At 67.0% G+C, this 57393-nt stretch carries 48 protein-coding genes (1 of these 48 only partly in view); 30 read left to right on the top strand and 18 right to left on the bottom strand.

All coding sequences use genetic code 11. The annotated features are described in order from the left end of the window. The 3 genes from DXK93_RS07390 to ccsB form a co-directional block, all read left to right on the top strand. Positions 1–84, top strand: the end of a protein-coding gene (locus DXK93_RS07390; protein WP_042797483.1) for a c-type cytochrome. Its footprint begins 618 nt before the window's first position; 84 of the gene's 702 nt are visible here — the last part of the coding sequence; the start codon falls outside the window, past its left edge; the stop codon is at positions 82–84. 118 nt (positions 85–202) lie between these two features. Continuing rightward, complete coding sequence (locus DXK93_RS07385) at positions 203–2281, top strand: cytochrome c biogenesis protein ResB (RefSeq protein ID WP_175160055.1); 2079 nt, start codon at positions 203–205, stop codon at positions 2279–2281. 8 nt (positions 2282–2289) lie between these two features. Next, complete coding sequence (gene ccsB, locus DXK93_RS07380; protein ID WP_054457234.1) at positions 2290–3657, top strand: c-type cytochrome biogenesis protein CcsB; 1368 nt, start codon at positions 2290–2292, stop codon at positions 3655–3657. A 15-nt stretch (positions 3658–3672) separates the two neighbouring features. On the opposite strand, the gene DXK93_RS07375 is transcribed toward ccsB, so the two are convergent. Genes DXK93_RS07375 through DXK93_RS07355 form a run of 5 tightly spaced genes read right to left on the bottom strand, consistent with a single transcriptional unit; the run spans position 3673 to position 10585 of the window. After that, on the bottom strand, positions 3673–4056 hold the full coding sequence (locus tag DXK93_RS07375; protein ID WP_054457232.1) for a DUF4150 domain-containing protein: 384 nt from the start codon (positions 4054–4056) through the stop codon (positions 3673–3675). A 44-nt stretch (positions 4057–4100) separates the two neighbouring features. Then, entirely contained in the window at positions 4101–5159 is a 1059-nt protein-coding gene (locus tag DXK93_RS07370) for a pentapeptide repeat-containing protein (RefSeq protein WP_119449740.1), read from the bottom strand. Further along, positions 5156–7783 carry a DUF2169 domain-containing protein gene (locus DXK93_RS07365; protein ID WP_119449739.1) on the bottom strand — a complete coding sequence of 876 codons (2628 nt, stop codon included), beginning with the start codon at positions 7781–7783 and terminating at the stop codon, positions 5156–5158. Before DXK93_RS07365 ends, DXK93_RS07370 begins: the two co-directional genes overlap by 4 nt. Before the next feature lie 2 nt (positions 7784–7785). After that, positions 7786–8190: a hypothetical protein gene (locus DXK93_RS07360; protein WP_119449738.1), complete on the bottom strand. Its 405-nt coding sequence runs from the start codon at positions 8188–8190 to the stop codon at positions 7786–7788. A gap of 7 nt (positions 8191–8197) precedes the next feature. After that, positions 8198–10585, bottom strand: coding sequence for a type VI secretion system Vgr family protein (locus DXK93_RS07355; RefSeq protein WP_054457222.1), 2388 nt, complete (start codon positions 10583–10585; stop codon positions 8198–8200). 527 nt (positions 10586–11112) lie between these two features. Between DXK93_RS07355 and tssA the strand changes: the two genes are divergently transcribed. From tssA to tssH, 10 genes are all read left to right on the top strand, one after another. Then, the gene (gene tssA, locus DXK93_RS07350; protein ID WP_054457220.1) at positions 11113–12162 is read left to right on the top strand and encodes a type VI secretion system protein TssA; all 1050 of its coding nucleotides are present in this window, start codon (positions 11113–11115) and stop codon (positions 12160–12162) included. 39 nt (positions 12163–12201) lie between these two features. Continuing rightward, on the top strand, positions 12202–12753 hold the full coding sequence (gene tssB, locus DXK93_RS07345; RefSeq protein WP_054457219.1) for a type VI secretion system contractile sheath small subunit: 552 nt from the start codon (positions 12202–12204) through the stop codon (positions 12751–12753). 31 nt (positions 12754–12784) lie between these two features. Further along, on the top strand, positions 12785–14287 hold the full coding sequence (gene tssC / locus DXK93_RS07340; RefSeq protein WP_059379448.1) for a type VI secretion system contractile sheath large subunit: 1503 nt from the start codon (positions 12785–12787) through the stop codon (positions 14285–14287). A 71-nt stretch (positions 14288–14358) separates the two neighbouring features. Continuing rightward, positions 14359–14826, top strand: a complete 468-nt coding sequence (locus DXK93_RS07335) for a type VI secretion system tube protein Hcp (RefSeq protein WP_088607795.1) — start codon at positions 14359–14361, stop codon at positions 14824–14826. Positions 14827–14839: 13 nt separating this feature from the next. Beyond that, positions 14840–15655, top strand: coding sequence for a type VI secretion system accessory protein TagJ (locus DXK93_RS07330; RefSeq protein ID WP_119449737.1), 816 nt, complete (start codon positions 14840–14842; stop codon positions 15653–15655). Further along, entirely contained in the window at positions 15655–16206 is a 552-nt protein-coding gene (gene tssE / locus DXK93_RS07325) for a type VI secretion system baseplate subunit TssE (RefSeq protein ID WP_054457215.1), read from the top strand. Before DXK93_RS07330 ends, tssE begins: the two co-directional genes overlap by 1 nt. Continuing rightward, positions 16206–18110: a type VI secretion system baseplate subunit TssF gene (tssF, locus tag DXK93_RS07320; RefSeq protein WP_119449736.1), complete on the top strand. Its 1905-nt coding sequence runs from the start codon at positions 16206–16208 to the stop codon at positions 18108–18110. The genes tssE and tssF overlap by 1 nt, the downstream gene beginning before the upstream one ends. Before the next feature lie 28 nt (positions 18111–18138). Further along, a complete protein-coding gene (locus tag DXK93_RS07315; RefSeq protein WP_119449735.1) occupies positions 18139–18678 on the top strand; it encodes a DUF3540 domain-containing protein in 540 nt (179 codons plus the stop codon). Between the two features lie 4 nt (positions 18679–18682). Beyond that, positions 18683–19786 (top strand): type VI secretion system baseplate subunit TssG, encoded by a 1104-nt coding sequence (gene tssG, locus DXK93_RS07310; protein ID WP_119449734.1) that lies wholly within the window; start codon positions 18683–18685, stop codon positions 19784–19786. Between the two features lie 14 nt (positions 19787–19800). After that, positions 19801–22410: a type VI secretion system ATPase TssH gene (gene tssH, locus DXK93_RS07305; RefSeq protein WP_119449733.1), complete on the top strand. Its 2610-nt coding sequence runs from the start codon at positions 19801–19803 to the stop codon at positions 22408–22410. A 4-nt stretch (positions 22411–22414) separates the two neighbouring features. On the opposite strand, the gene DXK93_RS07300 is transcribed toward tssH, so the two are convergent. Then, complete coding sequence (locus DXK93_RS07300) at positions 22415–23176, bottom strand: FHA domain-containing protein (protein ID WP_119449732.1); 762 nt, start codon at positions 23174–23176, stop codon at positions 22415–22417. 27 nt (positions 23177–23203) lie between these two features. Continuing rightward, positions 23204–23542 carry a TssQ family T6SS-associated lipoprotein gene (locus tag DXK93_RS07295; RefSeq protein ID WP_233564518.1) on the bottom strand — a complete coding sequence of 113 codons (339 nt, stop codon included), beginning with the start codon at positions 23540–23542 and terminating at the stop codon, positions 23204–23206. Positions 23543–23693: 151 nt separating this feature from the next. On the opposite strand from DXK93_RS07295, the gene tssJ reads away from it, so the two are divergent. Genes tssJ through DXK93_RS07265 form a run of 6 tightly spaced genes read left to right on the top strand, consistent with a single transcriptional unit; the run spans position 23694 to position 32673 of the window. Then, positions 23694–24254: a type VI secretion system lipoprotein TssJ gene (tssJ, locus tag DXK93_RS07290; RefSeq protein WP_054457203.1), complete on the top strand. Its 561-nt coding sequence runs from the start codon at positions 23694–23696 to the stop codon at positions 24252–24254. Between the two features lie 18 nt (positions 24255–24272). Continuing rightward, a complete protein-coding gene (gene tssK, locus DXK93_RS07285; protein ID WP_119449729.1) occupies positions 24273–25607 on the top strand; it encodes a type VI secretion system baseplate subunit TssK in 1335 nt (444 codons plus the stop codon). A 27-nt stretch (positions 25608–25634) separates the two neighbouring features. After that, positions 25635–26912 carry a DotU family type VI secretion system protein gene (locus DXK93_RS07280; RefSeq protein WP_054457200.1) on the top strand — a complete coding sequence of 426 codons (1278 nt, stop codon included), beginning with the start codon at positions 25635–25637 and terminating at the stop codon, positions 26910–26912. Beyond that, the gene (gene tssM / locus DXK93_RS07275; RefSeq protein ID WP_054457198.1) at positions 26909–30538 is read left to right on the top strand and encodes a type VI secretion system membrane subunit TssM; all 3630 of its coding nucleotides are present in this window, start codon (positions 26909–26911) and stop codon (positions 30536–30538) included. The genes DXK93_RS07280 and tssM overlap by 4 nt, the downstream gene beginning before the upstream one ends. A 13-nt stretch (positions 30539–30551) precedes the next feature. Continuing rightward, positions 30552–31283, top strand: a complete 732-nt coding sequence (gene tagF, locus DXK93_RS07270) for a type VI secretion system-associated protein TagF (RefSeq protein ID WP_119449920.1) — start codon at positions 30552–30554, stop codon at positions 31281–31283. Positions 31284–31302: 19 nt separating this feature from the next. Next, on the top strand, positions 31303–32673 hold the full coding sequence (locus DXK93_RS07265) for a hypothetical protein (RefSeq protein WP_147400226.1): 1371 nt from the start codon (positions 31303–31305) through the stop codon (positions 32671–32673). Positions 32674–32733: 60 nt separating this feature from the next. On the opposite strand, the gene lysA is transcribed toward DXK93_RS07265, so the two are convergent. Together lysA and DXK93_RS07255 are read right to left on the bottom strand one after the other, a co-directional pair. Further along, the gene (gene lysA, locus DXK93_RS07260; RefSeq protein ID WP_119449727.1) at positions 32734–34026 is read right to left on the bottom strand and encodes a diaminopimelate decarboxylase; all 1293 of its coding nucleotides are present in this window, start codon (positions 34024–34026) and stop codon (positions 32734–32736) included. Beyond that, a complete protein-coding gene (locus DXK93_RS07255) occupies positions 34023–34184 on the bottom strand; it encodes a lipoprotein (protein ID WP_225589042.1) in 162 nt (53 codons plus the stop codon). The genes lysA and DXK93_RS07255 overlap by 4 nt, the downstream gene beginning before the upstream one ends. A gap of 54 nt (positions 34185–34238) precedes the next feature. Here DXK93_RS07255 and cyaY point away from each other — a divergent pair, with 54 nt between their 5' ends. Then, complete coding sequence (cyaY, locus tag DXK93_RS07250) at positions 34239–34568, top strand: iron donor protein CyaY (RefSeq protein WP_013396958.1); 330 nt, start codon at positions 34239–34241, stop codon at positions 34566–34568. Positions 34569–34628: 60 nt separating this feature from the next. Here cyaY and DXK93_RS07245 read toward each other — a convergent pair whose 3' ends face one another. After that, a complete protein-coding gene (locus DXK93_RS07245) occupies positions 34629–37076 on the bottom strand; it encodes a penicillin-binding protein 1A (protein ID WP_054457191.1) in 2448 nt (815 codons plus the stop codon). A 114-nt stretch (positions 37077–37190) separates the two neighbouring features. Between DXK93_RS07245 and DXK93_RS07240 the strand changes: the two genes are divergently transcribed. The 3 genes from DXK93_RS07240 to DXK93_RS07230 are packed head-to-tail and all read left to right on the top strand — an operon-like array spanning position 37191 to position 40056. Next, entirely contained in the window at positions 37191–37832 is a 642-nt protein-coding gene (locus DXK93_RS07240) for a shikimate kinase (RefSeq protein ID WP_054457189.1), read from the top strand. Further along, a complete protein-coding gene (aroB, locus tag DXK93_RS07235) occupies positions 37829–38905 on the top strand; it encodes a 3-dehydroquinate synthase (protein WP_119449725.1) in 1077 nt (358 codons plus the stop codon). The genes DXK93_RS07240 and aroB overlap by 4 nt, the downstream gene beginning before the upstream one ends. 23 nt (positions 38906–38928) lie before the next feature. Further along, positions 38929–40056: a deoxyguanosinetriphosphate triphosphohydrolase gene (locus DXK93_RS07230; RefSeq protein ID WP_175181583.1), complete on the top strand. Its 1128-nt coding sequence runs from the start codon at positions 38929–38931 to the stop codon at positions 40054–40056. A 31-nt stretch (positions 40057–40087) separates the two neighbouring features. Here the strand turns inward: DXK93_RS07230 and DXK93_RS07225 are convergent, their stop codons facing one another. Further along, entirely contained in the window at positions 40088–41281 is a 1194-nt protein-coding gene (locus DXK93_RS07225) for a M20 aminoacylase family protein (RefSeq protein ID WP_119449723.1), read from the bottom strand. 23 nt (positions 41282–41304) lie between these two features. After that, positions 41305–42306 (bottom strand): tripartite tricarboxylate transporter substrate binding protein, encoded by a 1002-nt coding sequence (locus tag DXK93_RS07220; protein WP_054457183.1) that lies wholly within the window; start codon positions 42304–42306, stop codon positions 41305–41307. Positions 42307–42433: 127 nt separating this feature from the next. Between DXK93_RS07220 and DXK93_RS07215 the strand changes: the two genes are divergently transcribed. Next, positions 42434–43336, top strand: coding sequence for a LysR family transcriptional regulator (locus DXK93_RS07215; RefSeq protein ID WP_119449722.1), 903 nt, complete (start codon positions 42434–42436; stop codon positions 43334–43336). A gap of 19 nt (positions 43337–43355) precedes the next feature. Here the strand turns inward: DXK93_RS07215 and DXK93_RS07210 are convergent, their stop codons facing one another. Together DXK93_RS07210 and uvrA are read right to left on the bottom strand one after the other, a co-directional pair. Next, positions 43356–44018 (bottom strand): glutathione S-transferase family protein, encoded by a 663-nt coding sequence (locus tag DXK93_RS07210; protein ID WP_054457179.1) that lies wholly within the window; start codon positions 44016–44018, stop codon positions 43356–43358. Between the two features lie 45 nt (positions 44019–44063). After that, complete coding sequence (gene uvrA / locus DXK93_RS07205) at positions 44064–46907, bottom strand: excinuclease ABC subunit UvrA (protein WP_370126359.1); 2844 nt, start codon at positions 46905–46907, stop codon at positions 44064–44066. A gap of 187 nt (positions 46908–47094) precedes the next feature. Between uvrA and DXK93_RS07200 the strand changes: the two genes are divergently transcribed. The 5 genes from DXK93_RS07200 (at position 47095) to DXK93_RS07180 (ending at position 50896) form a co-directional block, all read left to right on the top strand. Continuing rightward, complete coding sequence (locus tag DXK93_RS07200; protein WP_119449720.1) at positions 47095–48312, top strand: MFS transporter; 1218 nt, start codon at positions 47095–47097, stop codon at positions 48310–48312. Positions 48313–48592: 280 nt separating this feature from the next. Continuing rightward, entirely contained in the window at positions 48593–49114 is a 522-nt protein-coding gene (ssb, locus tag DXK93_RS07195; RefSeq protein ID WP_119449719.1) for a single-stranded DNA-binding protein, read from the top strand. A 359-nt stretch (positions 49115–49473) separates the two neighbouring features. Continuing rightward, positions 49474–49779 carry a DUF4148 domain-containing protein gene (locus DXK93_RS07190; protein WP_042795957.1) on the top strand — a complete coding sequence of 102 codons (306 nt, stop codon included), beginning with the start codon at positions 49474–49476 and terminating at the stop codon, positions 49777–49779. 84 nt (positions 49780–49863) lie between these two features. Beyond that, positions 49864–50169, top strand: coding sequence for a DUF4148 domain-containing protein (locus tag DXK93_RS07185; protein ID WP_119449718.1), 306 nt, complete (start codon positions 49864–49866; stop codon positions 50167–50169). Between the two features lie 130 nt (positions 50170–50299). Next, positions 50300–50896, top strand: a complete 597-nt coding sequence (locus tag DXK93_RS07180) for a TetR/AcrR family transcriptional regulator (protein WP_119449717.1) — start codon at positions 50300–50302, stop codon at positions 50894–50896. Between the two features lie 77 nt (positions 50897–50973). On the opposite strand, the gene DXK93_RS07175 is transcribed toward DXK93_RS07180, so the two are convergent. From DXK93_RS07175 to DXK93_RS07165, 3 genes are all read right to left on the bottom strand, one after another. After that, positions 50974–51834 carry a hypothetical protein gene (locus tag DXK93_RS07175; protein WP_054457305.1) on the bottom strand — a complete coding sequence of 287 codons (861 nt, stop codon included), beginning with the start codon at positions 51832–51834 and terminating at the stop codon, positions 50974–50976. A 249-nt stretch (positions 51835–52083) separates the two neighbouring features. Beyond that, positions 52084–52701: a TetR/AcrR family transcriptional regulator gene (locus DXK93_RS07170; protein WP_054457157.1), complete on the bottom strand. Its 618-nt coding sequence runs from the start codon at positions 52699–52701 to the stop codon at positions 52084–52086. Positions 52702–52816: 115 nt separating this feature from the next. Then, complete coding sequence (locus DXK93_RS07165) at positions 52817–54991, bottom strand: malate synthase G (RefSeq protein ID WP_119449716.1); 2175 nt, start codon at positions 54989–54991, stop codon at positions 52817–52819. Between the two features lie 237 nt (positions 54992–55228). Between DXK93_RS07165 and glcC the strand changes: the two genes are divergently transcribed. Then, the gene (gene glcC / locus DXK93_RS07160) at positions 55229–55993 is read left to right on the top strand and encodes a transcriptional regulator GlcC (protein WP_119449715.1); all 765 of its coding nucleotides are present in this window, start codon (positions 55229–55231) and stop codon (positions 55991–55993) included. A 46-nt stretch (positions 55994–56039) separates the two neighbouring features. Here the strand turns inward: glcC and DXK93_RS07155 are convergent, their stop codons facing one another. Next, a complete protein-coding gene (locus tag DXK93_RS07155) occupies positions 56040–57164 on the bottom strand; it encodes a saccharopine dehydrogenase family protein (protein ID WP_054457155.1) in 1125 nt (374 codons plus the stop codon). Positions 57165–57393: the final 229 nt, after the last annotated feature.

Genomic DNA, 57393 nt, shown 5'->3' with positions numbered 1-57393 from the left:
AACGACGTCATGTTCGCCATCGCGGACCGCATGTCGGACGCCGACATCAAGGCCGTGTCGGACTACGCCGCCGGTCTGCGGTAGGCGCCAGCCCGCCACGCGCGCGGCTGGTCCGCGTTCTGCAAACTCAGCGCAGCGGAACCTGCTTCCGCCGCGCGCTGTCTATGAGGGGGGTAGCCGATAGCGCGGCCCCCCTTTTTTCATGAATTCGACCCGTACACACTCCCGTCCTTCCCTGCGCAGCCTGCCCGGCGATTTCTTCGAATTGCTGGGTTCGATGCGTTTCGCCGTCAGCCTGCTGATGTTCATCTGCGTGGCGAGCCTGGTCGGGACCGTCCTGCAGCAGAACCGCTCGTCCAACAACTACATCGATCAATTCGGGCCGTTCTGGTTCGAAGTGTTCGACAAGTTCTCCATCTGGCACGTCTACAACAGCTGGTGGTTCCTGCTGATCATGGGGTTCCTGGTCGTGTCGACCTCGGTCTGCCTGATCCGCAACGCGCCAAAGATGCTGCGCGATGCGCGCTCGTTCCGCGAACATGTGCGCGCCAGCAGCTTGCGCGCCTTCCCGCATCGGGTGGAAACCGAGGAGCCCACCGACGTGCCGCAGACGGCTGCGGGCCTCAAATCCCTGCTGGGCCGGCTGGGTTATGCGGTGCGCGAACGCCAGGATGCGGATGGCGTGCTGCTGGCGGCCAAGAAGGGCAGCGCCAACCGCCTGGGCTACGTGTTCGCCCACGCCGCCATGGTCATCATCTGCATCGGCGGCCTGCTGGACAGCGAGTTGCCGGTGCGCCTGCAGGTCATGTTCGGTGGTAAGAAACCCATCGTCGAAAACATGCTGATCTCGGAAGTGCCGGAAAGCGGCCGCTTGTCGGTCGACAACCCGAGTTTCCGCGCCAGCGTCCTGGTGCCCGAGGGCGGCCAGGCCAGCACGGCGGTCGTGATGGTGGGCGACGGCGCCCTGGTGCAGCCCATGCCCTTCACGCTGAAGCTCAAGAAGTTCGTGGTCGACTATTACTCCACCGGCATGCCCAGCCGCTTCGCCAGCGAGGTCGAGGTCACCGACCCGGACACCGGGAAGAGTTTCGATTCCACCATCGAGGTCAACGAGCCGCTGCGCTTCAAGGGCATGACGGTCTACCAATCCAGCTTCGACGACGGCGGCAGCGCGGTGACGCTGAAAGGCTATCCGCTAGTAGGATCTGACGCCGCTACCTTCGCGGTTGACGGTACGGTGGGCAAGACCAGCGAAGTAACCGCTCACACTGCCCGCGGCGCGCGCAGCATGGGGATCGAGATCACGGCCCTGCGGCCCATCAACGTCGAGGATCTGACCGGCGGCGTGCCCAAGGGCGGCAACCAGAGCTTTGCCGACCATGTCGCGTCGGTGTCCGGCAGCGCCGCAGGCAAAAAGAACGAAAACCTGCGCAACGTCGGTCCCAGCGTCGAATACAAGCTGATCGACGATGCGGGCCAGGCCCACGAATTCCAGAATTACATGCTGCCCGTCGAGCTGGACGGCGCCGCCGTGTTCCTGGCCGGAGTGCGCAACAACGCCTCCGAGCCGTTCCGCTACCTGCGCATTCCGGCGGACGACGACAGCTCGATCGCCGAATTCATGCGCCTGCGCGCGACTCTGGCCGACCCCGCAGCGCGCCAGGAGGCCGCGCGCCGCTTCGCGGAACGCAACAGCCCGGCGGGGACGGATCGCCAGCCCCTGCAGACGGCCGCCGAGCGCGCCCTGGAAACCTTCGCCTCCGGCGGCTTGCAAGCCGTGGCGGCGTTCCTGCAGGCCAACACGCCGCCGCAGGACCTGGAGCGGGCAGCCGACGTGGTGATCCGCCTGATCGGCGCCAGCATGAACGAGTTGCGCGCCATCGAGCGCGAGCGCGCCGGCCTGCCCCCCGTGGCCACCGAAGGCCCGGAGGCCGAACGCGCCGCCGTCTGGTCGCGCCTGTCCGTGGCCGCGCTGTCGGACCTGACCGTCTATCCGGCGCCGGTGTTCCTGTCGCTCGCGGACTTCAAGCACGTGCAGGCCAGCGTGTTCCAGGTCAGCCGCACGCCCGGCAAGAACACCGTCTACCTGGGCAGCCTGCTGCTGGTCCTGGGCGTGTTCTCGATGTTCTATATTCGAGACCGCCGCATCTGGATCTGGATCAAGCCGCAAGGCGGCGGCAGCAGCGTCCTGGCGGCCATGACGTCCCAGAAGCGTACACTCGACTTCAACCAGGAGTTTGAACGCTTCAAGCAGGCGCTGCTGCGCCAGAAGAGGTCTTAAGGTTTCCTATGTCCACTACGACCACTACGCATCCCGCGCCGGCGCAAACGTTGGCTGCCTCGCCTGATCAACTTTGGCAGGACGCCCTGTCCGAAACCGGCGACGGCCGCGCGCAGCGCGGCAGGCCCGACTGGACCGACGTCGTCTTCTTCCTGTTGCTGGCGGTGGGTGCGGGATTCGCGCTGACCCGCTACAGCAACGCGATGGACTATTACGAGAAGATCATCCTGTGCGGCACCGTGCCGGTGCTGGCCTGGATGGGCTGGCTGTGGCGCCCGCTGCGCCACCTGATGGTCGCCTGTGCCATTGCGGCGGGGTTGGCGCTGATGCTGTACGGCAACGACCTGGCCCGGGCCGAGCAGGTGTTCTTCCTGAAGTACCTGTTCTCGTCGCAGTCGGCCATCCTGTGGATGTGCGCGCTGTTCGCGCTGGCCATGGTCTGCTACTGGATCGGCTTCTTCAGCCCTACCGCCGCCTGGCTGGGCACGGCGCTGAGCTGGGGCGCGGTGTTCGCCGGCGTCACGGGCCTACTGGTGCGCTGGCGCGAAGGGCACTTGATGGGCCCGGACCTGGGCCACATCCCGGTCAGCAACCTGTATGAAGTGTTCGTGCTGTTTGCGCTGATCACGGCGCTGTTCTACCTCTACTACGAACGCAAGTACGCCACGCGCGCGCTGGGCGGTTTCGTGATGCTGGTGGTGACGTCGGCCGTGGTGTTCCTGCTGTGGTACTCCTTCACGCGCGACGCCGGGCAGATCCAGCCGCTGGTGCCGGCGCTCAAGAGCTGGTGGATGAAGCTGCACGTTCCGGCCAATTTCATTGGCTACGGCACCTTCTCGCTGGCCGCCATGGTGGGCTTTGCCTACCTGGTGAAACAACATGGCCAGACCACGTCCTGGGCCAAGCTGGCGCCGCTGTTCGTGCTGGGCGTGCTGCTGTGCGCCGAGCCCATGGTGTTCCGTACCGATGGCCTGTCGGCCACCTGGATGCTGTACTTCGGCGTGGGCGCGGTGATCGTGGGCGCCATCCTGCTGGGACGCCGCCGCATCGCCGCGGCGCTGCCCTCGCTGGAAGTGCTGGACGACATCATGTATCGCGCCATCGCGATCGGCTTCGCGTTCTTCACCGTCGCCACCATCCTGGGCGCGCTGTGGGCGGCCGACGCCTGGGGCGCGTATTGGCAATGGGACCCCAAGGAAACCTGGGCGCTGATCGTCTGGCTCAACTACGCGGCCTGGTTGCACATGCGCCTGATCAAGGGCCTGCGCGGGACCATGGCGGCCTACTGGGCGCTGATGGGCCTGCTGATCACCGGCTTCGCCTTCCTGGGCGTGAACATGTTCCTGTCGGGCCTGCACTCCTACGGCGAACTGTAGGCGCTGACGGCCTGTTCAGGCCGTCAGCACAACCATCACCGGCTGGGGCGAGTACACCTTGACGCCAGGCGCATTGATGGTGTTCTGCAGGGTCAGGCTCGTCATGCGGACGATGGGCGCGCCGCGCACCAGCATGGTGAACGCGCCCGTCATGTAGCGCGACTGGCCCATGAAGGTCTGCGAGATCAGGCCGCCGCCCACGCCGGCGGTATCGCCCAGCGTGACCGGTATCACCGTCGCCATGTTGTGCACCGGCGCTGCCATCAGCCATACATTCCAGACCACGGGGATACCCATGGACGAGGTCGCCGTGTCGATGTGCGGCACCGGCGGCACCGGGGTCTTGCAGACGTCGGGAACGCCCACGGCCAGGCTGGGCAATTGGCAGACTGCGAGCATGTTGATCTCCTTAGGCGGCGAGGGGGCGGCGATGCCGCGTGGGGTCAAAGGGAGGCGCGTCCGGCCGACCAGAGTTCGGCTTCAAGCAGGGGCGCGTCGTTTTCGATGATGCCGCGGCGTTGCGTCCAACGCGTGCCCTGGGTCAACGCGCGATGCATGCGCGTGCGCAGGAAGGTGGCGTCGCGCAGGTCGGCCCCGCCCAGGTCGGCCAGCGAGAAGTCGGCGTCGGTCAGGTTGGCGCCGCGGAAATCGGTGTCGGCGCAACGCGCGCGCTGGAAGATGCACAGCGACAGGCTGGCGCCGCGCAAGGAGGCGCCGTCCAGCGTCGCCTCGGCCCAGATGGCGCCGTCGAAACGGCCGCCCTGCAGGTCGGCGCCGCTCAGGTCGGCCTGAGGGAACAAGCACTGCGGGGCCGACGCGCCAGCGAAGCGCGCGCCGCGCAGCGACGCGCCCTTGAAGCCGGCCTGACGCAGGTCGGCATTGCGGAAGTCCGCGCCGTCCAGCTGGCTGTCGGTGAAATGGCAGAGCGGGTAGGCTTGCGAGGAGAAGTCCTGCGCCGTCAGATCGCATTCGATGAACATGGTGCTTTCCGCGCCGGCGCCCGCCAGCACGATGCTGCGCAGGTCCAGCTGGTGGAACAGGGTGTAGCTCATCCGGGCCTGCGACAGGTCGGCGCGCGTCAGCACGCCGCGCGAGAACACCGAGCGTTCCACGCGGGCGGATCGCAAGGAGGCGCCTTCGAGCGAGGTGGAGTTGAACGCCGCTTCCTTCAGCTCGGCCCCTTCCAGGCTGGCCTGACCCAGATCGCATTCGGTGAAGCTGACGCCATGGGCATGGCTGCGGTCCAGCACCGCCCCGCGGGCCTGACAGCGGAACAGCCGGGCCATATCCAGATTGGCGTCCGCGGCGTCCACGCCAGTCAGCACGCAGTTGAGGAATTGGCTGTCCTGCAACTGGCAACCGCTCATCCTGGCGCCGCTCAAATCCACCTGGTCGAAGAACGCGCCCGCCAGGTCCAGGCCGCGCAGGTCCCGGCCCGCCAGGCTGCGGTGCGCTATCGGCTCGCCGTGGCGCACCTGGTCCAGCAACTGATCCAGGTTCATGCGGCGTTCTCCGGCTGCCGGGCCGGCCAGAGCTTGGCGCCTTGGGTATGGGCGTCGTCCAGCCCGGTGCTGCCGTCCATCTGCGCCTGCGCGACATCCGCGCGAAAGAGGTTGGCGCCGGTCAGGTCGGCGCGCAGCAGGATGGCCTTGCCGAGCAGGCTGTTGATCAGGTTGGCGTTGCGCAGGCGCGCGCCGGTGAAGTCGGCGCGCACGAAGTGGGTGTCGGGGGCGGCCATGCCGCTGAGGTCTGCTTCCCGCAGGCTGCAGTTCGAAAAGTCACTGGCGGCGACTTGCGCGCCACGCAAGTCGGCGCGATCGAGCATCGCGCCACGCATGCTGCCCACCTTGAACCGCATGCCGCGCAGGCAGGCGCCGGCAAGCGCTACGCGTCCCGCGTAGGCGCAGCCATCGAGCGTGGCGTTCTCCATGCTATGGCGGCCCGAGAACTCCACGTCCATGAAGCTGACGCGCAGCAAGTCCGCGCCGGAGAAGTCGGCGTTCGCCATCGTGCCCTGCATGAACACGCATTGATTCAAGCGCGCTTGGTGAAAGCGGCAATCCTCGAAGGCGGCCATCATCGCGGCCCATTGCTCGAAAGACGCGCCGCTCAGGTCGCAGCCGCGCAAGCGCGCCTGATGCAGGCGTCCCAGCAACCAGACGCTGCCGGCAAAGCTGCAATCTTCGCAGTTGGCATGGTCCCAGATGGTTTCCTTGATGCGGCTTTCGGTGAAGTCCGTCTGCACGCACTGCGTGCGGCCCAGGTTCGCGCGCGACATATCGGCGCCGCGCATACTGGTGCGCGCCAGGTCGGCGCCTGCCAGCACCGCGTCGGTGAGGTTGCAGCCGTCCAGCCGCGCGTCGGCGAGATTGGCGCCGGCCAGGATGGCGCGCTGGAAGTCGACGCCGGAAAGATCCATGCCGCTCAGGTCCGCGCCAGTCAGGTTCATGTCGCGGCAATCGCGATTGCCTTTCAGACGCGCTTCCAGCTTCGAACGCGTGCGCCGTGCGCGCAACGGCGGCATGGGCGGGGGCGGCGCGAACTGATGCGCCGATTGCTGATAGGCCTGATGCACCTGCGGACCCAGGGTCTGGCTGAGCGGGGGCGGCACGCCTGGTGCATCCGGCGCGCCGCGCTCGGCCTGCGTGTGCGGGTTGGCATCGAAGTCGGCGATGTGCCGCTTCACCTTGCGTGGGTCGAAGCCGGCGGGAAGCTTGCCGTCATCCTCCAGCTTGCGCAGTGCGTCCATGTCTACCCCGGAGACTGCGGCCATGGAGGGCAGGTTGGGATCGGCCAGCGCGCGCGCGCCGGGACCGCCCGACAGGCGTTTGGCCTCTTCCAGCTCCCGCTGCATGCGCAGGATGGTCTGCGGCAGATCGGCCAGGTTAGGCGCCTTTGGCGGCGGCTGCAGGGGAACCATGTACAGATCGGGATCCAGGCCCTGGGCGAGCAGCGATTCGCGCTCGCGGGCATGCCGCCGTGCGGCGCCGGCATGCAGGTTGCGGTTCGACGGCCGCTGGGCCGTGGCTTCCATGGCCGCCTGCGGCAGCTCGCCGCAGATGTCTTCCGGCACGAGCTGGGCATCCAGCAGGGCATGGACCGCGCCGAGCTCGGTATCGAGGCGCTGTCCCACCACAGTCTGGTAATGCGCCACGTCGCGCTCCTGGCCGGCGTGTTCCAGCGCGGGCATGATGTGCAGGATATCTGCCGCATCGTCTTCGCGTACCGGCAGCGCGCCATGCCAGATCAGCGCCAGCTGCGTGCGGTCGGGGAAGAACCAGGCCGTGGTCAGGCGCAACGCGACTTCCTCGAGCGCGCTGCCATCGGCCTGGCGGCTGAAGAAACAGCGGGCGCGCCAGTCGGGCAGGCGGCCGCGCAGCACCTCGCGTTCAGGGTGCATGTTCCACAGTTCATAGTCGGCGCCGCCGGCAAGCGCCGAATTGGCGGGCCCCCATTGGTCGGGCGGGGCGGCATTGAAGAAGCGCCAGTCCATGTCGGACGCGAAGCCCGGGAAGTCATGTTCCAGCCACTGCTGGCCATACTGGCGGCCCAGCAGCGCGGCCCGCTGCGGCCAGTCCATGGGCATGGCGGTGAAACCGGCGGGCGCGACGCGCTGGGAGGGCGATGCGACGCGTTCCTGCGGGTGTTCGATGTTGGGCAGCCGGCGCACGCGCACGCCGTTGACGTCCTCTTCCTGCGCGCCTATGCCCTGCGGGTTTTCTGCGCAGCCGGGGCCGCCGTAGGCGCGGCTCCAGTCCAGACGCATGCGCTCGAAGGGCTGGGGGGCGGTGGCCTTGCCATCGAGCCAGTAGCGGTCGCCGAAGACCAGCAATGATTTGTCGATCGCGCCCACCTTCAGGCGCACGGCGCAGGCGCCGGGACTCTTGGGATCATGCGGATAGGCGTGGCCGGCGACCAGCACTTCCGGACACAGCTTGGGCGTGGCCAGGTCCAGCAGGCCGCCAGCTTCGGCGCCTGCCAGCTTCCAAAGTTCCTGGTCCATGAGCAGCGTGGGCGCGTGCGCGATATCGACCAGCGCGAACACCGCCACGCCCAGCACGTCGCGGCCTTGCCAGCGGTAGGGGCGGGTAAGCAGGCCCAGGCGGAACGGCTTGATGGTCTTCATGGCTATCCGGTGGCCTGGTCCACGACGACCTCCCGGGTCGCGGGATCGACGCGCACCTGTATGGTCTTGCCGACGCCGAAATCGGCCAGGTGCAAGGGCGACAGGGGCACGCTGAGCGTGCGCGACAGCGCGGGCGTGGCGCTGGTGGCGGCCACGTCCAGGTCCAGCTCGATGACGAAGTACAAGGTATCGCCGATCCGGCGGCGCGTGTCGCGTGCCGCCGTCACCCGCGCGGTGCCGGGCAGTCCGCTGACGCGCAAACTGTCCTGCCGCTGCACTTCCTTGCGTCCCGCCGCGCGACGCTGGCGCTCGCGCCACAACATGTACGCCGCCTGCGCCAGGGACAGCAACAGGCCCAGCCATACCCACTTGGCCCAGCTGGGCCATGCATCGATGAAGTCGGACATGGCGGCCTTAGATGATGCTCCAGAGACCGACCATCGACGCGCCCAGGCCCACCTTTTCCGCAGTGACCGCGTCGAACTGGTAGCTGGCGCCGGTGGTGCGGTACGAGACCATCTGTCCGATGCTGCTGACCATGGCGTAGTTGGTGAACGAGAGGTTCAGCATGACCGTGGTGCGGAACAGCGCCAGGCGATGCATGCCGAATTCCGCCTTGGCCACTGCCAGGCCGATGGAAAATGGCGTGGCCTGAAGCCAGCTTTCCTTGGAAAGATCCTTGACGTTGGCAGCGTCCATCACGACATCGGCAGGGGTTTTCAGCGTGATGTTGCCGTCGGCCTTGACCAATACGGTGGATCCCGTCGACTCCATGTCTATCTTGCCCTTGGCCTTGAGATCCATGGTGGACGTTTCGGACTCCACGTGCATCGCGGTCTTGGCCTTGACGTCCATGTTCGCGTCGGTGGAAAGCACTTCGACCTTGCCCTTGGCCTTCTCGGTGAGCATGCCGGTCTTGACGTGATGCAGCGAGTCGCCTTCGTTCACGTAGACCTGCTCGCCGTTCTTCAAGGTTTCCTTGAAGAGACCCGTGATCTCGCGTTCCTCGCCCTTGGCTGCGACCGTCGTCTTCAGGCCGTTGTCGAACTTCTCGTCCATCAGGCCGTCTTTCACGTTGACCGTGCGCGATGCCTTGACGGTGTATTCCTCGTGCCCCTTCACGAAAACGTCGCGCGTCTTGTCGACATGCAGCTTGTCGGTGCCGGTGACCTTGATGTCGCGGTTGCCGCCGATCCTGGTGGTGTCGTTGTCGCCGATGGTGGTGCTGCGGTTCTCGTCGGTCGAATGGAATTCGTTGGCTTCCACCTCGGTGCAGAGTTCGCGTTCCGCATGCAGCCAGATGCGTTCGCTGCCGCTCTTGTCCTCGAACATGAGCGCGTTCGCCGTCGCGGGCGTGCCGCTCTTGGAGCGGCTCAGGAAGCCGCTTTGCGTGGCGTTGTCCGGCAGGTCCCAGGGCGGCAGGTTGTTGGCGTTGAAGACGCGGCCGATCACGATGGGGCGGTCGGGCTGGCCGCCGATGAAGTCGACGATCACTTCATCGCGCACGCGCGGCAGCTGGATGCCGCCAAAGCCGCCGCCGGCCCAAGGGCTGGACACGCGCACCCAGCACGAGCTGTTCTCGTCCTTCTTGCCATAGCGGTCCCAATGGAACTGCACCTTGATGCGGCCCATCTTGTCCGTCCAGATTTCCTCTCCTTCCTTGCCCACTACCGTGGCGGTCTGTGGGCCATGGGTGCGCGGAACGGGAGTCACGCGCGGCGCGCGGAATTGTGTGCTGGACGGCAGCACGACGAACTCCAGGTCGAAGTCGCCGGGATCGGGCTGGCCGCTGGCATAGCCTGTTTCACGGATCCGGTAGTAGGTGCTGACGACGAGGTACTCGCGGTTCTCGGCCTGGCGCGGATGATTGCGCAGCGTGAAGAGATGGCCCGTGGCCAGCCCGCGGGCGTTGGAGCCGCCGGCGCTTTGCTCCTTTCTGCATTGCAGGTCTTCGAGCCGCACGCGGGTGTAGTGCTCCGCGTCGTCAGGATTGGTGTAGCCCCCTTGCCATTCGTACATCTCCAGGTCGCCATGGTCGTGCGCGCCGGGGTTGTTGCGGCGCGCTTCCAGGCTGGCGGCGGGCGTGAGCGGATGGTAGTCCGTGGTGGCAAAGGCGCCGGGCGTGATCTGTTCGGCCACTTCCCATTTGTAGACGTGGTCTTCGCGCGGGATGGTGATGCGGTCCGGCCCGTAATAGGGAATCTGCTCGTAGCCCGAGACGGGCTCGTGCTGCGTGATGTCGTCGGTGAGGACCAGGGTGTGCTTGCCCTTGTCGTGCTTGAACCAGAAGTAGATGCCCTCGTGCTCCATCAGGCGGCTGATGAAGGCGTAGTCGGTTTCCTGGTACTGGACGCAGTATTCCCAATTGCGGTAGCTGTCCACCAGCTTGAACTCGATGGGATAGTCGTAGTCCTTCAGCACTTCCCGGATGACGTCGGGCACGCTCTTGTTCTGGAATATCTTGTTGTCCGAGGTCTGGGTCAGGTACCAGAGCCACGGCCGCACCGTGGCGCGGTAGATGGTGTAGCGCGAGGTGTTGTTCTCGCGGCCCACCAGCGCGCAACGCGTGATGTGCCCGCTGAGATAGCGCGGTGCGGCGGACCCGGTTTCGATCTCCAGCGTCAGCGGCTTGCCCAGCAGCGACTTCATATCCAGCGAATAGGATTCCGAGACCAGCTCGACCTCCAGTTCGTACAGCTGCGAAAGGCTCTCGGCGCCATGCATGGCGCGGAACTTCAGTTGCTCCGGCGGCAGGGGCGTATGCGCCTTGACGACACGTTCGCTGGGCACGTTGCGGTCCATCTCACCGTCTCCTTATGAGAATGCTTCGCCTGTTGCTGCGTGTGCTGCTTTCGATTTCTTCGCGGCCGCGCGCCAGGCGCGTCACGATGACTGCAATGGGATGTCCGGCCACGCGATGGGGCCGCTTGCATAGGCGGGCAGGGACTCGTCACGAACGGGTCTGCGCCGGGGAAATCTGTCTCTGGATCTGATGCGCGCCGGTCTTGCCGCCAGCGTGAGCGCCGATTGTAGGCAGGGGCGAAAGCGCCGGAGAAGCGCTCTCACATGCTTTTGTGTTTTTTACGCTTCGGTAACAGTCCTTCCGTGATGCGCCCGATTCCGTAAGGTCTGTGTCCAAAAATCAATGCAGCAGGGAGACAAGTGTTCAATTGTTTACTCGGGTGTTAGCTATCTGTAAGAAAAATCTGTAGTTGTTAGGTTGCCGTTGCATGCGGAAAGAGATGCCTAGAATTCACCCTTCCGTGAAGCAGCGCGGAGCGTAGTGGTTGTATCCAGGCAGCATCCCAGCAGGCATTTAACTGATGACTATGGAATTCGCCGACATCCTCAATACACTCGATTCACGTCTGCCCTGCGGGGAAGACCTCGAATACGACGCCGACTTCCTGCAACTGCAGCAAGCCGCGGCGGGGCGCGACGAACAGCAGTTCGGGTCGACCATCATTGCCGCGCAGCCACCTGACTGGCGCGAAGTCGAACGCCTGGCGCGCGCGCTGCTGGAACGCACCCGCGACCTGCGCATCATTGGCCTGTTGACCTCAGCCTGGACCGAAATCCGCGGCCTGCCCGGCTATGGCGATGGCCTGGCGCTGGCCGTCGATACCCTGGAACGCTATTGGGAGCCGGTGCATCCACGCCTGGACAGCGTGGGGGAAGACGATCCCATGCCGCGCATGAACGCATTGGCGGCCTTTGGCGACATGCAGGGCTGTGCGCGCAGCCTGCGTTCGGCCAGCCTGATCAGCGGCGTGCATGGACAACTCACCGTGCGCGATACCGAAGCGCTGCTGGACGGCAGCCGCCAGGATGCGGACGGCTATCCAGGCGGGCGTCCGCGCCTGGTCGAGCGCTTGCGCCAGGCATGGACGCAAGGCGATGCCGACGTGCAGGCGCTGGCCTCAGCCGCCGATGCGCTGCGGCGCATTCAGAAACTCGTGACGGACAAATTGGGCGCCGCGTGGGCGCCCGACTATGCGGCCATCCTGCGCACGCTGGACCTGGTGCTGGACGCGGCGCGCGATCCGCAATCCGCGAGGCCGACCGCGGCGCCGACCGACGAGGCGCGGACCGCGGCAGAGGCGCCAGCCACGCAGCCGGTCGCGAGCGCGGCGGATCACGCCGCACGCTGGCAGGACGCGACGATCCAGTCGCGCGACGAGGCCGTGGCGATGCTGTCCAAGGTCTGTGCGTACTTCGAGGCCAACGAGCCCGGCCATCCCGCGCCTTACCTCATCCGCAGGGCGCAGCAGCTCATCCCAATGAGTTTTCACGACATCATCAGGAATCTGGCGCCCCAGGGGCTGGAGCAGTTCGAGGCATGGCTGCCGCGGTCCGAGGCGAACCGGCAGGAACCGTAAGGCGGGCCAGCCGCCGCACCAACAAGAGGAGACGACATCATGGCGACCAGCCTGAAGGGAAGCGGCCAGAAGTTCATTGCAAGAAACCGCGCGCCGCGGGTGCAGATCGAATACGACGTGGAGATCTACGGCGCTGAACGCAAGATCCAGTTGCCGTTCGTGATGGGCGTGCTGGCGGACCTGGCCGGCAAGTCCGAAACGCCGCAGCCGGAAGTGGGCGAGCGCAAGTTCCTCGACATCGACATCGACAACTTCGATGAACGCATGCGTTCCATCCAGCCGCGCGTGGCGTTCCAGGTGCCCAACACGCTGACGGGCGAAGGCAACCTGAATGTGGACGTCACATTCGAGAGCATCGACGATTTTTCGCCGGCCACCGTCGCTCGCAAGGTTGGCGCGCTGAACGAATTGCTGAGCGCGCGCACCCAGCTGGCGAACCTGTTGACCTACATGGACGGCAAGACCGGCGCCGAGGAACTGATCGGCAGCGTGCTCAAGAATCCAGCGCTGATGAACGCGCTGGCGGCCGCGCCGAAGCCGCAAGAGGAGCCGCGCGCATCCGATGCCCCCGCGCCGGACCCGGCCGCCTGATTTCCGCTTGAATCGCTTTTCGGAGAATGCCATGACCGCAGTGGCCAAACGCGCCGACGCGCGTGCTGTCGAGACCCTGCAGGCGGACGATCTTTCCGCCCTGCTGAAGAAGGAATTCAAGCCCAAGACCGAGCAGGCGCAGGAGGCGGTGGAACACGCCGTGCGCACGCTGGCGCATCAGGCGCTTGAGAACAGCGGCGTCGGCCTGTCGTCGGACGCCTACCGCACCATCCAGGCCATCATCGCCGAGATCGACCGCAAGATGTCGGAGCAGATCAACCGCGTGATGCACCACCCCGACTTCCAGCAGCTGGAGGGCGCGTGGCGCGGCCTGCATTACCTGGTCACCAACACCGAGACCGACGAACTTCTGAAGATCCGCGTGATGTGCCTGTCCAAGTCGGAACTGGGCCGCACGCTCAAGCGGCACAAGGGCGTGGGCTGGGACCAGAGCCCGATCTTCAAGCGCGTGTACGAGGAAGAGTACGGCCAGTTCGGCGGGGAGCCCATCGGCTGCCTGGTCGGCGACTACTACTTTGACCACAGTCCGCCCGACGTGGAACTGCTGGGCGAGATCGCCAAGATCTCATCCGCCGCGCACTGCCCCTTCATTGCGGGGGCTTCGCCCAACGTGATGCAGATGGATTCGTGGCAGGAACTGGCCAACCCGCGTGACCTGACCAAGATCTTCACCAACACGGAATACGCCGCATGGCGCAGCCTGCGCGAATCCGAGGACTCGCGCTACATCGGGCTGGCGATGCCGCGCTTCCTGGCGCGGCTGCCCTACGGCGCGCGCACCAATCCCGTCGACGAATTCGACTTCGAGGAAGACACCGACGGCGCGAACCACGACCGCTACACCTGGACCAATTCCGCCTATGCCATGGCGGCCAACGTGAACCGCTCGTTCAAGCTGTACGGCTGGTGCACGTCCATCCGCGGCGTGGAGTCCGGCGGCGCGGTGGAGAACCTGCCGTGCCACAGCTTTCCCACCGATGACGGCGGCGTGGACCTGAAGTGCCCGACCGAGATCGCCATCAGCGACAGGCGGGAGGCCGAACTGGCCAAGAACGGCTTCATGCCGTTGGTGCATCGAAAGAACTCCGACTTCGCCGCCTTCATCGGCGCGCAGTCGCTGCAAAAGCCGCACGACTACTACGAGGCCGACGCCTCGGCCAATGCCAAGCTGGCCGCGCGCCTGCCGTATCTCTTCGCATGCTGCCGCTTCGCGCATTACCTGAAGTGCATCGTGCGCGACAAGATCGGCTCGTTCCGCGAACGCGACGACATGGAGCGCTGGCTGAACGACTGGATCATGAATTACGTCGATGGCGATCCGGTGAACTCCTCGCAGGAAACCAAGGCGCGCAAGCCCCTGGCCGCGGCCGAGGTGCAGGTGCAGGAGATCGAGGACAACCCGGGCTATTACTCCGCCAAGTTTTTCCTGCGGCCGCATTATCAGCTGGAAGGGCTGACGGTGTCGCTGCGGCTGGTTTCCAAGCTGCCTTCGCTCAAACAGAACGAAGGCTGAGTGGCGCTGACAAGTCGGGGCGCAACCGTGCCCCATAACTCCAGGAGACAGATGTGGCAGTGGATATGTTCATGAAGATCGATGGCGCCAACGGTGAATCCAAGGACGCCAACCACAAGGACTGGACCGATATCGTGTCCTTTTCATGGGGCGCAACCCAGCCAGGCAACCTGGCCAGCGGCGGCGGCCTGGGCGCGGGCAAGGCCAGCTTCAACGATCTGCACGTAGTGGCCCGCATCGACAAGGCCGCGCCAGCCGTGATGAAGCACTGCGCCAGCGGCAAGCACCTCAGCAAGATCGAGCTGTCCATGTGCAAGGCGGGCGGCGAGCAGATCGAGTACTCCAAGATCACGCTGGAGGACGTGCTGGTGTCGTCGGTGCAGATATCCGGGGACCGCAGTGCCGAAGGCGTGGTGGTGAACTTCGCGTTCCAGGCGGCCAAGGTCAAGCAGCAGTACTGGGAGCAGACCGACAAGGGCGGCAAGGGCGCGGAAAGCCTGGTGGCTTGGGACATCAAGCAGAACAAGGAAGTGGGCTAGGGCGGAGACACCCATGTCCATCGCTGCGGTTCCCTTCGGCGCGCTCAGCCTGGCTGGCCAATTGGACGAGCTGCAGGCGCAGGTGCGCCGGCAGCCCGCCGACGCGGACCTGCGCGCCCAGCTGTTCCAGCTGCTGGCGGTGCAGGGGGATTGGGCGCGCGCGGCCGAGCAGCTCAACGTCTGCGGGCATCTGAACGCGCAGGCGCGGCCGACGCAGGTGCTTTACGCCAGCGCCATCGCGGCGGAACGCGAGCGCGAGGCCGTGCTTGCCGGGCAAGGCGAACCCGCGCTGCTGGACGAGCCCGCTGATTGGCTGCGGGCCATGATATCGGCGCTGCGCCTGGACGGCACTGCGCCAGGCCAGGCGGCCGAGCTGCGCGGCAAGGCTTTCGAGGATGCCAGCGCGCGTGCCGGCCTGCTGGAACTGGCGGCGCAAGAGACGGCGCAGCCGTTCCAATGGATCTGCGATGGCGACAGCCGCCTTGGTCCGGTGTTCGAGTTCCTGGCGGGCGGGCGCTACGTGTGGCTGCCCTTCGCTGGGCTCAAGCGCGTGCGTCTGCTTGCGCCGGAAGGCCTGTGCGACCTGGTCTGGGCGCAGGCCGAGATCGAACTGGAAGACGGCCGGGTGCGGCAGGGCCTGGTGCCGGCGCGCTATCCGGCAGCGCCCGGCGCGCGCATGGTCGAACTGTCCGACTCGGCCAAGCTGGGCAGGACGACCGATTGGCGCGCCCTGCATGGCGACACCTACGCAGGCGTGGGGCAGAAGATGTGGCTGACGGATGCCGCGGAAGTCGCGCTGCTCGAGGTACGCAGCCTGGAGCTGGCGTGATGGGCCACGCCGATCGTCCGCGCGATTGGGAGCCGTTGTCGCGCGGCCAGCGCGCGGCGCGCGACCGGTTGCAGCCGTCGCTGCTGGATCGCCTGATGGACAACGAGCCCGCCAAGCGCGAAGAACCGCGCGAAAACGCCATGTTGACGCATGAGGCGCTGCGCGCGGCGGTGCTGCGGGACCTGCGCTGGCTGCTCAATACCGTCAACCTGCAGGCGTCCCAGGACCTGTCAGCGCACCGGCCGGTAGCGGCCTCGGCGCTGAACTTCGGCGTGCGCGCCATGGCGGGAAAGCGCATGTCGGAGATCGACTGGATCGACGTCGAAGAGTCGATCCGCGCAGCGATCTCCGCGTTCGAGCCGCGCATCCTGGACTCGTCGGTGGAAGTGCGCTGCGTGTCCGATGCCGGCACGCTGGAACACCACAATGTGCTGAGCCTGGAGATACGCGGCATGCTGTGGTGCGTGCCGCAGCCGCTCGAGTTCCTGTTCCGCACGGACATCGACCTGGAAAGCGGCCACATGGATCTGCGCGATCTGGGCGGTGCCTGATGGACGATCGCCTGCTGGATTACTACAACCGGGAACTGGTCTATCTGCGGGAGCTGGGCGCGGAGTTTGCGCAGGCCCATCCCAAGGTGGCGGCGCGGCTGGGCATGAATGCCACGGAGGTCGCCGATCCTTACGTCGAACGTCTGCTGGAGGGCTTCAGCTTTCTGACCGCCCGCATCCATATGAAGATGGATGCCGAGTTTCCGCGCTTCTCGCAGCGGCTGCTGGAGGTGGTCTATCCCAACTACCTGGCGCCCACGCCGGCGATGGCCATCGTGCAGTTCGCGCCCAGCATGAACGAAGGCACCTTGGCGGGCGGCTTTGAATTGCCGCGCGGCACGTTGCTGCGCGGCCGCGTGGCGCGCGGCGAGCAGACGCCTTGCGACTTCACCACCGGCCACGCCCTGCGCCTGTGGCCCTTGCAGGTCACGCAGGCGGAATTCACCGCCGCGCCGCAGGATCTGCCGCTGGCGCGGCTGGGCCTGGCCGGGCGCGCCGCTCGCGTGCTGAGCGCGCTGCGCATCCGGATAGAGGTTTGCGGCGGGCAGCGCCTGGAGGACCTGGAGCTCGATCAGCTGGTGTTCCACCTGAACGGCCAGGACCTGCAAATGCAGCGTCTGCTTGAAGTCGTGATGGGGCATACCGTGGCGGTGCTGGGCCATGACACCGCCAGGCCGGTGGCATGGATCAACCGACTGCCGCCGGACGCGGTGCGCCACGAAGGTTTTGCCGACGAACAGGCGTTGCTGCCGGGCGATGCCCGCGTGTTCCAGGGCTATCGCCTTCTGCAAGAGTATTTCGCATTCGCGCAGCGCTATCTGTTCTTCAGCATCAACGGATTGAAGCGGGGGCTGCGCACGCCCGCGATGCCCCAGGGCGCGCAGCGCGAAACCCGCGCATTCGATCTGACTCTGCTGTTCTCGATGGCGGCGCCGGAGCTGGAAGGCGCGATATCGGCCGCCAACCTGGCGCTGCATTGCGTGCCGGTGATCAACCTGTTCGCCAAGCGGGCGGACCGCGTGGCGGTTACGCCCAGGACTTCCGAGTACCACGTCGTCATCGACCGCAGCCGCCCGCTGGACTACGAGGTCTACGGGGTGACGCGCGTCGCGGGCCATGCCGCCGCGCAGCGGCAGGAGCAGGAATTCCGGCCGTTCTACGGTTCGCTGGGCAGCGATCCCGAAGAGCACGGCGCGTACTTTTCCATGCGCCGCGAGCCGCGGCTGGTGTCCGATAGCGCGCAACGCAACGGCACCCGTAGCGGCTACATCGGCAGCGAAGTGTTCCTGTCGCTGGTGGACCGGCGCGAGGCGCCGTTCTCGGGCGACCTGCGCCACCTGACCCTGGAAACCCTGTGCACGAACCGCGATCTGGCGCTGCTGTTGCCGCTGGGCGGCGATACCGACATGACCTTGCGTGTGTCGGCGCCGGTGCGCGCGGTCAAGGTGCTGCACGGACCCACGCGGCCCCGCGCGGCGCTGGCCGAAAACGCGGCCACCTGGCACCTGATCAGCCACCTGGGCCTGAACTACCTCAGCCTGACCGACCTGGACGCCGAGCAGGGCGCGCAGACCTTGCGCGAAATGCTGCACGTGTACGGCAACCTGGCCGAGCCGGGCGTGCGCCGGCACATCGCGGGCCTGCGGCACGTCAGCGCCACGCCTGTGCATCACCGTCTGCCCGTGCCCGGCCCCATCGTCCACGGGCGCGGCGTGCGCATCGCGCTGCAGGTGGACGAGACCGCGTTTTCGGGCATCAGCCCTTATCTGTTTGGCGCCGTGCTGGAGCAGTTCTTCGCGCGCCACGTATCGATCAACCTGATGTCGGAGCTGGTCCTCTCGACCCTGCAGCGCGGCGAGGTCGCCCGCTACAAGCCCCGCATGGGACGCCGGCCCGTGGTCTAGGGGCTGAGCACATTAAAAGGAGCGCGTGATGAAGTCCGCCGCACATCTGAACCGCATGGCTTACGACCCCGTCCATCTGCTGGGCGAGCTGCTGCGCCGCGAAGACGACGGCAGCTATGCCGTGGCCTGCGATGGCCGCGTTTGGACCGTGCGGCGCGCCGCCAGCTGCCTGCTGGAGCCGCAGCCGGGCGACGAAGTGCTGATCAGCGGGCCGGACCCCGCCCGCATCTACCTGATCGCCGTCACCGTGCAGGCCGATCCCGCACGCACCACGCTGCAGGCGGAGGGCGAATTGCTGCTGCGCTCGGGCAGCATCCGCATGGTGGCCAGGCAGCTGCATGCCACGGTGGGCGAAGTCCGTCTGGTGGGCCGCAGCTACGAGGCGGTGATGGACCGCATGACGCTGATGGCGCGGCTGTCGCAGCGCAGCGTCAGCGAGATGGACCAGGTGCGCGCCGGCGCCATCGATTTCCAGGCCGAGCAGAGCGCGCGGCTGCACGCGGCCTACACCGTGGTGACGGGCGGCGACCTGGTGAAGGTGGACGCCAAGCAGATACACATGGGGTAGGACGGTGGATATCGCCCAGCCCGTTGCCGATCCCGTCCATCCGTCCGCCGCGCCTGATGGCGCGCTGGCGCAATGGTGGCGCGCGGTCGAACGCGAACCGTACGCCCATGACCTGTTCCATGCCTTGCGCTGGATCGATGCGCTTTCTGGCGCGCGCAAGCCCTTGGGACGCGACACGGTCGCGCGCCACGAACCCGTGCGGCTGCGGCAGGAGCCGTCGATGGCGTTCGCGCCGTCCACCGTGGCCGCCGCGCGCGCCGCCACGGGCGGGCGGCCCGCGGAACTGTCGATTTACAGCTTCGGCCTGTTCGGCCCCAATGGACCCTTGCCCCTGCATCTGACGGAGCATGCCCGCGAGCGTCTGGCGCATCACGGGGACCGCACGCTGTCCGCATTTGCCGACGTGTTCCATCACCGGCTCATCCTGCTGTTCTACCGCGCCTGGGCGGACGCGCAGAGCACGGTCAGCCTGGACCGCAAGGATGAGCGCTTCACTCGCTACGTAGCCAGCCTGCTGCATATGGGCGAGCCGTCGATGCGCCGCCGCGACGCGGTGCTGGACCACGCCAAGTACCACATGGCGGGCCATCTGACGCGACAGACCCGCAACCCGGAAGGGCTCAAGCACATCTTGCAATCGTTCTTCGGCCTGCCCGTGCGCATCCGCGAGTTCGTGCCGCAATGGATCCGCCTGGAACCAGCCCAGCGGCTGGGCCTGGGCGGCTTTGCGGGGCTGGGGCGCGACACGGTGCTGGGCGTGGCGGTGCGCGATGCCCAGCACAAATTCCGCATCGAGATCGGCCCGCTGGCGCTGGAGGACTACCAGAGCTTTCTGCCGGGAGGCATACGCGCCCGCCAGCTGACGCATTGGGTCAGGCATTACATCGGCATGGAGCTGGCCTGGGACCTGAGACCGGTGCTACGCGCGGAGGACGCGCGTGGCGTGAACCTGGGCGCCGCGCGTCCGCTGGGCCTGTCCTCATGGCTGGGCAAGCGCCGGCCCGAGCAAGGCGAGGCGGGCGATCTTCTGCTGGACTACGAAAGCCGCGGCGCCAGGCCGCCACGTGGCCGTGCGCCGGCCTCAACCTCAACGACGACGCGCGCGTGACGCGCCACCCTGCCATGTCCGATATCGGCCGCATCGACCTCTTCGGCAAGCTCAATCCACTGCTCTACCAGACGCTGGAGGGCGCCACCGCGTTCTGCAAGCTGCGCGGCAACCCCTATGTGGAGCTGGTGCATTGGGTGCACCAGATCCTGCACGCGCAAGACAGCGACCTGCATCGCATCGCGCGCCGCTTCGAGCTGGACCTGGCCGCCTTGCAGGCCGACCTGACGGCGGAGCTGGACCGCCTGCCGTCTGGCGCGGGCTCGGTCTCCGACCTGTCTGAACACATCGACCATGCGGTCGAAAGGGCCTGGGTGCTGGGCTCGCTGCGCTATGGCGCGGCGGGCATCCGCAGCGGCCATCTGCTGGCGGGACTGGCGCGGACCTATGCGCTGCGTCACGTGCTGCTGGGCATGTCGGCCCAGTTCTCGCGCATCGCGCCGGACACGCTGTTGGAACAGCTGCAGGAGATTGTGCAGGGCTCGCCGGAAGACGCGGCTGAGACTGCGCCCGTTGCCGCTGCCGGGGCGCCGGACGCGGGCGGTTCCGCGCTGGTGCGGTTCGCCGTCGACCTGACGGCGCGCGCGCGCGCGGGCGAGATCGACCCGGTTTCGGGACGCGATGAGGAAATCCGCCAGCTCATCGACGTGCTGATGCGGAGGAGGCAGAACAATCCGCTGCTGGCCGGCGAGGCCGGCGTCGGCAAGACGGCCGTGGTGGAAGGGCTGGCGCTGCGCCTGGCCGCAGGCGAGGTGCCGCCGCAGCTGCGCGATGTGGCGCTGTACCTGCTGGATATTGGCCTGCTGCAGGCGGGCGCGGGCGTGAAGGGCGAATTCGAGCAGCGGCTGCGCGGTGTCATCGATGAGGTGCAGGCCAGCGAGAAGCCGGTGGTGTTGTTCATCGACGAGATCCACTCGCTGGTGGGCGCGGGCGGCGCGGCAGGGACCGGAGACGCGGCCAATCTGTTGAAGCCGGCGCTGGCGCGCGGCGAGCTGCGCACCATCGGCGCCACCACCTGGTCGGAATACAAGAAGTACATCGAGAAAGACCCCGCATTGAGCCGCCGCTTTCAGGTCATACAGGTGCACGAGCCCGACGAGGCGCGCGCATTCGGCATGTTGCGCGGACTGGCTGAAACGCTGCAGGCGCATCATGGCGTGCTGCTGCTGGACGAGGCGATCGAAGCGGCGGTGACACTGTCGCACCGCTACATTCCAGCGCGCCAGCTGCCCGACAAGGCCGTTGCGTTACTGGACACGGCCTGCGCGCGCGTCGCCGTCAGCCAGCATGCGGCGCCGCCCAGCCTGGAGGATGCGCGCAGGCGGGTACAGGCGCTGGAGCTGGCTCAACGCATCGCCGAACGCGAGCTGCGTCTGGGCGAGGGCGATGCGCAGCGGGTCGGACGCCTGGCGGCCGAGCAGGCCGTCGCCGCGAAAGAGGAGCAGGCGCTGGCGGAGCGCTGGGAGTCGGAACGCGCGCTGGCCGGAGAGGTGCTGAATTTGCGCCAGACGCTGGAGCTCGCCTCCTCCGATGCGCAGGAAGACCAGCGCCGCGCACTGGCGCAGGCGCGCATAGCGCTGGCGGCCAGTCAGGATGAATCCGCGATGGTGCATTGCGCGGTCGATGCCGCCGCCGTGGCCGCAGTGGTGGCCGACTGGACCGGCATTCCCGTGGGCCGCATGCTGCGGGACGAGGCGCGCGCGGTTCTGGACCTGGCGGACACGCTTTCGGCGCGTGTGATCGGCCAGCGAGATGCCCTGGAAGCGGTGGCGCGCCGCGTCCAGACTTCGCGGGCCGGCCTGACCGACCCGGACAAGCCGGTAGGCGTGTTCCTGCTCTGCGGCCCCAGCGGCGTCGGCAAGACGGAGACCGCGCTGGCGCTGGCCGAGGCGCTTTACGGCGGCGAGCAGAACCTGATCACCATCAACATGAGCGAGTTCCAGGAGTCGCACACGGTGTCCACGCTCAAGGGTGCGCCGCCGGGGTATGTGGGGTATGGCGAGGGCGGCGTGCTGACCGAGGCCGTGCGCCGGCGGCCCTACAGCGTGGTGTTGCTGGACGAGGTGGAGAAAGCGCATGCCGATGTGCACGAGATCTTCTTCCAGGTCTTTGACAAAGGTTGGATGGAGGACGGCGAGGGGCGCTATATCGATTTCCGCAATGCGGTGATCATCCTGACCTCCAACGTGGGCGCGGAACGGATCGCGGCGCTATGCCGCGATCCCGAGCTGCTGCCCGACGCCGCCGCGTTGGCCGCGGCATTGCGCGAACCGCTGCTGCAAGCCTTTCCAGCCGCGCTGTTGGGGCGGCTGGTGGCGGTGCCCTACCTGCCGCTGCCGGACGCCATGCTGGCGCGCATCGTGGACCTGCAGTTCGAGCGCGTGGGCCGCCGCCTGCTCGAGCAGCACGGCATCGTGCTGGAGGTGACGCCCGAGGCCACTGCGCTGGTGGTGGCGCGCTGCGCGGAAGTGGAGTCGGGGGCGCGCATGGTGGATGCCGTCCTGACCAATACCGTGCTGCCCCGGATCAGCCGGGAACTGCTGGGCGCCTCCATGCAGGACCGCAGGTTGAGCAAAGTAAGCCTGTCGGTCGCCGACGGGGAGTTCCGCTATGACTACGCCTGAGGCCTCAGCGGTTCTTGTCGCCGGGTCCTGGCTTGACGGGCGCGGGCCGCAGGTAGCCGCCGATCTCGCGCAGATGATCGGACGCGCTGCGGCCGTCTGCCGCGTCGCGCGGGCGGCCCAGCGCGTCGTCGACGGGATGGGCCCGGTGCTCGGCCAATGCGTCGTGCGCGGGCAGGGCGGACGGGGTGCCGTCCGAGAAGATGCTGGGTGTGTCGTCACCCGGCGCATCGAACAGCGCCAGGGGATCGGTGGGCGGGCGCGACACCGCGCCGTCGCCGGGCGGCAGGTGGCGCAGGGGATCTTCCGGGTTGCGCGCCTGCGCGGAGTCCAGATCGAAGGGGTGTGTGGAGACGTCCGGCGCGCTGCCCACGGGCAGGGTGCCGGGGCCGATCAGGTCGCTGAAGATGTCGTCGTCGACCACGGCGGCCGCGCTGGCCGCCGGAGTCTCCGGCGCGGCCGCTGCGGCGCGCAGCCGGTAGTCGCCGATCTGCAGCTCGTCGCCTGGATGCAGCGGCACTTCCTGGTCGCGCGCGAGCGCCTGGCCATTGACGCTGACGGTGCTCATGTCGCTCAGGTTGAGCAGAAAGCCGGCGTCATCGTCGTTGACGCGGATCGCCGCCTGCACGCGGCAGATGCCGCGCGTCGGATCGGGCAGGGCCAATTGGTTGTCGAGACTGCGGCCTACCGTGCCGCCGGGCGCCGTGAACACGGCGTGGATGGGTTCGAAGGCCGGATCGCCGGCACGCTGGAACACGGTGAGTTTCACGCCTGTCTCCTGGGCGCCGTCGGCGCGTTAACGGATCTGGGACGCTTGCGCCGCCTGGAATGCCGGTCCCCACTGGGGGTGTCCGGCCTCATTCGGCGCGAGCTGGAACGAGGGCTGCAGCTGCAGGATGCGCGCGAAGCTGTCCTCGCACAGTTGGCGATAGTTGGTCACGCAGTAGCTGAAGGCCTGCAGCTTGAGCGCTTCGACCCGCATGGGCGTGGGCGCGGTGGCAAGCGCGTCGGAAGTCGCCACCGTGCGCACGACGGCTCCGAAGCGGCTGGCGGCATATTCGTCGCGCACCTGCTGCAGCGCTTCCACGGCTTGCGGCGATGGGGTGGAAGCACAGGCTGCAAGCAGCGCGAGCATGGATATCAAGCAAATGCGTGCGGACTGTTTCATGGCGCGGGCGTGTCGTTCGGAGTGTGTAGGCCTGGTCATTCCGCCGATGATAGCGGCCCGCCGTGCAAGGTATGCGTCGCGGCGTAACAGACGTGTGTACTTTTATTTCCGAGGTCTTATGAACGGTCCATGCCTACGAGTGATTCCGACGGGACGGCGGCGCACCGCGGCGATTCTCGCGGCTGCGTTGACGGCGGCGATGCTCGCGGCATGCTCGTCGACGGCCAAGCGAGTGCCCGTGCCGTACGCGATCGAACTGCGCGCGGATCCGAAAGTGAACCAGAACGCCAGCGGCAGGCCCTCGCCGGTGCAGGTGACGATCTATGAACTGAAATCGGCCAGCATCTTCGAATCGCGCGACTTCTTCACCTTGCAGGGCGATGCGCATGCGGCGCTGGGCGCGGAGCTGCTCAATGTCGACCAGGTCATCCTGAAACCGGGTGAAACCAAGGTGGTGCAGTACCCAGGCAACGCCGAGGCGCGCGTGGTGGGCGTGGTGGCGGCCTATCGCGAACTGGAGCAAAGCAAGTGGCGGCTGCTGGTGTCGTTGCCCGAGGCGCAGAACACCAACATCTACAAGGTCTGGCAGTTTTCGCCGAACGAGGAGACGGTGAAGGTCGCGGTCAAGCGCGACGGGCTGGAAGAAGTGGATCGCAGCCGTTCGTGGTGGCCCTTTTAGAAGCGAAGAGAACCGCACATGGTGAGTAGAGACAAAGTGATCTGGTCGGAGGGCATGTTCCTGCGGCCGCAGCATTTCCAGCAGTTTGAACGCCATATGCTGCATACCGCGCAGCAGCGCGCAGCCACGCTCCAGGGATGCTTCTGGGGCTTTGGCCTGCTGTCGCTGGACCGCGACGCGCTGGCGATCGGCAAGGTGGCGCTGACCCGGGCGCAAGGCGTCATGCCCGACGGCACGCCTTTCGATTTCTCGCATCCGGACGCGGCGCCCGCGGCGTTCGAAGTACCGGCGCAGACGCGCGGCGCGCGCATCGTACTGGCCCTGCCGCGCGTGCGCGCCGGCGCCAGCGACGTCATCTACGAAGGCGAGGAAGACACGCTGGCGCGCTATCTGGTGCACGAGGCCGAAGTGGAAGACAGCGGCTCCGTGGCGCTGGAACCCGTCCTGATGCAGCTCGGACGCTTGCGGCTGCGGTTGATGCTGGAAGACGAACTCACCGACGACTGGCTGGGCCTGGGCGTGGCGCGCGTGCTGGAGCGGCGTTCAGACAACCGGGTGGTGCTGGACGAAGGCTATGTGGCGCCGTGGCTGGCGGCGGGCGAGCATCCGGTTCTGCGGGGCTTCGTCGATGAACTGCAGGGGCTGCTCGACGCGCGCAGCGAGGCGCTGGCCTCGCGCCTGTCGCAGCCCGGCCGCGGCGGCGTTTCCGAGGTGTCGGACTTCATGCTGCTGGAAACCGTCAACCGCTATATAGGTTCGATCTGGCATGCGCGGCAGCTTCCGGCGCAGCATCCCGAACGCCTGTTCCACGACTGGCTGTTGCTGGCCTGCGACCTGGCCACCTTCACGTCCGCCACGCGCCGGCCCGGTGTGCTGCCGGACTACGTGCACGATGATCTGCAGGGCAGCTTCACGCCTTTGATGAACGAGCTGCGCCGCTCCCTGTCGGCCGTACTGGAACAGCGCGCCTTGCAGATACCGCTGCAGGACCGCGGCCAGGGCGTGCGCGTGGCGCAGATCCAGGACGCGGAACTGTTGCAGTCGGCCGGCTTCGTGCTGGCGGTGCATGCGGACCTGGGCGTGGAGACCGTGCGGGCGCGCTTTCCGGCGCAGGTCAAGATCGGTCCGGTGGAACGCATCCGTGACCTGGTGCACCTGCAATTGCCGGGCGTCGCCGTGCGCGCGCTGCCCGTGGCGCCGCGACAGATTCCGTACAGCGCCGGACATGTCTATTTCGAACTGGATAAGAGCGGCGAATTCTGGAAGCAGCTGGAGCGCACCGGCGCGCTGGCGTTGCATCTGGCGGGCGATTTTCCCGGGCTGACGATGGAGTTCTGGGCGCTGCGCGACTGAGCGCGGCCAAACCAGGCGGAGACAACTATGCATGCTTCGGATCACACGCTGGCCGGCCCTCCGGGCGGCATCGGCGAAGGCGCTGCCAATACGGCGGGCAGGCTGCGTCCCCACGATTACGTCATCAGCGGCGCCAATCCGCTGGTGGCGGCGGCCAACCCGCTGCTGGACCTGATCCCGCAGATCCGCGCCACGGCGACGCATCCCTCGCCTGCGATGCTGCGCGAGCACCTGCTGGACGAAGTGCGGCAGTTCGAGCTGCGCGCGCAGCAGGCGGGCATCCCCAACGAAACCATACTGGGCGCGCGCTACTGCCTGTGCACGGCGCTGGACGAGGCCGCGGCGCTCACGCCATGGGGCGGGGGCGGCGTGTGGTCCGCGCACAGCCTGCTGGTCACGTTCCACAACGAGACCTGGGGCGGAGAAAAGTTCTTCCAGCTGCTGGCCAAGCTGTCGCAGAACCCCGGGCAGCACCTGGATCTGCTGGAGTTGCTGTATTACTGCCTGCTGCTGGGCTTCGAAGGGCGCTACCGCGTGATCGACAACGGCCGCTCGCAGCTGGAAACGCTGCGCCAGCGCCTCTTGCGCATCCTGCGCGGCGCGCGCGGCGATTATCCGCTGGCGCTGTCTCCGCATTGGCGCGACGAGCCGGCGCAGACGCCATTGCGCCGCCTGCCCGTGCCGCTGTGGGTGTTCGGCGCGTTGGCAGCCGTCCTGGCGCTGGCCCTGTACTGGGGCCTGGGCTGGCGTCTGGGCAGCGAGTCCGACGGCGTGTTCGCGTCCATCGCCAAGCTGCGTCCGCCCACGGTGCAGATCGCCCCGACCGCCGTGAAGCGGCCCGCGCCGGCGCCGCGGCTGGCGGTGTTCCTGGCGCCCGAGATCCGCGACCAGTTGGTCACCGTGCGCGATGAGGTGGACCGCAGCGTGGTGGTGCTGCGAGGCGACGGCGTATTCGAATCTGGCGCCAGTTCCGTGCGCGACCAGTACCTGCCGGTACTGTCGCGCGTGGCCGATGCCTTGCGCGAGACGCAGGGCAGCATCCTGGTGCGCGGCTACTCCGACAACACGCCGATGCGCAGCGCACGCTTTCCGTCCAACTGGCATTTGTCGCAGGCGCGCGCGGATGCGGTCAAGGACATGCTGGAGCAACGCCTGGGCCAGACGGCCCGCGTGCGCGCGGAAGGGCGCGGCGACGCTGATCCGGTGGCGCCCAATGACACGGCCGCGGGCCGCGCGCTGAACCGGCGGGTGGAGATCACGGTGCTGGTGCCGCCGGTGGCGCACGAGCAGGGAGGACAGGAATGATCTACAGGCTGTTCGGATGGTTCTTCAGCCGCCGCGTGTGGAACTTCCTGGGGCTGGTGGCCCTGGCGGTGCTGATCTGGATCGCGGGGCCGCTCATCGCCATCGGCACGGTGCGCCCGCTGGAAAGCGAAACGGTGCGCATCGCCGTCATCGTGGCGATGTTCGCGATCTGGCTGCTGCGGCTGTTGTGGCGCAAATGGCGCGAAGGGCGCTTGAACGCGCAGCTGCTGAGCCAGTTGCGGCGGCCCCGGCCCAAGGCGGAAAAGCCGCTGGAGGAAGCCGCCGGCAACGACGAGATACGCCAGCTGGAGGCGCGCTTTCACGAGGCCGTGGAACTGCTGCGCAAGACCCGCTTCGAGAGCCGCGGCAGGCGCGGCGCGCTGGACCGGTTCTCCAAGCAGTACCTGTATCAGCTGCCCTGGTACGTGATCATCGGCGCGCCGGGCGCGGGCAAGACCACCGCGCTGGTGAATTCAGGCTTGAACTTTCCTCTGGCCGAACGCTACGGCAAGGTGGCCTTGCGCGGCGTGGGCGGCACGCGCAATTGCGACTGGTGGTTCACTGACGATGCCGTGTTGCTGGACACGGCGGGGCGCTACACCACGCACGAAAGCGATCCGACCGGCGACGAAGAAGAGTGGCGCGGCTTTCTCGGCCTGCTGTCCAAGTACCGCGGCCGCCAGCCCATCAACGGCGCCATGCTCACTGTCAGCGTCGAAGACCTGCTGTCGGCGTCGGATGCGGAACGGGCGCAGCATGCGGCAGTGCTGCGACGCCGCCTGCAGGAATTGCGCGAGCAGCTGGGCATCGCATTCCCGGTGTATGTGCTGGTGACCAAGACGGATCTGCTGTCCGGTTTCGAAGAGTACTTCGCTTCCTTTACCCGAGAGGAGCTGGCGCAGATCTGGGGCTTTACCTTGCCGTATGCGCGCGCGCAGGAGCCGGGTTTCGACCTGTATGAAGCCTTTCACGAAGAGTATGCGCTGTTGCAGCGGCGGTTGGATGACGCCTTGCCTGAAGTGGTGGCGGCCGAGAGCGATCCTGCGCGGCGCGCGCTTGCCTACATGTTGCCGCAGCAGTTCGCGGGCCTGCAGGCCATCCTGGGCCATTTCCTGAGCGATGTGTTCGCGACTTCGAAGTTCGAGGCGCGGGTCATTCCGCGAGGCGTCTACTTCACCAGCGGCACGCAGGGCGGAGAGACCTTCGACCAGGTGACTGGCCATCTGAAGCGCTACCTGCGCATCGACGGCGGCGCCGCGCCCGCGGCCAGCGTGCCGGGCGAGGCGGAAGGACGCAGCTACTTCCTGAAGAACCTGCTGCAGGACGTCATCTTCCGCGAGGCCGGCCTGGCCAGCCGCAACCTGCGTTGGGAACGCCGCTATCGGCAGTTGCACTGGGCGGGGTACGGCCTGGTGACAGCGGCCTTCCTGGCCTTGGTCGCGGGTTGGACGATGAGCTATCGCAACAACGCCGATTACGTGGAAGAGGTGGCGCGGCGGGTGCCGGCGGTGGAGAAGCTGAGCCGCGACATCAAGATCACGCGCACCGGCGACCTGCTGGGGCTGATGCCCTTCCTGGACAGCCTCTGGTACCTGCCCCAGCACGAGGGCTTCGAGATCGACAATCCGCCCCTGAGCTATCGCTATGGCCTCTACCAGGGCCAGAAGCTGCGGGCGGCGGCGCAGGGCGTGTACGGCAACACGCTGGACCAGGTGCTGCTGCCGCAGGTGGCGCGGCGCGTCGAGACCGCCCTGCGCGACGCCTCGGCCAGCGACCTGGAGTATTCCTACGAGGCGCTGCGGGCCTATCTGATGCTGTACGAGGCCGAACGCTACGACGCGGAGTTCATGCATGCGTGGCTGCTCTCGGACATGCAGGCCACCCTGCCTGAAGGCTACACGCGGCGCCAGTATGAGCAGCTGTCGCTGCACCTGCGCAACCTGACGCAGAGCCACGTGCTTGCATCGCCGTTTCCCAAGGACGACGCGCTGGTGGCCCAGGCGCGCGAGAAGCTGGCGCGCTACACGCTGGCGCAACGCGCCTACAGCCGGCTGCGCCGCACCCTGGCCAACGCCGACGCGGCGCCCGAGATCACGGTGGTGACGCTGGGCGGCGCGCAGGCCAGCGCCGTCTTCGTGCGCAAGAGCGGTAAGCCGTTGAGCCAGGGCATTCCCGCGCTCTACAGCTATCGCGGCTATTGGGACGTGTTCAACAAGCGCGTGACCGGCGTGGCCGAGGTGCTGCGTTCGGATGATGCGTGGATCCTGAACATCCCGTTGCGCAGCCAGCTGGACCAGACGGCGCAACGCCAGCTGGTGGTCGACATCAAGCGCTTGTACATGAACGACTACGTGGCGCAGTGGGACGGCTATCTGAACGATATGCAGCTGGCGCCCAGCAAGTCGCTGCTGCAGAACATCCAGATGGCGCGCACCTTGTCCGCGCCGGAGTCTCCGCTGGTGCAGCTGGTGCGCGGCGTTGCGCGCGAGACCTCCTTGCTGCGCGATACCGGCAAGGATGACCGCTCGCTGGTGGACCAGGCGCGCGACCGCGTCAGCAGCACGCGCGAGGCGCTGGAGCAGATGTTCGGGCCAACCGGGCCCGGCGCGGCCATGCGGGCCGACGCCACCGACGAGAAGCTGGAGCGCATCGTGGACCAGCATTTCGAGCCGTACCGCCGGCTGGCCGAAGGCGAGGGCGCGGCGGCCGGCGCCACCTCGCCGATCGCAGCCACCACCGGCCTCATCAACGAGCTCTATACCTATCTGACGGCGGCGGATGCGGCCTTGCGCAGCGGCAGCCCCGCACCCAGCTCGGATTCCGTGACCAAGCTGAGGGCCGAGGCGGGCCGCTTGCCAGGGCCGCTGCGCGACGTGCTCAACTCGCTGTCGGTGAACGCGTCCGGCGAGGTGTCCGACGTGGCCCGCGCGCGCATGGGCGAGACCGTGTCCGCCACCATCGGCATGTTCTGCGGCCAGTCCGTGGCCGGACGCTATCCGTTTTCGAGCCGTTCGGCGCGCGACGTGGCGCCCAACGATATGGCGCGGCTGTTCGGGCCCAATGGCCTGATGGACGACTTCTTCCAGAAGAACCTGGCGAACCAGATCGACGTTTCCGGACAGCGCTGGCGCTTCAAGCCCGGCATCGACGGCAAGTCGGGGGAGAACTCCACCACGCTGGACGCGTTCCAGCGCGCGGGCGTGATCCGCGACGTGTATTTCATGGCGGGCAATCCCATGCCCTCGTATCGGGTGGCCATCAGGCCCGTGGAAATGGACGCGGGCATTACCCAGTTCGTGATGGACGTGGATGGCCAGGCGGTGCGCTACGCGCATGGTCCGCAGGTGGCGACCACGGTGCAGTGGCCCGGTCCGCGCGGCAGCAACCAGGTGCGCATCGAGCTCACGCCGCAGGTCGGCGCGGCTGGCATGACCACGTCGGGCCCCTGGGCGCTGAACCGCATGCTGGACCGCGCCCAGCTGCGACGGGGGGCCACGCCGGAGGTCACGCTGGCCACATTCGATCTGGGCGGGCGCAAGGTGGTGCTGGAGATCACCGCCAGCAGCGTCAAGAGCCCTTTCCATCTGGCCGAGATGCAGGCGTTCGCCTGCCCGGGCGCGTCGTGAACAGGACATGGACATGGAGCTAGCAGTGGAGCGTGGGCGTGTGGGCTGGTACGGCAAGATTCCGGCGGCGGGCGACTTCGTGCACCGACGCCTGCCGCGCGAGCTGATCACCTGGTGGGACCGCTGGCTGCAGTTCGGGCTGGCGGCGCTGAAGCAGGCGCCGGACGTCAATGCCGCGCGCGGCTTCGCGTCGGCGCCCATCTGGAATTTCGCGATTCCCGCAGGACCCGGCGCGGGTGTCGCACAGCTGGGCTGCATCACGCCCAGCCGCGACCGGGTGGGCCGGGGCTACCCGCTGTGCGTGGTCATGGCCGTACCGCCCGCGCAGTACCACAGCAGCATCCTGGATGGCGCCAGCGACTACTACCGGCAGATCGGCGCCAGCATGCTGGCGGCGGTGCGCCATGGCTGCCCGGCGGAGCAGTTCGACCGCAGCCTGCAGCAGGTGCGTACGCCTGCCGCAGCGCCGGGCGCCGCCGCGCCGGGCGCCGCCGCGCCGCGCGGCGGCAGCGACATCATGGACATCCTGAGCGCCGGCCGCGAGCAGGATTCCGCGCCGCTGGCGCGCCGTGCGCTGGGCGCCTGGCCCGACCTGCCGTTCTGCTTCAACCCCAGTTCCCACACCAGCTATTGGTGGACCAACCAGGCGGACGGCGCGGCCTTGCAGACCTACATCCATGGCGGCGCGCTGAACGCGACGCTGTTCGCCAGGCTGTTCTCATCCCTGCCGACCTGGCATCCCTGAATCTGCCGGAGGACCGCGCATGCTACGAACTTCAGCTGTGCCGCCTGGACCGGGCGCGGGGGGCTTCCCGGCCGCGCCAGATGTGGAGCGCCTGGACGATATCCTGCGCCTGCCGCCCGGGCGGCTGCGTGAACAGGAGATCCTGCGAGTGGTGGCCGGCCTGTCCGCGTCCCTGGCCGCCATGCACGAAGGCGGCCGGGCGCATGGCGGCATTTGCCCAGATGCCGTGGTCCGCGACGGGCAGGGTTTTGCCGTCCTGGCGCCGCCTTTCGATGTGGCGCCCGATGACGAAGACGCAGCGCGACATGCCGGTTACGCCGCGTTCGAACAGTACACGGACGATCCGGGGCATTCTTGCGGCCCCTGGACGGACGTGTACGGGCTGGCGGCGCTGGCGTACTTCCTGGCGACGGGCGCGGCCCCTCCAGGCGCGCTGGCGCGCCGTGTACGCGACGATTGCCCGCCTCTGGATGAGTGGCATCCGGGAGCCTATCGGGCGGCCTTCTGCGCCGCCGTGGACGAGGGCCTGGCGATGGAGGCGCAGGCGAGACCGCGGACAGCCGCGGCGCTTGCTGCGGCGATGGGCGTGATCCCGCCGGCGGTGCCGGCTCCTGCGGCGGTTTCTGTGGCCGCTCCTGTGGAGGATCCGGAGCCGGACATGACCGCGCCTTCCTTGATGATGGAGACGCCCGCCGGCGACTTTGCCGATCCGCCGCCGGCCGCCGCTCGCCTGACCGCGATGCGGCCGGAACACCCGACGCGCGCGCGGCGCATGCTGCCGCTTGCCGTGGCGGGCCTTTTGCTGCTCGCGGCGGGGGGATATGCATGGCTGCGGCCGGCACAGCCGCCGGTGGAGCTGGCTGGCGTGGCGCCGCCTCAAGCTCAGCCGCAACCCCAGCCCCAATCGGAGCCACCGTCCCAACCGCTGCCGCAACCCCTGCCGCCGTCGGAACCACAGCCGCCGTCGGAACCACAGCCGCAACCCGCGCCCGCGCCGACTCCACCGACCCTGCCGGATTCCTCCGCCGCGGCCCTACCAGCCTCGCCGCCGCAGGCCGCAGCCACTGGCTCCACCATGCCGTCCGCCAGCCCGAAGCCAGATAGCGCCCCTGAGCCTGAAGCCGCGGCAGCCCCCGCCGCGTCAGAGCCCGCCGCGCCCGCGACGCCGCCGCCTCAGGCGGCGCCTGTCACGGTGCGCGTGGCCGTGCGTCCGTGGGGAGAGGTGGTGGTCAATGGCCGCTCGCGCGGCGTCAGCCCGCCGCTGCGCGAACTGTCCCTGCCGCCAGGCCGTTACCAGGTGACGGTGCGCAACGCATCAGCGGGCGATTACCGCATGACCCTGACAGTAGCGCCGGGCCGGCCGGCTTCCATCACGCATGAGTTCGAGTGAAATGAGCGGCATCGCGCCCATATGCGGCGTGCGGTCCGCGCCGCGGATGGCGGCAGCCCCTCAGGGCAGCGTGGATTCGCCCTTGAGCAGGTCGTCCAGCGTTTCGCGCTGGCGCACGACGTAGTGCTTGTCACCGTCGACCATGGCTTCGGCCGCGCGGGGGCGGGCGTTGTAATTGCTGGCCATGGCCATGCTGTAGGCGCCCGCGGACTCCACCGCCAGCAGGTCGCCCTGTTGGAGAGCAAGCTTGCGCTGCCGGGCCAGCCAGTCGGCGCTTTCGCAGACCGGGCCGACGATGTCGTATAGGGTTTCGTCGCCCGCGCGCGGATGCACGGGGCGCACGCTGTGGAAGGCTTCGTATAGCGCGGGACGCAGCAGGTCGTTCATGGCGGCGTCGACGATGGCGAAGTTGCGCGCTTCCGAGTGCTTCAGGTACTGGACCCGCGTGAGCAGCACGCCGGCGTTGCCCACCAGCGAGCGGCCGGGCTCCAGCACCAGGTGCAGATGGCCGAAGCCGCGCGCGTTCAGGCGTTCGAAGACACGGTCCAGCAAGGCCTGGGGCGAGGGCGGGATCTCATCCGTATAGCGGATGCCCAGGCCGCCGCCCAGGTCCAGATGGACGATCCGGATGCCGGCCTGATCCAGCTTTTCGATCAGGTCCAGCAGCTTTTCCAGCGCGTCGAAATAGGGACTGATGTCGGTGAGCTGCGAACCGATGTGGCAGTCCACGCCCACGATTTCCAGGGCCGGCAGCGACTGGGCCAGGCGGTAGACGTCCAGCGCCGATTCGATGGCGATGCCGAACTTGTTTTCCTTCAGGCCGGTGGAGATGTATGGATGCGTCTGCGCATCCACGTCCGGATTCACCCGCAGCGAAACGGGCGCGCGCAGACCCATGTCATGCGCGATTTCCGACAGCCGGCGCAGTTCGGCTTCGGACTCGACGTTGAAGCACTTGACCTTGGCGGCCAGCGCGGCGCGCATTTCCCAGGCCTGCTTGCCCACACCGGAAAACACGATCCTGGACGGGTCCGCACCGGCCGCCAGGGCGCGCTTGAGCTCGCCGCCGGAAACGATGTCGAAGCCCGCGCCCAGGCGCGCGAATTCCTTCAGGACGGCCAGGTTGGAATTGGCCTTCATGCCGTAGCAGACCAGCACCGGATGCTGGCCGACGGCTTTGCGGTAGGATTCCCAGGCAGCCTTGAGCGCGGCGCGCGAGTAAACGTACAGCGGCGTGCCCAGCTTTTCGGCCAGGTGATCCAGCGGCACGTCCTCGGCGTACAGGACATTGTTGCGGAACTGGAAGTACGGATGACCGGCCAGTTCAGGCTGCGCGGGGAATCGGGGTGTCATGGAATGGACTGCACCGGCGGGATGGCCGTCGGTTGCGGCTGCGGCTGCGTGCGCGAGGGCGGCTTGCCGTCCGGCGTCGGCATGTACAAGGGGCCCTTATACCCGCAGGCGGCAACCATGCCGGTCGCCAGCAGCGTGGCTACAATGCGAAGGACCATGCGGCGAAATGCCAAGTGGAACACTGGGAACTCCTAAATCTTGCAGGCTCGATTATGACCGAAACCGAATTTCTTGCGTTGATCGACCAGGTGCTGAACAGCATCGAAAGCCAGGCCGATGACTGGGCGGCTTCGCTCGATGTCGACGTCGAAACCAGCCGCAGCGGCAATGTGCTGACGATGGTTTTCGAGGACAACACCCATGTGGTGGTGAACAGCCAGGCTGCCATGCAGGAGCTGTGGGTCGCGGCGCGCAGCGGCGGCTTTCACTACCGCTACGATGGCCAGCACTGGAACGATACCCGAGGCGGCCCGCAGTTGCCGGATGCCCTGTCGCAGATCTGTTCCGCGGCAGCCGGCGTACCCGTGACGATACGCCTGTAAAACGTCAGCTTCAGGCGAAAAAAAGGCCGGCCCCATGGGGCCGGCCTTGTCATTTGCGCGTCAGAACGGAATCTTCTGGGACCAGGGCGTGTTGCCTTGCGTACCTACGCCCGGCGCCACCTTGATCCGGGTTTCCTCGCTGGTGCTGCCGTTCAGGCCATTGAGGAACTCACCCAGCGTGTCGGCCTCGGGCAAGCCCAGGCGCGCCACCGCTTGTCCGGGCGGGAATTCGGAGAAGTAGAACTCGCCGTTTTCGACCAGCAGGCCATCGGGGCGGGGACGCGGCTTCTCTTCGGGCACGCCCTTGAGGACCGTCTGCATGTAATCGACCCAGATCGGCATGGCGACGCCGCCGCCGGTTTCGCGCGAACCCAGGGACTTGGGCTGGTCAAAGCCCAGCCACGCGGTGGCGACCAGCGACGGGGTGTAGCCGGAGAACCAGGCGTCCACCGATTCGTTGGTGGTGCCGGTCTTGCCTGCGATGTCGTTGCGCTTGAGCAGGACGCGGGCGCGCGCTGCGGTGCCGTAGGTGGCCACGCCGCGCAGGATGTCGTCCATGACCCAGGCCGTGCGCGGATCGATGGCGCGGGCCGCGGCGTCGCCGGCCACGACCGGCTTGGACTGCATGATGACCTTGCCGCTGCTGTCGGTGACGCGGTCGATCAGGTAGGGCGTGACGCGGTAGCCGCCATTGGCGAACACCGAGAAGGCGCCGGCCAGCTGCAAGGGCGTGACCGAGCCCGCGCCCAGCGCCAGCGGCAACACGGCGGGCTGGCGGGCCTTGTCGAAGCCGAAGCGGGTCAGGTAGTCCTGCGCGTACTGCGGGCCGATGGCCTGCAGGATACGGATCGACACCATGTTCTTGGACTTGTACAGGCCCTGGCGCAGGGTCAGCATGGGTTCGTACTGGTTGCCGTAGTTCTTCGGGTTCCAGGCCTTGGAGCCGGTCTGCGCGGCCGTCAGTTCGAAGGGCTGGTCCGAGATCTGCGTGCCCGGGGTCAGGCCGCGTTCCAGCGAAGCGGCGTAGATGAAGGGCTTGATGTTCGAACCCGGCTGGCGCCAGGCTTGCGTCACCCGGTTGAAGTTGCCGCGGTAGAAGTCAAAGCCGCCGACCATGGCGCGGATGGCGCCATCTTGCGGCGACAGCGCCACGAAGGCCGCCTGCACCGAAGGCAGGTTGATGATTTCCCAGTTGTCGCCGAACTTGCGGATGTAGACCACGGAGCCGCGCTTGATGCGCTGCTCGGGCTTGGCCTTGTCGTTCAGCGCGCGCGCCACGACGCCCAGCACCTTCTTGTCGGTGACGGTGATGATCTCGCGCGAGCTGCGCGCCAGCTTCACTTCGGTGGGGCTGGCCGACAGCACCAGCGCCGTCAGCAGGTCGCCGCTGTCGCTGAACTTGTCGAACACGCCGTCCAGGAATTCGTCCAGCGCCTGCGGGTTGTTCTCGGTGCCCGGCGGCAGGTCGAGCTGTTCCTCGGGGCCGGGGTAGGGCGCGCGGCGCGTGTATTCCAGCACGCCTTCGCGCACGGCGCGGTAGGCCGCTTCCTGGTCCTTGGACTGCACGGTGGTGTAGATATTGATGCCGCGCGAATAGACGTTGTCCTGGTACACGTTGAACAACAGCTGGCGTGCCAGTTCCGCCACGTACTCGCCATGGATGGAATAGCCGCCGGCCGGCGTGCCTTCCGCGGACTTCATGACGATGGGCTGGGCCAGCGCCTGCTGGTATTCCGGTTCGGTCAGGTAGCCCAGCGAGTGCATGCGGCCCAGCACGTAGCGCTGGCGCAGCTCGGCGCGCGGGCGGTTGGCGATAGGGTTGAAACGCGAGGGCGCCTTGGGGATGCCGGCCAGCATGGCGGCTTCCGCAGGCGTGACTTCGGACAGGGGCTTGCCGAAGTAGGTGCGCGAGGCGGCCGCGAAACCATAGGCGCGGTGGCCCAGGTAGATCTGGTTCATGTAGAGCTCGAGGATCTGGTCCTTGGTGAGCTCCGACTCGATCTTGAAGGTCAGCAGCAGTTCATAGAACTTGCGCGAATAAGTCTTTTCCGACGACAGGTAGAAGTTGCGCGCCACCTGCATCGTGATGGTGCTGGCGCCCTGCGACTTCGACATGCTGACCAGGTTGGTCAGGCCGGCGCGCGCCACGCCCATCCAGTCGATCCCGCCGTGCTGGTAGAAGCGGTCGTCCTCGGCCGCCAGCACCGCGGACTTCATGACGTCCGGGATTTCGTTGAAGCGCAGCACGTTGCGGCGCTCTTCGCCGAATTCGCCGATCAGGACGCGGTCCGCCGTAAAGACGCGCAGCGGCACCCGGGGGCGGTAGTCCGTCATGGCGTTCAGGTCGGGCAGGTTGGGCCAGGCCAGCGCCAACGCCATCCCAGCCAGCAGCACGCCGCACAGGAACAGGCCGGCAAAGAAAATGCCGGTTTTTACGAAGAATCGCAGTATCGGGGAACCGCTCTTGGCGGGCTTGTCTTTCTTGGAGGAATTCTGGGGCTTGCTCATCGCGGCGATTTTACGGGTATCTCCGGGTCCGTCTTGGCACGGGGCACCGGTTTCTGTAACAAAATCGTTCAGTGTGGTAGGCGGGCAACTGGCGGCTGATGTGATAATGCCGTCATGAACTTTTCCGCTAACTCATGTCCGGAGGCTGACCCGGACCCGGCGTCCTCCTGCGAGACGCCCGAAAACCAGCCTTGCGCGATCGAGTGCACAGGCAAGGCCGCCACGCTGCCGCATGACCTGCCGGTTTTCCTGGTCGGGATGATGGGCGCGGGCAAGACCACCATAGGGCGTGGCCTGGCGCGTGCCCTGGGGCGCGAGTTTATGGACTTGGATCATGAGCTCGAGGCGCGTTGCGGCGTGCGGGTGCCGGTAATCTTCGAAATCGAGGGCGAAGCCGGTTTTCGTCGCCGGGAATCTGCCGCCTTGGAAGAGTGTACCCAACGGCGCAACATAATTCTTGCGACCGGCGGCGGCGCGATCCTGGCGCCGGAAAACCGTCAGCGCCTGCGCGAGCGCGGCATCGTGGTCTACCTGCGCGCCAGCGTGGACGAACTGTTCCGCCGCACCTGCCGCGACCGCAACCGTCCCCTGTTGGCCACGGCCGACCCGCGCGGCACGCTGCGCGACCTCATGACCCTGCGGGAACCCCTCTATAAGGAAGTAGCCGACCTGGTGGTGGAGACGGGCGCCATGCCCATACACACCCTGGTCAAGGCGCTGCTGCCGCAACTGCAAGCCTTCGAGAAGCGCATATGAACGTAGTACACGTGGACACCCCGGGCGGAGCCTACCCGATCCACATCGGCCCCGGCCGCCTGGACGCCCTGGACCAGTGCATCCCCGCCGACGCCACCGCGATCGCCGTGGTGACCAACCCGACCGTCGCCGCCCTGTACGGCGAGCGCGCCGAAGCCGCGCTGGCCCGGACCGGCAAGCGGGTGCTGCGCATCGAATTGCCCGACGGCGAGGCCTATAAGGACTGGCAGTCGCTGAACCTGATCTTCGACGCGCTGCTGGGCAACCGCCTGGACCGCCGCTGCGTGCTGGTGGCGCTGGGCGGCGGCGTCATCGGCGACATGACCGGTTTCGCGGCCGCGGTCTACATGCGCGGCGTGCGCTTCCTGCAGGTGCCCACGACGCTGCTGTCGCAGGTCGATTCGTCGGTGGGCGGCAAGACCGCCGTCAACCATCCGCTGGGCAAGAACATGATCGGCGCGTTCTACCAGCCGGTCGCAGTCGAAATAGACACCGACGTGCTGAACACGCTGCCGGCGCGCGAGGTGTCCGCGGGCCTGGCCGAAGTGATCAAGTACGGCCTGATCCTGGACCCGGAATTCTGGTCCTGGTGCGAGGACAATGCGCAGAAGCTGCGCGAACTGGACCCCGAGGCGGTCGCCTACGCCATCCGCCGCTCCTGCGAACTCAAGGCGCAAGTGGTGGGCAAGGACGAGCGCGAGTCCGGCCTGCGCGCCATCCTCAACCTGGGCCACACCTTCGGCCACGCCATCGAATCCGGCCTGGGCTACGGCGCCTGGCTGCATGGCGAAGCCGTCGGTTGCGGCATGGTGCAGGCTGCCGAGCTGTCGGCCGACGTCGCCGGCTTTGACCGTGCCGACGTGGAGCGCGTGCGCGCGCTGGTGAGCGCCATCGGCTGTCCCGTCGTGGCCCCCGACCTGGGCGCCGACCGCTGGCTGGACCTGATGCAGGTCGACAAGAAGACCGAAGGCGGCTCGATCCGCTACGTGCTCATGACCCGCATCGGCGAGGCCATGATGCGCGCGGCCCCCGACGACGCCGTGCGCGCCGTGCTGGCCCGCACCACCCAATAGCCGTGATGGAGACGGTGTTGCAGATGAAAGAACTGGCTTCCTATGCATCCCATCCGTCTCAATCGCGCGGGCGGACCTATGCCGAGCCGCCGCCGGAAAACCGGACGGAGTTCCAGCGCGACCGCGATCGCATCGTCCATTCCAGCGCCTTCCGGCGCCTGGAATACAAGACCCAGGTCTTCGTGAACCACGAGGGCGACCTGTTCCGCACCCGCCTGACCCACAGCCTGGAAGTGGCCCAGATTGCGCGCACGCTGGCGCGCAGCCTGGGCCTGTCCGAAGACCTGACCGAAGCCATCTCGCTGGCGCACGACCTGGGCCACACGCCGTTCGGTCATGCGGGCCAGGACGAACTCAACGCCTGCATGCGCGAATTGGCGCCGGAGGCGGGCGGCTTCGAGCACAATCTGCAAAGCCTGCGGGTGGTGGACGAACTGGAAGAACGCTACGCGGACTTCAACGGCCTGAACCTGTGCTTCGAAACGCGCGAAGGCATCCTCAAGCATTGTTCGGCCGCGCATGCGCGGCAGCTGGGCGACGTGGGCCAGCGCTTCCTGGACCGCACCCAACCCTCGCTGGAGGCGCAGTTGGCCAACCTGGCGGACGAGGTCGCCTACAACAACCACGACATCGACGACGGCCTGCGCTCGGGCCTGATCACGCTGGAACAGCTGAAGGAAGTGTCGATCTTCGAGCGCCACCACGCCCACGTGCTGGAAAGCTATCCGGGGCTGGCTGCGCGTCGCGCGGTGGCCGAGACCATACGCCGCATGATCAATACGCTGATCGTCGACCTGACGCGGACCTCGTTGGCGCGCATCCGCGAGTTCGCGCCCGCCACTGCCGACGACGTGCGCCGCGCGCCGCCGCTGGCGACCTTTTCGCCCGAGATCCGGAGCGAGGCCGACGCGCTGAAGAAATTCCTGTTCGACAACCTGTACCGCCACTACCGCGTGTTGCGCATGACGACCAAGGCGCGGCGCATCGTGCGCGAGCTGTTCGCGGCTTTCCTGGACGATCCGCGGCTGTTGCCGCCCGACTATCGCCGGCCGGCTTTCAACGAGCAGGCCCGCGCCATCGCCGACTACATCGCGGGCATGACGGACCGCTACGCCATCCGCGAGCACAAGCGCCTGTTCGAGATGGCCTGAGGCCCGCGGGCCTCAGGCTTGCGCCGCGGCCTCAGCCCGCCAGATAGCGCTGCGTCAGCAGCACCCAGTAGGCCGCGCCCACGGGCAGGCTGTGGTCGTTGAAGTCATAGCCCGGGTTGTGCACCATGCAGGCCCCATGCCCGCTGTTGAAGCCTTCCGCCGAGCCATCGCCATTGCCCACCAGCAGGTAGGACCCTGGCACTTCCTCCAGCATGAAGGCGAAGTCCTCGCTGCCGGTCAGCGCGCGGGTCTGGAGTTCCACCTGGTCGGCGCCTACCAGTTCCACCGCCACCTGGCGCGCGAAATCGGTTTCTTCGCGGGTGTTGACCAGCACGGGATAACCGCGGCCGTAGTCGATGGTGGCGCGCACCTGATAGCTGGCCGCCTGGCTGTGGACCAGTTCCGTGATGCGGGCTTGCAGCGTGTCGCGCACGCCGCGGTCCAGCGCGCGCACGCTGAGTTTCAGCGTGGCGGTCTGGGGGATGACGTTGTTGGCTTTGCCCGCGTTGAATGCGCCGACCGTGATCACCGCCATGTGCAGGGGATCGATATTGCGGGCGACGATGCTTTGCAGGCCCAGCACGATGGCCGCGCCAGCCACCACCGGATCGGCGGCGCAATGCGGCATCGCGCCGTGTCCGCCCACGCCTTCCAGCACGATGGTGACATTGTCGGACGAAGCCATCGCGGCGCCGTCGCGCAGCAGCAGGCGGCCTTGCGGATGGCCCGGCATGTTGTGCATGGCGAAGATGGCGTCGCAGGGATACTTGCTGAACAGTCCGTCTTCCATCATGCGCTTGGCGCCGCCCAGGCCTTCCTCGGCGGGCTGGAAGATCAGGTTGAGCGTGCCGTCGAAGTCGCCATGCCTGGCCAGGTGGTGCGCGGCCGCCAGCAGCATGGCGGTGTGGCCGTCGTGGCCGCAGGCGTGCATGACGCCTTCGTTGCAGCTGGCATGTTCCAGGCCCGTCGCTTCCTGGATGGGCAGGGCGTCCATGTCGGCGCGCAGGCCCAGGCGCTTGCCGCCGCTGCCGCGGCGCAACTGCCCCACCACGCCGGTGCCGCCCAGGCCGCGTTCCACTTCATAGCCCCATTGCGTCAGGCACTGCGCCACCAGGTCGCTGGTGCGGAACTCCTGGAAGCCGAGTTCGGGGTGGCGGTGGATGTCGCGGCGGATCGAGACGAATTCGTCGGCCTGGGAGGTCATCGCCTGCAGGATGGGATGCATGTCGGAGAGGTCCTGGAATCGGGTCACTGGTTGCCTGCCAGTTTCACGTGGCTGGAGATTTCGCGGAAGCGCTCGGTCTCGGCGCGGTACATGGCGTCGGCCTGTTCCGCGCTCATGGGGGCGGAGACTTCGATGTTCTGGTGCGCCAGGCTGTCCTTCACCGCCGCATCCTGCATGGCGGCGTTGAGCGCTGCGTTCAGGCGCGCCACCACGTCTTGCGGCGTGTCGCGCTTGACGAAGTAGCCAGTCCAGGTGGTGAAGTTGAAGCCCTTGAGCAGTTGGCCTTCGTTGACCGACGGCACGGTCTTGAGCGCGGGCAACTGGCTGCGCTGCGGGTCCAGGCTGGCCAGCAGCTTGATGCGGCCCTGCTCGGCCAGCGCCACCTGCTGCTGCGACAGCGGCAGGATGGCCAGGTCCACCTGGCCGCCGCCGATGTCCTGCATCAACGGCGCGCCGCCCTTGTAGGGCACATGCATCATGTTGGCGCCGATGGTGCGCGCCATGTGCTCGCCCAGCACGTGGTACAGCGAACCCACGCCCACGCTGCCGAACGTCAGCGGCTGGGTGGCCGAGCGCGAGCGCGCCAGCGTGACCAGCTCGTCGGCATTGTTGGCGGGCAGGTCGGCGCGCGCCACGATCACCAATGGGGCCATGCCGATCATCTGCACCAGGCGGAAATCCTCGCTCTTGAGCTTGACCGCGGGATTGGCAATGGGGGACAGGATCAGCTCGTTGGGCGAGCCCTGGAACAGGTAATAGCCGTCAGCCTTGGCGCCCAGCACCTTCTGCGCGCCCAGCGCGCCGCTCACGCCGCCCAGGTTCTCCACCAGCACGGGCTGGCCCAGCTGCTTGGAGACGGGCGGGGCCACCACGCGGGCGATGGAATCGGACGCGCCGCCGGCCGGGTAGGGCACCATCATCATGACGGGCCGGTCGGGATAGTCTGCGGCCCGGGCGCCCTGGGCCAGCAGCGCCGCGCCCAGCGCCAGTGCACAGCCGGCCAGGCGCAGGCCATTGGAAAGCATGCTCACGAAATTCCCCTTGGAATGATCTAGTCGTGATCCGCATGCTAGGGACAGGCCTCGCTAGTTGTCTAACGAATTGTTATTCTGGAAGCTAGAAAAAAAACTCATACTTAATCGGAACCCGGGCATGAATCTCAAGCAGCTCGAACATCTGCTGGCCGTGGCCGAGGCGGGTTCCTTCAGCCGTGCGGCCGAACGCCTGTACCTGACCCAGTCGGCGCTCAGCCGCAGCATCCGCCTGCTGGAAGAAGACCTGGGCGCGCGCCTGCTGGACCGCATGGGCAAGCGCACGGAGCTGACCCCGCTGGGCCTGACCGTCGCCGGCCGCGCGCGGCGCATCCTGTTCGAATCGGGCGAGCTGCGCCGCAGCGCGGAACTGCTGACCCAGGGCTACCGGGGCAGCATCAGCATCGGATTGGGTTCAGGGCCGGGCGTCATGCTCATGACGCCGCTGCTGGCGCACGTGGCGCAGCACTATCCGCAGTTGCGGCTGGACGTGATGCGCGGCTCGCCCGAGGCCCATCTGGCGCTGTTGCGCCAGCGGCGCCTGGATGCGCTGGTGGTCGATACGCGCGGCATCGTGCCGGCGGCCGACCTGCGCATCGAACCCATCTCGGAAATGCGCGCCGGATTCATCTGCCGCCGCGGCCATCCGCTGGCCCAGGCCGGGCGGCCGGCGCGCTTCGCGGAGGTTGCGGCCTATCCGCTGGCGTCCACGTTTCTCGCAGCGGATACCGTGCGCATCGTGGTCGACCATTTCGGCGTCGAGGCGGATCCGCAGACCGCGATGCGCCTGCGCTGCGATGAAATCGGCAGCGTGCTGGAAGCGGTGCGCGTGTCGGACGCGGTATTCCTGGGCATCGTGGGCGCGGCGCGGGTCGGCATCGCCGCGGGCGAACTGACGGAACTGCCTACCGACCCGCCGCTGCGCAGCCACGCGCTGTTTGCAATGGTGACGCTGACGGGCCGCACCGAGGCGCCGGCGATGGCGCTGGTGCGTGAATTCGTGGCCCAGCGCCTGCGCGATTGAACGCGCCGATTGACGTGCTTCAGCGCTGCTTGCGGTAGGGCTCGTCCTCGGGCACGAAGGTGGCTTCCGCGAGCGCGTCGCGGGTCCATTCCTGCATGGCGGGCAGCGCCAGCACGGCGTCCATGTAGTCGCGCACCGGGCCGGACGCCGCGATGCCATAGGTCGTGAAGCGCGAGACCACCGGCGCGAAGAAGGCGTCGGCGATCGAGAACTCGCCGAACAGGAACGGCCCGCCCTGGCCGAATGCCGCGCGCGTGTCGCGCCAGATCGCTTGCAGGCGCTCGATGTCCTGTTGCGCGGCCGCAGGAAAGTCGATGCCGGGCAGGTGCGCTTCGACGTTCATGGGCAGCGCCTGGCGCATCGCGCCAAAGCCGCTGTGCATCTGCGCGGTGAGCGACCGCGCGCGGGCCCGGGCGCGCGCGTCCTGGGGCCACAGGCGGGCTTCGGGATGGCGTTCGGCCAGGTACTCGCAGATCGCCAGCGTGTCCCAGATCGCGAACTCGCCATCCAGCAGCACCGGAACCAGCCCCGCGGGCGACACCGCGCCCACGCGGCGCGAGAATTCCTCGGTGAAGAAGCCGAGCTTCTGCTCGGTAAAGGGTATGCCTGCGGCGCGCAAGGCGATCCACGGCCGCAGGGACCAGGACGAGTAGTTCTTGTTGCCGATGATCAAGGTGTACATGCCGCGATCCTTCCTAGCCGTTGATGTGATGGTTCAGGCGCCGGTTCAGCGGCGCAGCAGTTTGCCCAGGTATTGTCCGGTGTGGCTGGCGGACGTGCCGGCCACGTCTTCGGGCGTGCCCTGCGCCACCACGCGCCCGCCGCCGTCGCCGCCTTCGGGACCCATGTCGACCACCCAGTCCGCGGTCTTGATGACGTCCAGGTTGTGTTCGATGATCAGCACCGTGTTGCCGCTGTCGACCAGCTGGTTCAGCACCTGCAGCAGCAGCTCGATGTCGCGGAAATGCAGGCCCGTGGTGGGCTCGTCCAGGATGTAGAGCGTGCGGCCGGTGCTGCGCCGCGACAGTTCCTGCGACAGCTTCACGCGCTGCGCTTCACCGCCCGACAGGGTGGTCGCGCTCTGGCCCAGCCGGATATACGACAGGCCCACGTCGATCAGCGTGTGCAGCTTGCGGGCGATGGCCGGCACGGACTCGAAGTATTCCAGCGCCTGCTCGACCGTCAGGTCCAGCACTTCGCTGATGTTGCGGCCGCGATAGCGGATTTCCAGCGTTTCGCGGTTGTAGCGCTTGCCGTGGCAGACGTCGCAAGGCACGTACATGTCGGGCAGGAAATGCATTTCGACCTTGACCACGCCGTCGCCCTGGCAGGCCTCGCAGCGCCCGCCCTTGACGTTGAAGCTGAAGCGCCCCGGGTCGTAGCCGCGGGTGCGCGCTTCCGGCACGCCCGCGAAGAGTTCGCGGATGGGCGTGAACAGGCCCGTGTAGGTCGCGGGGTTGCTGCGCGGCGTGCGGCCGATGGGGCTCTGGTCCACGCTGATGATCTTGTCGAAGTTCTCCAGTCCCTGCATCGACACGTAAGGAGCGGGTTCGCTCTGCGCATGATGCAGCTGGCGCGACACGGCGACCGCCAGCGTGTCGTTGACCAGCGTGGACTTGCCCGAACCGGACACGCCGGTCACGCACACCAGCCGGCCCGCGGGGATGCGCAGGTCCACGTTCTTCAGGTTGTTGCCGCTGGCGCCCGTCAGGGTGAGCCAGGACAGTTCGTCGTTGACGGGGCGTCGCTTCGGGATGGCGATGGCGCGCGCGCCGCTCAGGTACTGGCCGGTCAGCGACTGGGGGTCGCGCTGCACGGTTTCCGGGTCGCCCTGCGCCACCACCTGGCCGCCGTGCTCGCCCGCGCCCGGTCCCATGTCCACGACCCAGTCGGCCATGCGGATCATGTCTTCGTCGTGCTCCACGACGATGACGCTATTGCCTAGGTCGCGCAGGTGCTGCAGGGTGCCGATGAGGCGGTCGTTGTCGCGCTGGTGCAGGCCGATGGAGGGCTCGTCCAGCACGTACATCACGCCGGTCAGGCCCGAGCCGATCTGGCTGGCCAGGCGGATGCGCTGCGCCTCGCCGCCCGAGATGGTATCGGCGCTGCGGTCCAGCGACAGATAGTTCAGGCCGACGTTGTTCAGGAAGCTCAGGCGCGCCTCGATCTCGCGCACGATGCGTTGCGCGATCTCCTGCTTGGCGCCCGTCAGGCTCAGGTCGCGGAACCAGGTAAGGCAGGTCGACAGCGGCATGGCCTCGACCTCGTAGATGGCCTGGCCGTGGCGTTCGCCGCCGCGCGGATCCTGGCCGATCAGCACGTTGCGGGCCTCGGGCCGCAGGCGCGAGCCGCCGCAGTCCGGGCAGGTCTTGATGTTGCGGTACTTGCCGAGCTCTTCGCGCACGGTGGCCGAATCGGTTTCGCGCCAGCGGCGCTCCAGGTTCGGGATCACGCCTTCGAATGTATGGCGCTTGACCGTGCTGCGGCCTTTTTCGTTCAGGTAGAGGAACGAGATCTCTTCGTCGCCGGAGCCGTACAGCACCTTGTCGCGCAACGCCTCGGGCAGTTCCTCGAAGGGCGCTTCGATGTCGAATTCATAGTGCGCCGCCAGGCTGGTCAAGAGCGAATGCGTGAAGGCGTTGCGGCGGTCCCAGCCGCGGATGGCGCCGGCCGCCAGGCTCAGCTCCGGGAAGGCGACCACGCGCTTGGGGTCGAAGAAGCCGACCTGGCCGATGCCATCGCAACTGGGGCAGGCGCCCATGGGATTGTTGAAGCTGAACAAGCGCGGCTCCAGCTCGGGCAGGCTGTGGCTGCACACCGGGCAGGCGTAGCGGCTGGAGAAGACCTGTTCGCGGCCGCTGTCCATGTCCAGCGCCAGGGCGCGGCCCTCGGCCAGCTGCAACGCGGTCTCGAAGCTTTCCGCCAGGCGCTGCTTGCTTTCAGGCTTGATGCGCAGCCGGTCGATGACGACGTCGATGTCGTGCTTCTCGGTCTTCTTCAGCGGCGCCATGCCGTCGATTTCGGTCAGCTGGCCGTCCACGCGCAGACGCACGTAGCCCTGCGCCTGCAGGCTGGCGCATTCGTCCTCGAAACTGCCTTTCTTGCCGCGGGCTATGGGCGCCAGTACCGCCAGCCGGGTTTCGGGCGTCCAGGACAGCACCGCGTCCACCATCTGGCTGACGCTTTGCGCCTGTAATGGCAGGCCGTGGTCAGGGCAATAGGGCGTACCGACCCGCGCGTACAGGAGGCGCAGGTAGTCGTGGATCTCGGTGATGGTGCCGACGGTGGAGCGGGGGTTGTGGCCCGCGGCCTTCTGTTCGATGGAGATGGCCGGGGACAGGCCCTCGATCAGGTCCACGTCCGGCTTGTCCATCAGCTGCAGGAACTGGCGGGCGTAGGCGGACAGGCTTTCCACGTAGCGGCGTTGGCCTTCCGCGTACAGCGTGTCGAAGGCCAGCGACGATTTGCCCGAGCCGGACAAGCCGGTGACGACCACCAGCTTGTGGCGTGGCAGGTCGAGCGAGACGTTCTTGAGATTGTGGGTGCGCGCACCCCGAATGCGTATTGTCACGTCCATCGGGCTCTTTTAAGCGGTTTCAAAGGCCAACTTGGTACTATAGCGCGCCGAATCCCCCTGCGTTCGGGGCAGTACTCCAGCCTGGATAGACCCGGGGGGCGGCGCCGCACCGCCAGATCAGACCGTGAGCGTGTGACATCCACGCGCGCGGGCGAGTCCTAGTCATCGTTGAATTTTTCGCATGCAGGCAGATAAAAAACTGAAATTGACCCCGTCCGAACGCCGCGCCAGCGTGGCGCTGGCCGGACTGTTCGCCGCGCGGATGCTGGGGCTGTTCCTGTTGCTGCCCGTCTTCGCCGTGGCCGCCGCCGGCATGCCGGGCGGGGACGATCCGGCCCGCGTCGGCCTGGCGCTGGGCATGTACGGCCTGACCCAGGCCTTCATGCAGATTCCCTTCGGCCTGGCGTCCGACCGCTGGGGCCGGCGCCCCGTGGTGCTGTTCGGCCTGCTGCTGTTCGTGGCGGGCAGCATCGTCTGTGCACAGGCGTCCGACGTGTACTGGATCACCATCGGCCGCGCCATCCAGGGCGCCGGGGCGATTTCCGCGGCCGTCACTGCCTGGCTGGCGGATTCCACCCGCGACGAGGTCCGCACCCGGGCCATGGCCATGGTAGGCGGGTCGATCGGCCTGTCCTTCGCCGTGTCGCTGGTGCTGTCGCCCGTGCTGGTGGGCTGGTGGGGCCTGTCCGGCCTGTTCTGGACCATCGCCTGTCTGGGCGTGATCTGCCTGGCCGTGGCCGGCTGGGTGGTGCCCGTGGTGCCGCTGACCCAGGCCCGCACCATGCAGGCCGCCCGGCCGCGCGAAGTCCTGACCCACAGCGACCTGCTGCGCCTGAATTTCGGCGTTTTTGTCCTGCACCTGATCCAGGTGGCGCTGTTTGTCGTGGTGCCGGCCCTGCTGGCGAAGGTGGGCGGCCTGGACGCGCGCGAGCTCTGGAAGGTCTATCTGCCGGTCATCCTGGTTTCCTTCGTGCTGATGGTGCCGGTGGTGTTCGTCGCCGAAAAGCGCCGCGCCCATCGCGGCGCCCTGCGCGCCGCCGTGGCCGGGCTGGCGCTGGTGTGCGCCTTGCTGCCCGCGGCCAGCCATGGCTTCTACACCCTGGCAGCCGCCCTGACGGGCTTCTTCGTGGCCTTCAATGTGCTGGAAGCCCTGCAGCCGTCGCTGGTGTCGCGGGTCGCGCCGCAGGCCTACAAGGGCTTGGCGCTGGGCTTCTACAACACCGCCCAGGCCGCCGGCCTGTTCGCGGGCGGCGCGCTGGGCGGCTGGCTGGCCTCGCATTCCGGTTCCAGCGCCGTTTTCATCGCCGCCGCCGCCCTGTCGGCGATCTGGCTGGCGGTGACCTGGGCGCTGCGGCCGCTGCCCGAACCGGACCGCCAGGCATCGGCGCGGGCCGGCTGAAAAGTCGGGATCCCACCCCGAAAAGCGCCCAACAGACGCGAAAATTCCATGGCTGGGGTGGACGGCTTTGTCACATCCTGGTTTGGCGCGGCGGGCGCTTTTCGTCGATAATACGCATCAAATCAGGGCTTCACTCAGGGTTCAACCCGGCGTCGCCGGTCATCGTTGCGGTGACCGGCGTGTTTCATGAAGCCGGTCTTCAACATCATCGCTTTTATGTTGTTGCCGGCGCGTCCGCGGCAACGCACACGCAGGCTGTCAACAACAGAGGGACAACGGCATGGCATCGGTTAACAAAGTCATACTCGTGGGCAATCTGGGACGCGACCCGGAAGTCCGCTACAGCCCCGAAGGGGCGGCAATCTGCAATATGTCCATTGCCACCACCTCCACCTGGAAAGACAAGGCTTCGGGCGAACGCCGCGAAGAAACGGAATGGCACCGCGTCGTCATGTACAACCGCCTGGCTGAAATCGCCGGCGAGTACCTGAAGAAGGGCCGCTCGGTCTACATCGAAGGCCGCCTGAAGACGCGCAAGTGGCAAGACAAGGACACCGGCGCTGACCGCTACAGCACCGAAATCGTTGCCGACCAGATGCAGATGCTGGGCGGCCGCGAAGACGGCGGCGGCGGTGGCGCAAGCTTCGGCGGCGGTGGCGGCTACGACGACGCGCCTTCGCGCCCGCAGCAGCAGCGCGCCCCGGCCCAACGCCCGGCCCCGCAACAGCGCCCGGCTCCCGCCGCGGCTCCGGCCAGCAGCGGCGCTAATCTGGCGGATATGGACGACGATATTCCGTTCTAAGCCACAGCCCGGCATCAGACTTCAACAAGAACCCGGTAAATTCCTGATTTACCGGGTTTTTTGTTGCCCCTGGCGGTAGTGTGGGCCGACGCGTTCGAGAGGCCGACTCGCGGATGGGGCGCCATTCCGGCATAGGTGAGGCGAAGTCCTGGTGTTGCTGGAATTATTTTGTTTCACAAAACCCCCTTGCGCTATCTACCTAGTAGTAGATAAGATTCATCCATCGACGCAGCAAACCAAACACCCGCCGACGTCGAAACCAGAAATACAGTAGGACCGCTTTTTTTATTTCCCTTCTTGTCTACCTATAAGTAGATAGTTTTTCGAACCGCTACGCAATCGTTATCTGGAGATCAACCATGAAGACCCTCGTATCCGCCCTGATCCTGTCCGCTTCCTTCATTGGCGCCGCCCAAGCCGGCGAGCTGGACTATCCGCCTGCCCTGAACACCGAAAGCACGGTGACCCGCGCCCAAGTGCAGCAAGAGCTGGCCCAGGCCCGCGCCAATGGCGAACTGGTGTCTGGCGAAGAAGGCTACGCCGCCACGATCTTTGCCGCCTCTGGCGACAAGAGCCGCGCCCAGGTCCAGAAGGAACTGGCCGCCGCCCGCGCCCAAGGCCTGACCGACAGCGCCGAACTGGCTTACCCGCCCGTGCAAGGCTGAGTTTTTTTCCCTCGATATCTATCTATAAGTAGATAGCTCCATCGAAACCCTGATGCAGCACCTGATCCTTACTGGAGATCAACCATGAAGACCCTCGTATCCGCCCTGATCCTGTCCGCTTCCTTCATCGGCGCCGCCCAAGCCGGCGAACTGGACTATCCGCCTCCCCTGAACACGGAAAGCACGGTGACCCGCGCCCAGGTGCAGCAGGAACTGGCCGAAGCGCGCGCCAATGGCGAGCTGGTGTCGGGCGAAGAAGGCTACGCCGCCACGATGTTTGCCTCGGTCGGCGACAAGAGCCGCAAGCAAGTGCAGCAGGAATTGGCCGCCGCCCGCGCGCATGGCCTGACCGACAGCGGTGAGCTGGACTACCCGCCCGTGCAAGGCTGAGTTTCATGCCGGTACATGCGGATCCCGGGGGGCGGGATGATTCCCGGCCGGGGTCCGCAAGGGTTTTGGAGCAGTGGCAACGCTGCCGGAACCGATGACGAATCAACCTATTAGTAGGTAATATTCAGCCATGGACACTCCTACTTCCAACACCACTCGCGAACAGCTTCTGGCGCACGCCGAGAAGCTGATCCGCACGCGCGGATGCAACGGCTTCAGCTACCGCGACCTGGCTGAGCACGTGGGCGTAAAGACGTCCAGCATCCACTATTACTTTCCGGGCAAGGACGACTTGCTCTACGAGGCGGTCGAAGCCTACAGCGCGCGCGCGCTGGCCGCGATGCGCGGGATCGACACGTCGCTGCCGGCGCAAGCGCAGCTCGACCAATATCTGTCGATGATGGAATCGCGCGCCTGCGGGTCGGGCGAGCTCTGTCTGGCCGGCATGCTGGCGGCCGAGGTCAATTCGCTGCCCGAACGCGTGCGTGGCGCATTGCAAGGATTCTTCCGCGCGCACGAAGCCTGGTTGGCACGCGTGCTGGCCGAAGGGGCGGCGCAGGGCACGATGAAGTTCTCTGGCACGCCGGAGGCGGCTGGCCGCGCGGTGTTCGCCACGGTGCAAGGTTGCATACTGGTGGCGCGCCTGTTCCAACAGCCCGCGGCATTGTGCGAGGCCATCGGCGCGCTGTACGTGGAGTGCGACGGCAAGCACGGCGGCGGCGCCTGAGCGTTCCCGCTCCACGCAGCCCATCAACCACGGCCGCCATGCGCAAGCAGGCGGCCGTTGTGTTTTGCGCGGCGGGATCAGGCCGCGAGCAGCGCCCGCGCCATGTCGACGCTGGTGCGCGCCTGGATACCCAGGTCGCGCATGCGTTGCTGGAAGGTTGCCTGTGCGTCTTCGAAGCCCGCAACGGGGCTCATGCAGTCCGTCAGCAACACCAGGCGCGACAGGTCGCGGCCGGGCAGGTGCTCGGCCAGGTGTTCGACAGTGGCCTTGACGCAATGGCTGCCGGCCTGGCCGGCGATCAGGATGAGTTCGGCGCGGTCCAGCGAATCGAGCAGGCTGCGGTTGAGCTGGCTGCGCGGATCGTCGGCATCAGGGACTTCGGCCATCAGCGCGCTGTAGTGTTCGGTCCAGGGGTTCATGCCCTTGGGCACCTTGCGCACGATGAACTGGCGCTCGTCTTCCCAACGGCTGTAGGCCGCGCGCACGTCCGCATGCACGTTATGGCCCCAGGTGCCGATTTCGCAATGCAGCGGCCACACCATCAGCGTGTAGCGGCCGCGCGCCTCGAGTTCGTCCAGGTACGACAGGGTACGCGGCAGGTCGTCGTCGTGGCGGGGCCGGAAATCGCCCGCGCGCAGCTGTGCCGCCGTGATCTGCGTGTACGGCGCCACGGGCTGGCCGTCGCCGGTGGACCAGAAGGTCGGATGGGCGATGTCCAGGCGGTGGTGCGAATCCAGCGTCACCGTGATCGAGGTAAGCGCGGGCGCGGTCGTGTCGATGAAGTGCGCGAGCCGCTGCATGTCGGCGTGGGCGCCGGCCACAGGCAGGGCGGGCGCGTGCGCGGCGCCCGTCACGGGATCCGTGGGCAGGTACGACTCGGGCAGGTCGCAGAAGTCATTCTGCGGATCGATGATCAGTAGATGATTGGAGCGCGGCATGACGACGTTCGGGACAGGCGAACTCGAAATATAGAACGGGATGGCCATGTCTTTCTAGAAAAGTACCAGATGCTCGGCGCGGTCTGGTAACTGCTTGAGCAGCTCGCGCCACTGCAGCCAGACGCTGCCCCCGGCTGAAACGGCGATCACTGCGATAACGATCCACATGTCAGGCTCCTGGAAAATTTCGCACGGCCGTGCGAAATTAAAGTAAAGAATTGCCGGCACGGGCCGGCGCTGGAAATACGGCTACTCGAGGTACTTGAAACTGCGGTAGGTGGAAATCAATCGTTCATAGGCCGCCCGCACGCGCTGGGGAGCCTTGGGATCCCGCAGGAAGCGGGCATCGTGCATCAGCCCGATCATCAGGCTGTAGACCTCGAATACGAGCTGCTCGGGATCCGTGTCCGGCCTGACGTGGCCGGCTTCGAGCGCCTGGTTGACCGTGCGCAACATGGCGCCGCGCCAGCGCCGTAGATTGCCCTCCAGCACCGAGCGCAGCGGCGATTCCACGTCGTCATATTCGAAGGCGCCGGCCACGTAGATGCAGCCCGTCAGCGTTTCGACATTGCTGGCGCGCTCGATCCAGAGCGAGACCAGGGCGTTGAGCCGCGGCAGGCCGCGGGGATGGGCCAGGGCCGGGGTGAACACGGCTTCAAGGAAGCGCCGGTCGTATTCGTCCAGCACCGCCTGCTGCAGGGCTTCCAGCGAGCCCACGCGCGAGAACACGCCGCTCTTGCTGATGCCCAGGCGCTTGGCCACCTGGCCGAGCGACAGGCTCTCCATGCCTTGCGCCGCAGCCATGTCCAGGGCCGCGTCCACAATGGCCGCGAAGGTCAGCTCGCTTTTCTCGGTTTTGGCAGTCATGCGGCAAATTTAGCACGACCGTGCGAAATTGATCTGGCTTTTTTCAGGGTCGCGCCCCGAAAAAAAACCGGACAGCCAGGCTGTCCGGTCTTGTTGCGGCAAAAGCGCGCCGGGATCAGGCCTGGTTGGCCTTGAACTCCAGGCGGTACTTGTGCAGCAGCGGCTCGGTGTAGCCGTTGGGCTGGGTCAGGCCTTCGAACACCAGCGCGCAGGCAGCCTTGAATGCCAGCGAGGTGTCGAAGTTGCCGGCCATCGGGCGGTAGAGCGTATCGCCCGCGTTTTGGCCGTCGACCACCTTGGCCATGCGCTTGAAGGTTTCCATGACCTGCTCGCGGTTGGTCACGCCGTGGCGCAGCCAGTTGGCGATGTGCTGGCTGGAGATGCGCAGCGTGGCGCGGTCTTCCATCAGGCCGACGTTGTGGATGTCCGGCACCTTGGAGCAGCCCACGCCCTGGTCGATCCAGCGCACCACGTAGCCCAGGATGCCCTGCACGTTGTTGTCGAGCTCCTGCTGGATGTCCTGCGCGGACCACTTGGACGGATCGCCGACCGGCACCGTCAGCAGGCCGCCCAGCAGGTCATCGCGCACGCTGTCGAGCTTGGTGCGTTCCAGCTCCTGCTGCACCGCCTGCACGTCGATCTGGTGGTAGTGCAACGCGTGCAGCGTGGCTGCGGTGGGCGAAGGCACCCAGGCGGTGTTGGCACCGGCCTTGGGATGGGCGATCTTCTGTTCCAGCATGGCGGCCATCAGGTCCGGCATGGCCCACATGCCCTTGCCGATCTGGGCGCGGCCGCGCAGGCCGGCATCCAGGCCGACCAGCACGTTGTTGCGCTCGTAGGCGGTGATCCAGGCGGTGGACTTCATGTCGCCCTTGCGCAGCATCGGGCCGGCTTCCATGCTGGAGTGCATTTCGTCGCCGGTGCGGTCCAGGAAGCCGGTGTTGATGAAGGCCACGCGCGCGGCGGCGGCCTCGATGCACGCCTTGAGGTTGATGCTGGTGCGGCGCTCTTCGTCCATGATGCCCATTTTCAGGGTGTTGCGCGGCAGCTTGAGCAGGTCTTCGACGCGGTCGAACAGTTCGCTGGCGAAGGCGGCTTCGACGGGGCCGTGCATCTTCGGCTTCACGATGTAGACGGAACCGGTGCGCGAATTCAGCTTGTGCTTGCGGTCCTGCAGCGCGGCCAGGCTGGTGACCACGGCGTCCAGGATGCCTTCGGGGATTTCGCGGCCCTCGCGGTCCAGGATGGCCGGGTTGGTCATCAGGTGGCCGACGTTGCGCACGAACATGAGCGAACGGCCATGCAGGGTCAGCGGCGAACCGTCGGGACGCGTGTAGTCGCGGTCGGCGTTGAGCTTGCGGGTGAAGGTCTTGCCGCCCTTGGTGACCTCTTCGGTCAGGTCGCCCTTCATCAGGCCGAGCCAGTTGCGGTAGATATGGACCTTGTCCTCGGCATCCACGGCGGCGACGGAATCCTCGCAGTCCATGATGGTGGTGAGCGCGGCTTCCACCAGCACGTCCTTGACGCCTGCGGCGTCGGTGGCGCCGATGCTGTGGCTGCGGTCGATCTGGATTTCGAAGTGCAGGCCGTTGTTCTTGAGCAGGATGGCCGTAGGCGCGGAGGCCTCGCCCTGGTAGCCGGCCAATTGCGCGGGATTCTTCAGGCCGGTCGAGCCATTGGCCAGCGCCACGCGCAGTTGACCGCTTTCCACGGTGTAGCCGCGGGCGTCGGCATGCGAGCCCTGGGCCAGCGGGGCGGCGGTGTCCAGGAAGGCGCGGGCGCGGGCGATGACGGCGGCGCCGCGTTCCGGGTTGTAGCCGCGGCCCGTGTCGCCGGGCGTGGCGGGGATGGCGTCGGTGCCGTAGAGCGCGTCGTACAGGCTGCCCCAGCGCGCGTTGGCGGCGTTCAGCGCGTAGCGCGAGTTGGACATGGGCACGACCAGCTGCGGGCCGGCCTGCTGCGAAATCTCGGTGTCGACGTTGTCGGTGGTGGCGCGCACACTGGCCGGCTGCGGCAGCAGGTAGCCGATGCCTTCCAGGAATTTGCGGTAGGCGGCCGGATCGGCGATGGGGCCGGGGTGGGCGCGGTGCCATGCGTCGAGCTCGGCCTGCAGGCGGTCGCGTTCGGCCAGCAACGCGCGGTTCTTCGGAGCCAGGTCGTCCACCAGGGCCGCGAAGCCTTGCCAGAAGCCTTCGGCATCCAGGCCGGTGCCGGGCAGGGCTTCCTGTTCGATGAATTGATTGAGATTGGCCGCCACTTGCAGGCCGTGGTGCTGGATGCGTTGAGTCATGCGGTTCTCTAGCGGTAAGGGACTGGCCGACGCCGCGCGCCGGGCGTATCTGGTCTCGACATCATCGTTCGCGCCTGCCGCAATGTCCATATCAAAACCCACTGGTCATACCAGTTTGTGCACTGCCGTATGGGCAAAGCCGTAATTTTTATGGTTTTATATCAGCTACTTACGGGGGTGTGATGCAAGAGGTCCGATCGGGGATGCGCTTGGTCATACCACTGGTGCGGAGAGTGCATGTACGCGGAAACTGAAGAAAAGCCTCGCCAGGTGGCGGACGAGGTCGCCGAACGGATCGAACGCCTGATCCTGGACGGCGTGCTGAAGGCCGGCCAGGCGCTGCCTTCCGAACGGCGTCTGACCGAGAAGCTGGGCGTGTCGCGCACGGCCCTACGCGAAGGGCTCAAGCTCTTGCGCGCGCGCGAGATCATCCACACCGCGCAAGGCAAGGGTTCGTATGTGGCGCACATATCCAAGGTGGATGCCGGTCCGCTGATGCACCTGTTCAATTCGCAGCCGCGCACGCTCTACGACCTGCTGGAAGTGCGTTCGCTGCTGGAAGCCGAGTCTGCCCGGCTGGCGGCCATACGCGGCACCGAGGCGGATTTCATCATGATCCGCCGCCGTTATGACGAAATGGTGGCGGCGCAGGGCACGGCCACCGACACGGCGACGCACGCGCATCTGGACCATGCCTTTCACCTGGCCATCTGCGAGGCTTCGCACAATTCGGTGCTGGTGCACACGCTGCAATCGCTGACGGACTTGCTGCTGGGCTCGGTCTTCGCCTGCGTCAACAACCTGTACCACCGCCAACCCGAGAAACGCCAGATCGACCGGCAGCACACGCGGCTGTTCAACGCCGTGACGGCGCGCCAGCCGGAGCAGGCGCGCAAGGCGGCCGCGGACCACGTGGACAGCGTGCGCCAGAGCCTGGCCGATATCGAGCAGGAAGAGCAGCGCCTGGTGCGCGCGACGCTGCGGCTGGAAGGCTGGAGCTAGCGTCCTGCGCTCTCGCGGGGCAGGACGCATGAGGGCGCGTCGTGGTTCAGCGGTCGGCCATGGCGCCGCTGCCCGCCAGCGCCAGCGGCTTGCCCGCGTACACGCGGCCAAAGCGGTTGTTGATGAACGCATCCAGATCGATGGCTTCCTGCCCGACGAACCCGCGTTGCGGCAATGCGCCCTGCGCCACCAGATCCAGCGCGGCGCAGATGCCGGCGGCGGTGGACAGCTGGATCGCGCTCAGGCGATGGCCGTCGACGTCCGCGCCGAAGATGCGGATGGGGTAGGACTCCTCTTCCAGCCGGCCATGGCGGCGGCCCGATGCCGAAGCCTGGATCACGATTACGTCCTGTTCGGTCGTGGGAATGGCGGCTTCGAAAATTTCCTTGAGCAGGTCGCGGCGGTCCCGCAAGCGCAAGTCGTTGAGCAGCAATTTCATGATGCTGCAGTGGCCCGGGTAGCGCACCGATTTGTAGTCCACGTTGCGGGCGCGGCCACGCAAGGTGGCGGGCAGGGTGCCCAGTCCGCCGGACGTGTTGAAGGCTTCGTACTCCACGCCGTCCAGCGCGAAGGTCTCGTAGCCTTCCAGCGCGGGCACGCTGGTCAGTTGGCCGTCGACGATGGCCTCGCAGGGATTGCAGTACTCGTTGATCAGTCCCTCGGTGCTCCAGGTCAGGTTGTAGCGCAGGCTGTTGGAGGGATAGCGCGGCAGGGCGCCCACGCGCATGCGCAGATCCAGCAGGGTATCGAAGCGGCGCGCCAGCGCGTTGCCGACCACGCCGATGAAACCCGGGGCCAGGCCGCATTGCGGCATCAGCACGCTGCGGGCGTCTTCCGCCAGCGCCTGGATGGCGTGCGTGCTGGCCACGTCTTCGGTCAGGTCGAAGTAGTGCACCCCCGCCTTGGCGCACAGGCCGGCCACCGCGGCGGCGCGGTGAAAAGGCAGCGCGTTGATGACCGCGTAACGCCCCTCGATGCATTGCGCCACGGAGTCGTCGCCGGAAATCTGACGGGTTTCACAACCCAGTTCGGCCACGATGCGCAGCCGTTCGGGATCCTGGTCGGCTACCAGTACCGAATAGCCGCCGCTGCGTTCCAGCATCAGGGCAATGGCGAAACCGATTTTTCCGGCGCCCAGAAGTACGACGGGCCGGGGAGAGGCGGTGGTCATGGTGCGGCTCCTGCATGGATGGGGGAGAGGGTGAGCTCATCCTATGCGCGGTCGCTGTCGATGTGTAGAGACTAAATAGTCGAATCGGCCGTATGTAACGTCAATTCGACTTAATTAAATATCGAAACGTCAAAAACAAAGCCCTCCGGTTTGGGGCCGGAGGGCTTTGGGGCGCTGCCTGGCCGGGGAGGCCAGGCAGCGCCCCAAAGCCTGTCTCTTATACACATCT

The sequence above is a fragment of the Achromobacter sp. K91 genome (assembly GCF_003576205.1).
Taxonomy (GTDB): domain Bacteria; phylum Pseudomonadota; class Gammaproteobacteria; order Burkholderiales; family Burkholderiaceae_B; genus Achromobacter; species Achromobacter aegrifaciens.
Note: the sequence above shows the minus strand (reverse complement) of the source record. Positions and strands in the feature narration are given on the sequence as shown.

Bases quoted from the DNA above. Each gene is read 5' to 3' on its own strand.
- DXK93_RS07385 (WP_175160055.1), top strand. From the start codon at position 203: ATGAATTCGACCCGTACACACTCCCGTCCTTCCCTGCGCAGCCTGCCC.
- ccsB (WP_054457234.1), top strand. From the start codon at position 2,290: ATGTCCACTACGACCACTACGCATCCCGCGCCGGCGCAAACGTTGGCT.
- DXK93_RS07375 (WP_054457232.1), bottom strand. From the start codon at position 4,056: ATGCTCGCAGTCTGCCAATTGCCCAGCCTGGCCGTGGGCGTTCCCGAC.
- DXK93_RS07370 (WP_119449740.1), bottom strand. From the start codon at position 5,159: ATGAACCTGGATCAGTTGCTGGACCAGGTGCGCCACGGCGAGCCGATA.
- DXK93_RS07365 (WP_119449739.1), bottom strand. From the start codon at position 7,783: ATGAAGACCATCAAGCCGTTCCGCCTGGGCCTGCTTACCCGCCCCTAC.
- DXK93_RS07360 (WP_119449738.1), bottom strand. From the start codon at position 8,190: ATGTCCGACTTCATCGATGCATGGCCCAGCTGGGCCAAGTGGGTATGG.
- DXK93_RS07355 (WP_054457222.1), bottom strand. From the start codon at position 10,585: ATGGACCGCAACGTGCCCAGCGAACGTGTCGTCAAGGCGCATACGCCC.
- tssA (WP_054457220.1), top strand. From the start codon at position 11,113: ATGGAATTCGCCGACATCCTCAATACACTCGATTCACGTCTGCCCTGC.
- tssB (WP_054457219.1), top strand. From the start codon at position 12,202: ATGGCGACCAGCCTGAAGGGAAGCGGCCAGAAGTTCATTGCAAGAAAC.
- tssC (WP_059379448.1), top strand. From the start codon at position 12,785: ATGACCGCAGTGGCCAAACGCGCCGACGCGCGTGCTGTCGAGACCCTG.
- DXK93_RS07335 (WP_088607795.1), top strand. From the start codon at position 14,359: ATGAAGATCGATGGCGCCAACGGTGAATCCAAGGACGCCAACCACAAG.
- DXK93_RS07330 (WP_119449737.1), top strand. From the start codon at position 14,840: ATGTCCATCGCTGCGGTTCCCTTCGGCGCGCTCAGCCTGGCTGGCCAA.
- tssE (WP_054457215.1), top strand. From the start codon at position 15,655: ATGGGCCACGCCGATCGTCCGCGCGATTGGGAGCCGTTGTCGCGCGGC.
- tssF (WP_119449736.1), top strand. From the start codon at position 16,206: ATGGACGATCGCCTGCTGGATTACTACAACCGGGAACTGGTCTATCTG.
- DXK93_RS07315 (WP_119449735.1), top strand. From the start codon at position 18,139: ATGAAGTCCGCCGCACATCTGAACCGCATGGCTTACGACCCCGTCCAT.
- tssH (WP_119449733.1), top strand. From the start codon at position 19,801: ATGTCCGATATCGGCCGCATCGACCTCTTCGGCAAGCTCAATCCACTG.
- DXK93_RS07295 (WP_233564518.1), bottom strand. From the start codon at position 23,542: ATGCTCGCGCTGCTTGCAGCCTGTGCTTCCACCCCATCGCCGCAAGCC.
- tssJ (WP_054457203.1), top strand. From the start codon at position 23,694: ATGAACGGTCCATGCCTACGAGTGATTCCGACGGGACGGCGGCGCACC.
- tssK (WP_119449729.1), top strand. From the start codon at position 24,273: ATGGTGAGTAGAGACAAAGTGATCTGGTCGGAGGGCATGTTCCTGCGG.
- DXK93_RS07280 (WP_054457200.1), top strand. From the start codon at position 25,635: ATGCATGCTTCGGATCACACGCTGGCCGGCCCTCCGGGCGGCATCGGC.
- tssM (WP_054457198.1), top strand. From the start codon at position 26,909: ATGATCTACAGGCTGTTCGGATGGTTCTTCAGCCGCCGCGTGTGGAAC.
- tagF (WP_119449920.1), top strand. From the start codon at position 30,552: ATGGAGCTAGCAGTGGAGCGTGGGCGTGTGGGCTGGTACGGCAAGATT.
- DXK93_RS07265 (WP_147400226.1), top strand. From the start codon at position 31,303: ATGCTACGAACTTCAGCTGTGCCGCCTGGACCGGGCGCGGGGGGCTTC.
- lysA (WP_119449727.1), bottom strand. From the start codon at position 34,026: ATGACACCCCGATTCCCCGCGCAGCCTGAACTGGCCGGTCATCCGTAC.
- DXK93_RS07255 (WP_225589042.1), bottom strand. From the start codon at position 34,184: ATGGTCCTTCGCATTGTAGCCACGCTGCTGGCGACCGGCATGGTTGCC.
- cyaY (WP_013396958.1), top strand. From the start codon at position 34,239: ATGACCGAAACCGAATTTCTTGCGTTGATCGACCAGGTGCTGAACAGC.
- DXK93_RS07245 (WP_054457191.1), bottom strand. From the start codon at position 37,076: ATGAGCAAGCCCCAGAATTCCTCCAAGAAAGACAAGCCCGCCAAGAGC.
- DXK93_RS07240 (WP_054457189.1), top strand. From the start codon at position 37,191: ATGAACTTTTCCGCTAACTCATGTCCGGAGGCTGACCCGGACCCGGCG.
- aroB (WP_119449725.1), top strand. From the start codon at position 37,829: ATGAACGTAGTACACGTGGACACCCCGGGCGGAGCCTACCCGATCCAC.
- DXK93_RS07230 (WP_175181583.1), top strand. From the start codon at position 38,929: ATGAAAGAACTGGCTTCCTATGCATCCCATCCGTCTCAATCGCGCGGG.
- DXK93_RS07225 (WP_119449723.1), bottom strand. From the start codon at position 41,281: ATGCATCCCATCCTGCAGGCGATGACCTCCCAGGCCGACGAATTCGTC.
- DXK93_RS07220 (WP_054457183.1), bottom strand. From the start codon at position 42,306: ATGCTTTCCAATGGCCTGCGCCTGGCCGGCTGTGCACTGGCGCTGGGC.
- DXK93_RS07215 (WP_119449722.1), top strand. From the start codon at position 42,434: ATGAATCTCAAGCAGCTCGAACATCTGCTGGCCGTGGCCGAGGCGGGT.
- DXK93_RS07210 (WP_054457179.1), bottom strand. From the start codon at position 44,018: ATGTACACCTTGATCATCGGCAACAAGAACTACTCGTCCTGGTCCCTG.
- DXK93_RS07200 (WP_119449720.1), top strand. From the start codon at position 47,095: ATGCAGGCAGATAAAAAACTGAAATTGACCCCGTCCGAACGCCGCGCC.
- ssb (WP_119449719.1), top strand. From the start codon at position 48,593: ATGGCATCGGTTAACAAAGTCATACTCGTGGGCAATCTGGGACGCGAC.
- DXK93_RS07190 (WP_042795957.1), top strand. From the start codon at position 49,474: ATGAAGACCCTCGTATCCGCCCTGATCCTGTCCGCTTCCTTCATTGGC.
- DXK93_RS07185 (WP_119449718.1), top strand. From the start codon at position 49,864: ATGAAGACCCTCGTATCCGCCCTGATCCTGTCCGCTTCCTTCATCGGC.
- DXK93_RS07180 (WP_119449717.1), top strand. From the start codon at position 50,300: ATGGACACTCCTACTTCCAACACCACTCGCGAACAGCTTCTGGCGCAC.
- DXK93_RS07175 (WP_054457305.1), bottom strand. From the start codon at position 51,834: ATGCCGCGCTCCAATCATCTACTGATCATCGATCCGCAGAATGACTTC.
- DXK93_RS07170 (WP_054457157.1), bottom strand. From the start codon at position 52,701: ATGACTGCCAAAACCGAGAAAAGCGAGCTGACCTTCGCGGCCATTGTG.
- DXK93_RS07165 (WP_119449716.1), bottom strand. From the start codon at position 54,991: ATGACTCAACGCATCCAGCACCACGGCCTGCAAGTGGCGGCCAATCTC.
- glcC (WP_119449715.1), top strand. From the start codon at position 55,229: ATGTACGCGGAAACTGAAGAAAAGCCTCGCCAGGTGGCGGACGAGGTC.
- DXK93_RS07155 (WP_054457155.1), bottom strand. From the start codon at position 57,164: ATGACCACCGCCTCTCCCCGGCCCGTCGTACTTCTGGGCGCCGGAAAA.